Annotated in this window: 54 protein-coding genes, 1 pseudogene, 1 riboswitch and 2 other annotated features; of the genes and pseudogenes, 8 read left to right on the top strand and 47 right to left on the bottom strand. The window is 45.8% G+C overall.

Annotation, left to right across the window (positions count from 1 at the left end; genetic code table 11):
- Positions 1 to 33 precede the first annotated feature (33 nt).
- The 25 genes and pseudogenes from EXW96_RS22760 to EXW96_RS22870 all read right to left on the bottom strand — a co-directional run bounded on the left by EXW96_RS22760 (position 34) and on the right by EXW96_RS22870 (position 20,911).
- Positions 34 to 534: an NAD-dependent epimerase/dehydratase family protein gene (locus tag EXW96_RS22760; protein WP_309225214.1), complete on the bottom strand. Its 501-nt coding sequence runs from the start codon at positions 532 to 534 to the stop codon at positions 34 to 36.
- A 79-nt stretch (positions 535 to 613) separates the two neighbouring features.
- On the bottom strand, positions 614 to 946 hold the full coding sequence (locus EXW96_RS22765) for an NAD-dependent epimerase/dehydratase family protein (protein WP_174351495.1): 333 nt from the start codon (positions 944 to 946) through the stop codon (positions 614 to 616).
- Positions 947 to 957: 11 nt separating this feature from the next.
- Positions 958 to 1,992, bottom strand: a complete 1,035-nt coding sequence (locus EXW96_RS22770) for a glycosyltransferase family 2 protein (RefSeq protein ID WP_174351496.1) — start codon at positions 1,990 to 1,992, stop codon at positions 958 to 960.
- A gap of 11 nt (positions 1,993 to 2,003) precedes the next feature.
- Positions 2,004 to 3,104, bottom strand: a complete 1,101-nt coding sequence (locus tag EXW96_RS22775) for a glycosyltransferase (protein ID WP_174351497.1) — start codon at positions 3,102 to 3,104, stop codon at positions 2,004 to 2,006.
- Between the two features lie 16 nt (positions 3,105 to 3,120).
- Positions 3,121 to 3,792, bottom strand: a complete 672-nt coding sequence (locus tag EXW96_RS22780; RefSeq protein ID WP_217437480.1) for a hypothetical protein — start codon at positions 3,790 to 3,792, stop codon at positions 3,121 to 3,123.
- A 690-nt stretch (positions 3,793 to 4,482) separates the two neighbouring features.
- Positions 4,483 to 5,592 (bottom strand): N-acetyl sugar amidotransferase, encoded by a 1,110-nt coding sequence (locus EXW96_RS22785; protein ID WP_217437481.1) that lies wholly within the window; start codon positions 5,590 to 5,592, stop codon positions 4,483 to 4,485.
- 11 nt (positions 5,593 to 5,603) lie between these two features.
- Positions 5,604 to 6,370 (bottom strand): annotated as a pseudogene (locus EXW96_RS22790) (AglZ/HisF2 family acetamidino modification protein).
- A gap of 1 nt (position 6,371) precedes the next feature.
- Positions 6,372 to 6,641, bottom strand: a complete 270-nt coding sequence (gene hisH, locus EXW96_RS28680) for an imidazole glycerol phosphate synthase subunit HisH (RefSeq protein ID WP_217437484.1) — start codon at positions 6,639 to 6,641, stop codon at positions 6,372 to 6,374.
- Complete coding sequence (hisH, locus tag EXW96_RS27015) at positions 6,638 to 6,982, bottom strand: imidazole glycerol phosphate synthase subunit HisH (protein ID WP_217437485.1); 345 nt, start codon at positions 6,980 to 6,982, stop codon at positions 6,638 to 6,640. Before hisH (EXW96_RS27015) ends, hisH (EXW96_RS28680) begins: the two co-directional genes overlap by 4 nt.
- Positions 6,966 to 7,400: a hypothetical protein gene (locus EXW96_RS22800; RefSeq protein WP_174351499.1), complete on the bottom strand. Its 435-nt coding sequence runs from the start codon at positions 7,398 to 7,400 to the stop codon at positions 6,966 to 6,968. The genes hisH (EXW96_RS27015) and EXW96_RS22800 overlap by 17 nt, the downstream gene beginning before the upstream one ends.
- A 65-nt stretch (positions 7,401 to 7,465) precedes the next feature.
- Positions 7,466 to 8,323, bottom strand: a complete 858-nt coding sequence (locus tag EXW96_RS22805; protein WP_174351500.1) for a hypothetical protein — start codon at positions 8,321 to 8,323, stop codon at positions 7,466 to 7,468.
- 62 nt (positions 8,324 to 8,385) lie between these two features.
- The gene (locus EXW96_RS22810; RefSeq protein WP_309225199.1) at positions 8,386 to 9,036 is read right to left on the bottom strand and encodes a lipopolysaccharide biosynthesis protein; all 651 of its coding nucleotides are present in this window, start codon (positions 9,034 to 9,036) and stop codon (positions 8,386 to 8,388) included.
- Positions 9,030 to 9,668, bottom strand: a complete 639-nt coding sequence (locus EXW96_RS22815) for a lipopolysaccharide biosynthesis protein (protein ID WP_174351502.1) — start codon at positions 9,666 to 9,668, stop codon at positions 9,030 to 9,032. Before EXW96_RS22815 ends, EXW96_RS22810 begins: the two co-directional genes overlap by 7 nt.
- Before the next feature lie 100 nt (positions 9,669 to 9,768).
- On the bottom strand, positions 9,769 to 10,938 hold the full coding sequence (locus tag EXW96_RS22820; protein ID WP_174351503.1) for a LegC family aminotransferase: 1,170 nt from the start codon (positions 10,936 to 10,938) through the stop codon (positions 9,769 to 9,771).
- On the bottom strand, positions 10,935 to 11,945 hold the full coding sequence (locus tag EXW96_RS22825) for an NAD-dependent 4,6-dehydratase LegB (RefSeq protein ID WP_174351504.1): 1,011 nt from the start codon (positions 11,943 to 11,945) through the stop codon (positions 10,935 to 10,937). Before EXW96_RS22825 ends, EXW96_RS22820 begins: the two co-directional genes overlap by 4 nt.
- A gap of 15 nt (positions 11,946 to 11,960) precedes the next feature.
- Positions 11,961 to 13,274, bottom strand: coding sequence for a nucleotide sugar dehydrogenase (locus EXW96_RS22830; protein WP_174351642.1), 1,314 nt, complete (start codon positions 13,272 to 13,274; stop codon positions 11,961 to 11,963).
- Positions 13,275 to 13,309: 35 nt separating this feature from the next.
- Positions 13,310 to 14,431: a DegT/DnrJ/EryC1/StrS family aminotransferase gene (locus EXW96_RS22835; protein WP_174351505.1), complete on the bottom strand. Its 1,122-nt coding sequence runs from the start codon at positions 14,429 to 14,431 to the stop codon at positions 13,310 to 13,312.
- Between the two features lie 14 nt (positions 14,432 to 14,445).
- Positions 14,446 to 15,459, bottom strand: coding sequence for a Gfo/Idh/MocA family protein (locus tag EXW96_RS22840; protein ID WP_174351506.1), 1,014 nt, complete (start codon positions 15,457 to 15,459; stop codon positions 14,446 to 14,448).
- Positions 15,460 to 15,551: 92 nt separating this feature from the next.
- The gene (locus EXW96_RS22845) at positions 15,552 to 15,800 is read right to left on the bottom strand and encodes a hypothetical protein (protein ID WP_174351507.1); all 249 of its coding nucleotides are present in this window, start codon (positions 15,798 to 15,800) and stop codon (positions 15,552 to 15,554) included.
- On the bottom strand, positions 15,791 to 16,462 hold the full coding sequence (locus EXW96_RS22850; protein ID WP_174351508.1) for a hypothetical protein: 672 nt from the start codon (positions 16,460 to 16,462) through the stop codon (positions 15,791 to 15,793). Before EXW96_RS22850 ends, EXW96_RS22845 begins: the two co-directional genes overlap by 10 nt.
- Positions 16,463 to 16,966: 504 nt before the next feature.
- Positions 16,967 to 17,761 (bottom strand): hypothetical protein, encoded by a 795-nt coding sequence (locus tag EXW96_RS22860; RefSeq protein WP_174351509.1) that lies wholly within the window; start codon positions 17,759 to 17,761, stop codon positions 16,967 to 16,969.
- Between the two features lie 146 nt (positions 17,762 to 17,907).
- Complete coding sequence (locus EXW96_RS27855) at positions 17,908 to 18,159, bottom strand: hypothetical protein (RefSeq protein ID WP_254611523.1); 252 nt, start codon at positions 18,157 to 18,159, stop codon at positions 17,908 to 17,910.
- Entirely contained in the window at positions 18,128 to 19,105 is a 978-nt protein-coding gene (locus tag EXW96_RS27860; protein ID WP_254611524.1) for a UDP-N-acetylglucosamine 4,6-dehydratase family protein, read from the bottom strand. The genes EXW96_RS27855 and EXW96_RS27860 overlap by 32 nt, the downstream gene beginning before the upstream one ends.
- A gap of 17 nt (positions 19,106 to 19,122) precedes the next feature.
- Positions 19,123 to 19,602 (bottom strand): nucleoside-diphosphate sugar epimerase/dehydratase, encoded by a 480-nt coding sequence (locus EXW96_RS27865; RefSeq protein WP_254611525.1) that lies wholly within the window; start codon positions 19,600 to 19,602, stop codon positions 19,123 to 19,125.
- 295 nt (positions 19,603 to 19,897) lie between these two features.
- Positions 19,898 to 20,911: a Wzz/FepE/Etk N-terminal domain-containing protein gene (locus tag EXW96_RS22870; RefSeq protein WP_174351510.1), complete on the bottom strand. Its 1,014-nt coding sequence runs from the start codon at positions 20,909 to 20,911 to the stop codon at positions 19,898 to 19,900.
- 264 nt (positions 20,912 to 21,175) lie between these two features.
- On the opposite strand from EXW96_RS22870, the gene EXW96_RS22875 reads away from it, so the two are divergent.
- The 5 genes from EXW96_RS22875 (at position 21,176) to EXW96_RS27870 (ending at position 25,083) form a co-directional block, all read left to right on the top strand.
- Positions 21,176 to 21,457, top strand: coding sequence for a transposase (locus tag EXW96_RS22875; RefSeq protein WP_174351511.1), 282 nt, complete (start codon positions 21,176 to 21,178; stop codon positions 21,455 to 21,457).
- 107 nt (positions 21,458 to 21,564) lie between these two features.
- The gene (locus EXW96_RS28685; protein WP_375256473.1) at positions 21,565 to 21,906 is read left to right on the top strand and encodes a transposase; all 342 of its coding nucleotides are present in this window, start codon (positions 21,565 to 21,567) and stop codon (positions 21,904 to 21,906) included.
- Positions 21,907 to 21,961: 55 nt separating this feature from the next.
- The gene (locus EXW96_RS22880; protein ID WP_375256477.1) at positions 21,962 to 22,744 is read left to right on the top strand and encodes a transposase; all 783 of its coding nucleotides are present in this window, start codon (positions 21,962 to 21,964) and stop codon (positions 22,742 to 22,744) included.
- Positions 22,745 to 24,442: 1,698 nt separating this feature from the next.
- Positions 24,443 to 24,973, top strand: a complete 531-nt coding sequence (locus EXW96_RS22885; RefSeq protein ID WP_254611526.1) for an S-layer homology domain-containing protein — start codon at positions 24,443 to 24,445, stop codon at positions 24,971 to 24,973.
- A complete protein-coding gene (locus EXW96_RS27870) occupies positions 24,970 to 25,083 on the top strand; it encodes an S-layer homology domain-containing protein (RefSeq protein WP_254611551.1) in 114 nt (37 codons plus the stop codon). The genes EXW96_RS22885 and EXW96_RS27870 overlap by 4 nt, the downstream gene beginning before the upstream one ends.
- A gap of 445 nt (positions 25,084 to 25,528) precedes the next feature.
- Here the strand turns inward: EXW96_RS27870 and EXW96_RS28690 are convergent, their stop codons facing one another.
- The 10 genes from EXW96_RS28690 to EXW96_RS22935 form a co-directional block, all read right to left on the bottom strand.
- Positions 25,529 to 26,077 (bottom strand): transposase, encoded by a 549-nt coding sequence (locus EXW96_RS28690; RefSeq protein WP_174351512.1) that lies wholly within the window; start codon positions 26,075 to 26,077, stop codon positions 25,529 to 25,531.
- Positions 25,971 to 26,315, bottom strand: coding sequence for a hypothetical protein (locus tag EXW96_RS22895; protein ID WP_174351513.1), 345 nt, complete (start codon positions 26,313 to 26,315; stop codon positions 25,971 to 25,973). Before EXW96_RS22895 ends, EXW96_RS28690 begins: the two co-directional genes overlap by 107 nt.
- Before the next feature lie 509 nt (positions 26,316 to 26,824).
- Positions 26,825 to 28,459: a chaperonin GroEL gene (groL, locus tag EXW96_RS22900; protein WP_174351514.1), complete on the bottom strand. Its 1,635-nt coding sequence runs from the start codon at positions 28,457 to 28,459 to the stop codon at positions 26,825 to 26,827.
- 117 nt (positions 28,460 to 28,576) lie between these two features.
- A complete protein-coding gene (gene groES / locus EXW96_RS22905; RefSeq protein ID WP_054820237.1) occupies positions 28,577 to 28,858 on the bottom strand; it encodes a co-chaperone GroES in 282 nt (93 codons plus the stop codon).
- Positions 28,859 to 29,221: 363 nt separating this feature from the next.
- Positions 29,222 to 29,998, bottom strand: a complete 777-nt coding sequence (gene tatC, locus EXW96_RS22910; protein WP_062409910.1) for a twin-arginine translocase subunit TatC — start codon at positions 29,996 to 29,998, stop codon at positions 29,222 to 29,224.
- Between the two features lie 14 nt (positions 29,999 to 30,012).
- Positions 30,013 to 30,285, bottom strand: a complete 273-nt coding sequence (locus EXW96_RS22915) for a twin-arginine translocase TatA/TatE family subunit (RefSeq protein WP_054820236.1) — start codon at positions 30,283 to 30,285, stop codon at positions 30,013 to 30,015.
- A 41-nt stretch (positions 30,286 to 30,326) separates the two neighbouring features.
- Positions 30,327 to 31,325 (bottom strand): molybdopterin-binding protein, encoded by a 999-nt coding sequence (locus tag EXW96_RS22920; protein WP_082661024.1) that lies wholly within the window; start codon positions 31,323 to 31,325, stop codon positions 30,327 to 30,329.
- Positions 31,315 to 31,815 carry a MogA/MoaB family molybdenum cofactor biosynthesis protein gene (locus tag EXW96_RS22925; protein WP_062409912.1) on the bottom strand — a complete coding sequence of 167 codons (501 nt, stop codon included), beginning with the start codon at positions 31,813 to 31,815 and terminating at the stop codon, positions 31,315 to 31,317. Before EXW96_RS22925 ends, EXW96_RS22920 begins: the two co-directional genes overlap by 11 nt.
- 50 nt (positions 31,816 to 31,865) lie before the next feature.
- On the bottom strand, positions 31,866 to 32,381 hold the full coding sequence (gene moaC / locus EXW96_RS22930) for a cyclic pyranopterin monophosphate synthase MoaC (RefSeq protein ID WP_137670438.1): 516 nt from the start codon (positions 32,379 to 32,381) through the stop codon (positions 31,866 to 31,868).
- Positions 32,374 to 33,009, bottom strand: a complete 636-nt coding sequence (locus tag EXW96_RS22935) for a 5-formyltetrahydrofolate cyclo-ligase (RefSeq protein WP_137670439.1) — start codon at positions 33,007 to 33,009, stop codon at positions 32,374 to 32,376. The genes moaC and EXW96_RS22935 overlap by 8 nt, the downstream gene beginning before the upstream one ends.
- Before the next feature lie 564 nt (positions 33,010 to 33,573).
- Here EXW96_RS22935 and EXW96_RS22940 point away from each other — a divergent pair.
- Complete coding sequence (locus EXW96_RS22940) at positions 33,574 to 35,541, top strand: ABC transporter ATP-binding protein (RefSeq protein ID WP_074730103.1); 1,968 nt, start codon at positions 33,574 to 33,576, stop codon at positions 35,539 to 35,541.
- Between the two features lie 226 nt (positions 35,542 to 35,767).
- Here EXW96_RS22940 and EXW96_RS22945 read toward each other — a convergent pair whose 3' ends face one another.
- The 12 genes from EXW96_RS22945 to EXW96_RS23000 form a co-directional block, all read right to left on the bottom strand.
- Positions 35,768 to 38,221 (bottom strand): alkaline phosphatase family protein, encoded by a 2,454-nt coding sequence (locus EXW96_RS22945; protein ID WP_174351515.1) that lies wholly within the window; start codon positions 38,219 to 38,221, stop codon positions 35,768 to 35,770.
- A 545-nt stretch (positions 38,222 to 38,766) separates the two neighbouring features.
- Positions 38,767 to 40,335, bottom strand: coding sequence for a 2-isopropylmalate synthase (locus tag EXW96_RS22950; protein WP_174351645.1), 1,569 nt, complete (start codon positions 40,333 to 40,335; stop codon positions 38,767 to 38,769).
- Positions 40,336 to 40,419: 84 nt separating this feature from the next.
- Positions 40,420 to 40,684, bottom strand: a binding site (T-box leader).
- Positions 40,685 to 40,718: 34 nt separating this feature from the next.
- Positions 40,719 to 40,977 (bottom strand) — a binding site (T-box leader).
- 164 nt (positions 40,978 to 41,141) lie between these two features.
- Entirely contained in the window at positions 41,142 to 42,554 is a 1,413-nt protein-coding gene (locus tag EXW96_RS22955) for an NCS2 family permease (RefSeq protein WP_062411059.1), read from the bottom strand.
- A gap of 101 nt (positions 42,555 to 42,655) precedes the next feature.
- Positions 42,656 to 42,756: riboswitch (purine riboswitch) on the bottom strand.
- 244 nt (positions 42,757 to 43,000) lie between these two features.
- Positions 43,001 to 44,539, bottom strand: a complete 1,539-nt coding sequence (guaA, locus tag EXW96_RS22960) for a glutamine-hydrolyzing GMP synthase (RefSeq protein ID WP_062409916.1) — start codon at positions 44,537 to 44,539, stop codon at positions 43,001 to 43,003.
- A gap of 197 nt (positions 44,540 to 44,736) precedes the next feature.
- The gene (locus EXW96_RS22965) at positions 44,737 to 47,130 is read right to left on the bottom strand and encodes a transglutaminase-like domain-containing protein (protein WP_174351516.1); all 2,394 of its coding nucleotides are present in this window, start codon (positions 47,128 to 47,130) and stop codon (positions 44,737 to 44,739) included.
- Positions 47,111 to 48,127, bottom strand: coding sequence for a DUF58 domain-containing protein (locus EXW96_RS27875; protein ID WP_309225202.1), 1,017 nt, complete (start codon positions 48,125 to 48,127; stop codon positions 47,111 to 47,113). Before EXW96_RS27875 ends, EXW96_RS22965 begins: the two co-directional genes overlap by 20 nt.
- 287 nt (positions 48,128 to 48,414) lie before the next feature.
- A complete protein-coding gene (locus tag EXW96_RS22975) occupies positions 48,415 to 49,389 on the bottom strand; it encodes an AAA family ATPase (protein WP_174351518.1) in 975 nt (324 codons plus the stop codon).
- Positions 49,390 to 49,498: 109 nt separating this feature from the next.
- Positions 49,499 to 50,917, bottom strand: a complete 1,419-nt coding sequence (locus EXW96_RS22980) for a polysaccharide deacetylase family protein (RefSeq protein ID WP_174351519.1) — start codon at positions 50,915 to 50,917, stop codon at positions 49,499 to 49,501.
- Positions 50,918 to 51,406: 489 nt separating this feature from the next.
- On the bottom strand, positions 51,407 to 51,874 hold the full coding sequence (gene bcp / locus EXW96_RS22985) for a thioredoxin-dependent thiol peroxidase (protein WP_137670446.1): 468 nt from the start codon (positions 51,872 to 51,874) through the stop codon (positions 51,407 to 51,409).
- A gap of 134 nt (positions 51,875 to 52,008) precedes the next feature.
- Positions 52,009 to 52,794 carry an ABC transporter permease gene (locus tag EXW96_RS22990; protein ID WP_174351520.1) on the bottom strand — a complete coding sequence of 262 codons (786 nt, stop codon included), beginning with the start codon at positions 52,792 to 52,794 and terminating at the stop codon, positions 52,009 to 52,011.
- A 7-nt stretch (positions 52,795 to 52,801) separates the two neighbouring features.
- Positions 52,802 to 53,596 (bottom strand): ABC transporter permease, encoded by a 795-nt coding sequence (locus EXW96_RS22995; RefSeq protein ID WP_062409921.1) that lies wholly within the window; start codon positions 53,594 to 53,596, stop codon positions 52,802 to 52,804.
- Positions 53,589 to 54,650, bottom strand: a complete 1,062-nt coding sequence (locus tag EXW96_RS23000) for an ABC transporter ATP-binding protein (RefSeq protein WP_174351521.1) — start codon at positions 54,648 to 54,650, stop codon at positions 53,589 to 53,591. Before EXW96_RS23000 ends, EXW96_RS22995 begins: the two co-directional genes overlap by 8 nt.
- 192 nt (positions 54,651 to 54,842) lie before the next feature.
- On the opposite strand from EXW96_RS23000, the gene EXW96_RS23005 reads away from it, so the two are divergent.
- On the top strand, positions 54,843 to 55,880 hold the full coding sequence (locus EXW96_RS23005) for an LCP family protein (RefSeq protein WP_062409923.1): 1,038 nt from the start codon (positions 54,843 to 54,845) through the stop codon (positions 55,878 to 55,880).
- A 95-nt stretch (positions 55,881 to 55,975) separates the two neighbouring features.
- Complete coding sequence (locus EXW96_RS23010) at positions 55,976 to 57,316, top strand: glutamate-1-semialdehyde 2,1-aminomutase (RefSeq protein WP_062409924.1); 1,341 nt, start codon at positions 55,976 to 55,978, stop codon at positions 57,314 to 57,316.
- The last annotated feature ends 355 nt before the right edge of the window (positions 57,317 to 57,671 follow it).

Below are 57,671 nucleotides of genomic sequence, written 5' to 3' on the forward strand. Positions count from 1 at the left end.
AAAAGAATTTTTTATACCAATTTACAGTTCTAGCTAGACCTTGTTCCGTGGTGAAGGGAACATTTTAATTAACTCATCACTATGCTCATCAATCTCATAAACAGTATCAATGACCAATTTTTCTAAACTTCCACTATTCATACCCTTAACCAAACCCAATTGTTGTAGTAACCCTATCATAAAAACTAAAATATGGACAGTAAATTTCGGTAAATAAACAAAAAAACATTTTGTGTTTAAATGTTCTCTAATAAAAAAGCAAATATTTTTCATAGTCAATACATCACTGTCAGCAGCAATAATAAACTTACCATTATACTTTTCAGACTGACATACTTCTATAATAATAGAAGTTAAGTTTTTTACATAGATAGTACTTTTTCTTGTTTTCCCTTTATTTAGTAATGGAAAAAAACCTTTATGAATTTGCTTAATTAATTTATACATATTTCCTTTAATATCATTTTCTCCATAAACCATAACCGGTCTAATTACTATAAAATTAATACTATTCTTACTGCAAAACTCCAAAATAAGCTCTTCCGCATTTTTTTTGAATTACCGTAATAATCCTGTGGATCTAAATTTAATGCTGCAACAGAACTAATAAATACTATTTTTTTACATTCTTAATCTTGGAAATCGCTAATACATTTTCCGTTACCTTAATATTATTATCTATAAATAACTTTTGATTTGATGTACTATTTGAAATATGAGCTTGGCCCGCGGAATGTATAATGATATCTACTTCTATTCCTTCTAAAGCTGTTTCTAGTTGTACGGAATCTAATAAATCAACTGAAACATACATGACATTTGGGGGATTATTATTATGCTTAAAGTCTCTTCCTAAAGCGACAATTTTGGTATCTTTATAATTAGAGTAGTCCTTCACCAAGTGGCCTCCAATAAAACCACTGGCTCCGGTAATTAATATATTCATATAATTCATCCTTAATTTCGATAATCGAGGAATTTAAAACTCGTTGTAATTTTTACACTCTTAATTAGACCTATTAGATTTCCAATTCCATATGAAAAATGTAGGATCGGAAAAATCGGGAAAAGAAGCAACGATAATTTCAGACTTTTTCTTTTAATCAATCCCAAGTGTAAAGATATCGCGGCAATAACAAACAAATAGAAGGATAAAATCGCAGTACATACAGTAAAATTTACAAAGCAAAATAACGATAATAAAAATAAAAATGATATTGGAGCCAGCTTTCTCACAGTTGGAAAAACTTTATGTTTTATAAGAAATTTAGATACCCAGTATCCGTATCTATAATATTGTTTCAATAAAGTTCCATAAGACGGACGGGACAAGTACTCTAAAACTATTGATGGGTTAAGTACAATTTTATATCCCATTTTTTTAGCACGAAAGTTGAAATCATAATCTTCATTAGCCAGTAAAAATTCATCGTAACCATTTAAAGCTTTCCATGTTTGCTTTGTAAACGCTCCGAAGGGAACCGTATCCACTTCCAATAGTTCATTATTAACTTCTCTATAAGTTCGATATAATGCATTGCCTACACCAGCAGGATGACTAACCGCTATGGAAATAGCTTTAGCAATATCACTTTCATTATTTGGCTTTATATTCCAAACGCCGCCCACTATTCCATTAAAATCAATTCTCTCCAAAGACTTAATAGCTTCACTAACATAATTTGAAGGTGCGTACGTATGACCGTCTAACCTGACTATAGTATCAAAAGATGCATTAAGACAAGCAATATTTAATGATATGGGAATATATCTTTTAGGGTTACTATATATTTTAATAATTCTATTTTGTTTAAGCTTTTTGCTCATTTCATTAACTATTTCAAGTGTTTTATCGGATGAATTACCATCCACGATAACTATTTCAATGAATCCTTCAAAATCTTGGTTATTAAGAGACTCTAAAACGCCACTTATATGCTTTTCTTCGTTGAAAACCGGTAGTATTACAGAAACTTCCCTGATAAAATCCATTATTTATGCCCTCATATTATAAATTTTTGATAATAATCTATTAGAGAAAGTTTTGTTTTTTCCCATGTATAAATTTGTTTCAGTTTGTCTACTGCTTCAATTTTTGTTTCAAACTTATTTCTATCTTGAATCTCTTTAAGAACATTAATAAGCTCCGTATGACTATTGCAGTTGATTGAATACCCGATGTTATAGTCTTCAACAAATTTCCCTATTAAAGTATCTTTGCTGACAATAACAGGTGTCCCAGAAACTATCGCCTCGTATACTTTTACAGGGAAAGCATTACGAACATTCTCTTGAGTAACATCATAAACCGCATAAATTACATCAGTATTTTTGTATAAATCCGGAATTTGGTCGTAACTGAATCTGCCGGTCACAATCGTATTACTATAACTATCTTTTATTTGCATAATTTGATCAAGTGCAGTACCTGCTCCGTGAATCATGATAATAATATTTTCAAATTTTTCTCCAACATCCATAAGCAATTTAAGCCTTTCAAAATCCCTCACTGCACCTATGAAAGCAATTCTGGTTTTTTGTGACTGCGTTTTTTCAATATTTCCAAGCAATTGAAATTCAGCTGTGTTCGGTATGGTTATTACTGGTTTATGTTTGATAAATTTAGCATACTTTTCATTCTGTTCATCCACAACAAAAAGAAAACCATCTGCTTTTTTAAAACAATAGCTCGCTGCTATTTGATTCATCATCTTTCTAATAAGCGAATAATTGAAGCCATTATAAAACTCATGCATATCCCAAATTAATTTCATTGAATTTCGTTTCAAAATAGCTCCCACTATTGCACCATCAAGATCATGAGCATGTATAATGTCTATTTTTTTTTCATTTAAATAAGCCTGCACCTGCTTAATGAAAGATATATAGCTTTTTAATTGCTTCAACCCTCCACCATATCTGCTATACGAATGAAATCTTTTTACTTTTATTCCGCTTACTTCAATTTCAGATTCAAGGTATTTACTCTCGCGATCCCAGCATAATATTTCAACGTCATGCCCTTCATCAACAAGAACCTTGGCTTCTTTATACACTCGAGGGTCTGGATCGAATCCATTTGTTAGTATCATTTTTATATACATAAACATCCCCTCTTAACTACCGTTTTATATATATCTTTATTTTAGTCACGTTTATTAAATAAATATAAAGCATACAAATAAAAAATAATGAAGGATTTAATATCGTCGGAAAAGTAAAGAAAGTAAAGACAGAACCAACTAAAGCTAGTGAATAAAAAGAACTAACTGCTATATAAAATGCCGTATTAATTAACTTAGCCTTGCCGGTATTAAATTTAATTGTATTAAGCATTACTGAATCCACTAAGCCATACATCATAACAAAACCTATAAACAGAGGCACACCAAACCACGAGAAAGCAAAATATAATTCCGTTAAAGACATACCTCCAGAAGTACCAACAGCACCTAAATCTGCATACCCTGCATAAATAATCTTATATGCCCATTGACTTATATCAAAATACTGAATACCTAACAAACTGCTTATTAAAGGCATGTATATTCCGTTGATGGATAAAAAACCTTCCTGTCGCACATAATTAATTTGAACATAAGTAGCAGAAGACTGATTGAATATTCTTATAAAGGGCAATTTGATTAATTCTATAATGCTTCCTGTATTTACACCCATGAATAAAATGTACATAGAAAATAACGCTATCATTGCTGCCAGTATACTAAATATAATTTTTTTAATAGTTAGCTTTGCATCAAAAGAAAACACTAAAAATGTTGCTATAAGCACGAAAATAAACGGTGCTTTTTCCAATGTAAAAGTAAAGCAATATGTTGTTAACAAAAAAGTAATAACACTAGAAAATAATGCCCTATTCTTTTCTGGGGAATCTCTTTAACTTTTAAGACTGTGTAAACAAAAATGATTAGCGTGAAACTTTGTATAAAGTTTCGCCAGTATCTGAAGAAAAAGGGCAAGTTTTCAATTTCTCCAAGCTGGTGAGTAATACTTATTCTCAATACTTGAAGTTCTGCAAAATCTATAGCACCCTGCAACACTTTATTTAAGGGAATATCGGGTAACCACATAAAATATAATATTGCATAGACTGAAACAAATGCTATTAGAATATAAAACCTTAGATCGATATTTCGATTCTCAACTGTATAAACATATACCCTTCGTCCTAATAAATTTCCTATTAGTAGACCAAAAGGGAGAAAAATAGTATAACATAGGTACAGTAAATAAATATCACTGTCGAATCCTCTCTTAAGATCCAACGGAATAGTATCGAAATTTCCCATTGATATTTCATACCCAGGAAGTATAACGAAAATAAAAGAAAAAGCATACAATAAATTACTATAACTAATAATCTTTAATTTGAAAAAATATACAAAAATAAGTATAAAATCAATGTAATAACCACAAAAAAATAATAACTAAATTCATACAAAGTTATCCACACCTAATTAATTATTTACGAATAATCTCATATAGCTTTTTCCCAATTTTATAAGTAAGTGTAGTTGTCATGTTAGGATAATCCATATAATATTTCTTAGGCGAATTTAATATTTGATCAAATTCAGATTCACTTAATCCAAATTTTTTCAAAACGTATTGTTTATCTTCGTTTACTTTTTCTAATGGATAACTATCATGTTCTAATTCTTTTAGAGCTTCTTCTCTCGTCATTTGTCCAGAGCAAATTAAAGTTGAAAGATGAGCTTTTCTTTTGTCGATTCCAAACTTGACAGGTAAAACGTATGATTGAATAAATCTAGTATATATTGACTCAAAATGTTTTCCACCATAATTTTTCCAATCTAATTTTTCCTCAATAATTTCCATTGCTTCTGCTTTATTATAATTAATATAATTTAATAAGCTAATCTCCTTTTGTTTATATACTAATTTATATTTAGCATAATCTAACATGCTATAATGAGGAAAGTCCTTCAATTTACTTTTTCCAAATTGATTATGAATACTCTTGATATACATCCAATCCGTATGCCCTGCCGCCCATTTACTAGGCATAATTGCTTCAGTGGCAATATTTGTTCCCATAATAATATACCGAGTTTTTTCTTTTGCGGCCATTTTATAAAGTAATGAAACTATAGCATGATCCGTTGGAATCTCCATATCAGGAACAGAAGCTTTAAGAAAACTAAGTTGCAAATCTTTAAATTCCTCCCAATCAAGAACATGTGTATATAAATCAATATTTAATTTTTTTAAAGTTTTTTCTATATTACTTACAGCTAATTCCGAATTCCAACTATTATCCAAATGTACAGCAAGAGGTCTTAATCCATACTCCTTTACTTTATATGCAACGTAAGTACTATCAACGCCCCCACTTACACCAATAATACAATCATACTGTTTATTTTTTCCATCCTTTTTTATTTTTTCTATAATTTGCTCCAATTTACTTTCGCTATAAATATTTTTATCATCCAACAAAATTTTCAGTCTATCATATTTTATACAGTGATTGCAAACTCCCATATTATTAAATGTAATATCAGGATCGCTAGTATCCATAATACATCTAGAACATCTCACATAATTCATATCTTTCCCCCCTACAACTTCGCATTATTAATCAAGTTGATCTCATCGTTTGACAAGAAGTTAATTAATACGGCTCGATGCTTACCTTGGAATACAAAATAACTACCTGCCGAAACAGCAGATGCTCCTCCATCTTTTATCGCTTCTGAAAAATGGTTTAAATTCCCTGCACCGCCACATGCGATAACAGGTATAGTAACGGCTGATGTGATTTTTTGAATTAACTTAATATCATATCCTTTCATTGTTCCATCTTTATCAATTGAGTTTAGAAAAATCTCACCCGCGCCTAAACTTTCCATTTGAACAGCATATTGCACAGGATCAAGCTTGGTATTTTTTTTGCCGTTATGAGTATAAACTTCATATTTACCCCAAAAATTCTTTTTAACATCAATAGAAACAACTATACTTTGATTACCAAAAACTTTGGCGGTTTCTTCAATCAGTTTTGGATTTTCAGCCGCGCTAGTGTTAATCGCTACTTTTTCAACCCCAAGATTAAAAAGTTTTTTGACATCTTCTAGTTTTTTATACCCCCACCATAACACAATGGCATAAAACATTCACTAGCTACCTCAGATATCATCTTGAAGTTCGGTTCCGCATTATGAAAACCATTAATGTCTAGAAGAATTAGTTCATCTACTTCCTTTTCATTGAAAATTTTTACCGTATTTATTGGATCTCCTAGATATTTAGGATTGCTAAAATTAATAGTTTTTACAAGTCCGTTATTTTTCATCAATAAACATGGAATTACACGAGTTCGTAGCATTTTACACCAACTTCAAAAAATTTTCGAATATTTTCATTCCAAATTTGTGGCTTTTTTCCGGATGAAATTGAGTGCCATATATATTTTCATGCTGAAAGGATGAAGTAAAGTCATGTCCATATTTTGTTGTAGTTACAACATCATTGGGTGAGTGGCAAACAACATAATATGAATGTACAAAATAAAACCGACTTTCATTTGTATTATCATTAAATAATTCATTATTTCGAACTATGTTAACATAATTCCATCCCATATGCGGGACTTTCATTTTGAATCTTCAAATTTAAACCTTATTGTACTTGCATTAATCCATCCTAAACCCTTGCAATTTCCTTCTTCACTACTATTTGTCAGCAACTGCATACCAAGACAAATCCCTAAAATAGGAACTTTCTTTTCAATTACTTGCTTTTCTAAAACTGGCACAATACCATACTTATTCAGATTGTTAATTCCATTGTCAAATGCTCCAACACCTGGTAACACTAACTTTGTAGCTTGTTGTATAAGTTCAATATCAGAGGAAATCACAGAATTGTAACCCAATTTCTTAATCATATTATAAATTGATCCCAGATTACCCATACCATAATCAATTATGACTATCATTTGATTTCTCCTTTAAAACATTTTCAAGAAATTTTCGGATATTATCTTTATAATTTAACTTAACAATTGTTTCATTTAATATCATGTTTTCTTCTTTTGAAATTAAGTTATTATTAGAATTAACTAAATCAACAAACTCTTCAGGTGTATTAACGTATTCAGTTGTTAAAGAGTTCGTTAGAATTTCACCAAACCAATATTTTGCAAGACCATCTATATTGATCATAATATTTTTAATTCCTAAAGAGGGTGCTTCTATAGCACAAGTAGAATATACTGTTGCATGAAAGTCGGCATATAATATCATTTCATAAAAATTTTCACAAGGATTAATGATAACGTTTCTAGGCAGCGCAATATTTTCATAACTATTTTCTTTATTTCTTGGAATTAATACATAACAAATCTCTTCATTCATAATTGCTGCTTTTTTAATAAAATCTATTAACTGATTTTCGACAGTCCATTGTAATGTTACACCTATTACTTTTTATAATTGTTAAATAGAGATTTTATTTCGGTTTTCGGTTTATAATATTCTCTCATGTACTCTAAATATAAACTGCCTACTGGTACAATTTGAGTTACATCTAATATCCTGGAATCTTTTAATGTATTTACAATATAATCACCAAAGGATAACAAAAAATCAGGCAAGTAGCTAGAATTAATATTAATATCAAAATTATAAGCCGGATGCTCTCTTGATATAAGTCCGTGTTGACATTCAATGACCTTGATCTTCAAATCCTTAGCCGCTTTGATTAAAGGATAATTAGAATAATGATCGGTGACAAAAATAGCCTTAGGTTTATAAAGGATAAAAAGCAACTTCATGCAAAGATAATATGTTAACTGATGTCTGGAGAGGGAAATATAATCTATATCTAAGTTATTATCGTTCTTAATTTTATCAAGTACTTCAGTTCCATCGATTTTTATTTTAATCTTGAAAGTTTTAATCAACATTTTAAGAGCATATATCAATACCTTAATACCAGAAAAGGAAACTATTCTCTTTGTATATACTTCATGAAGTTTCAAATGATATGGATTCGCATCTTCTACCAAAAGAACTTTGTCGTTTCCAACTTCGTCTATGATAAAATCAAGTAGCTTGTTTTGATACTTATTATTCATCCTCTTTCTTTCTGAAGTATCTGAGAATGCCATATAATCATATTTTTTAAACCAATTTCTATATCCATAAAATATGGATTTAATTAAAGCAAGTTTGTTTTTTTGATATGGTGCATCACCTTTAGACAGCGCATCTTTTTTAGTATTGATATATAAAATTCCATTCGCAACAATGGCCAAAATGGAGTTTTTTTTAAACATACATCGTTAACGTTGTTACTGTTTTCAATTCTCTTGAGATAGTTCATTTGATTCACTTCTCCTTAAACTCCATGGCATTTATAGATTTTTGAAGAAACAAACCAAGTTATAATAAAACTCACAAAAAATGAAATTGCCGTTGCTTGAGCGGCACCGACTGCACCATTTATTTTAATGAGGAAATAATTTAATATAATATTCAAGGCAGCTGTTACAAAAGTTAGCCAGGCTAAGATATGATTTTTTCTAACGAAAAAAATATAATTTGTAACCATCTTATACATTCCATCAAATGCATACCCTAAGGAAATCCAAAATACATATTTACTTGCATTAATGTAACTTTCACCTACAATTATATTTAGGATCTTAGGGACTAAAAGGGAAAAAATTATCGAAAATAAAAGTATTCCAATGAAGTATATATATGTTATTTTAATTATTTTCAAATTCATTAATATATTATTCTGCTTTAATTTTTCAAAGAAATATGGAACCCATGCTTTATTAAAGGAATCTTGTATAATCCCTATAATCATTCCTATTTGATAACCCACCATATATAGACCAGCTTCATTGAGGCTAACCATTTTGGCAATAAACAGCCTATCGATCATGGAAATAACAATGGCCCCAATGGAATGGGGAATTAAAGGTATTCCAAAATTCAATGCGCTTTTAATATAAAACCAATTAAAATTCAATACTAACAATTTTTTTTATATAATACAATTACAGAAATAACCGCACAAACTAAAAACGCATAAGTTTGTCCGAGTATTCTACCTTCCCAGCCAACTTCAATACCAATAACCAAAAATACGGACAAAGTAAAATTCAATAAAGTTAATGATATTTGATAAATTCCATATAAAACAGCTTTGTGTTCTAATTGCCAAACAACAAGAAGGATTTGAACAAAAAATTGAGATATACAACTTATTATTATAGCCCAAAACCAATTAACAGGAAATTGAATAAAACTGCTTATCTGATTGGAGAATAAAAAAATCAAGATAGAAAATAATACGGCACTACCAAATAATAGTATTATGCAATTGGATATATATTTAGCAAATACGTGTTGTTCACAATCATAGTATTGCCTACTAATAGCTCCTAGTAAATTCAACCCTATTATCGGAAAAGAAAATGCCAATAATAAACTAAATATTGCCACTAAACCATATTCTTCTGGACTTAAATACCTTGTTAAAATCGGAAGCATCAAAAAAGGAATAGCTGCATTGGTTAAATTACTTAAAGTATACACCGAAGACAATTTTAAAAAGTTTGATTTTTTTAATTTAACCGCTAATATTTTCAATTTCTGTATACTGTTCATTTAACTACTCCCAATAAAACACTTTCGCACTTATCGATGTCTTTATTAAACCAAAAATTTTGAAGAGGGTGTATTCACCCCCTTCAAATTGATTCTTTTGTCAATCCCCCAAAAAAGAACTGCTTGGAATATTTATCAATCTACTTTCTAAACTTTCGGCTGTAGACAGATCCATCCGAGGGCAATTTTGAAACATAGGTAATTTATGCATTGTAGTCCATGCGGGTCTTGTCATAATTCCAAGATTATTCGTCTTTTCAAGCAGTTCATCTCTATATATTGCATTCTCACTATCCAACACTAAAGCATTCAGCCAGTAATTACTACGAGCAAATTCCGGTTCCGTAAAAAAGGATATCCCATCCATACCCGAAAATTCGGCACGGTACATTAAAGCTAATTTTCTTTTTTTCTCAATAAACGACGGGAGCTGTTCTAATTGGGCACAACCAAGAGCAGCATTGATATTCGGAAGACGATAATTATATCCGATCTGGTCATGGAAAAATTCCCATTTGTGAGCAACTTTAGCTGTAGTCGTTAGATGCTTTGCCATCTTGCCCAAGTTAATATCATTCGTTAGTATAGCTCCGCCACCACCCGTTGTAATAACTTTATTACCATTGAAACTTATTGTAGCGATTTTCCCGAAAGTACCCGTATGTCTTTTTTTGTAAAAAGAACCGAGCGATTCTGCAGCATCCTCTATAAGTTCTAGCTTATAACGTTGACAAACATCAATAAGAGGGTCAAGATCTACGGGATGACCGAATGTATGCATTGCTATTACCGCTTTGATTCTATTTCCGGTGATTTTATTTATACAAACACCATCTTTTATCAAACTTACTTCATTTAGATAATCAGATAATTTTCGAGGATCTATTCCCAAAGTTTTTTCTTCAGAATCTATAAAATGAGGAATAGCATTACAATATTGAACTGCGTTTGCAGTAGCTATAAAAGTTAACGCGGGCAATAGTACTTCATCGTTTTGTTCAACACCAAGCAGTTTTAATGCAATGTGAAGCGCGGCTGTCCCGTTTACAACAGCAACAACCTTCTGAGCCCCTGTAAACTCCGCTAATTTAAATTCGAATTCATCAACATATTTCCCTACAGATGATACCCATCCGGTATCTAAACATTCTTTTACATACGTCCATTCATTACCATTAAAATGCGGCTCATGCAATGATATTTTACGTTCCGTGGGCAACACTTTACGAAGGGCATCTATTACATTGTCAGTATTAAAAAGTGGGCTCATATATTATACACATCTGCTTTATAAGCTTTTAAATTTTCTTCTCTTGTGAACCAATCGATCGTTTCCTTCAATCCATTTGTTAACCCTTCAAGACCGGAATATTTTGGAGTCCAAGAAACAATGTTCTTTGCCTTGGTATTATCAGCCCACAATCGTTCAACTTCACTCTTTTCTGGACGTAGCCGTTCTGCATCACTTATAATTTCTACATCAGTTCCCATTAACTTTGCTATTAATTGTACAGTATCATGAATTGATATTTCATAGTTACTTCCAATGTTAATCACTTCTCCTATTGCTTGATTTGACTCTGCAACAGAAATAAACCCACTAACCGTATCTTTAATATAATTAAAATCCCTTGTAGGATGTGTAGCTCCAAGCTTAAGTTTTCTAGAACCATTAGCAATTTGAGTTATAATTGTTGGGATAACGGCTCGCGCAGACTGTCTCGGTCCATAAGTATTAAATGGGCGAATGATTGCAACAGGTGTATTAAATGAAGAAAAAAAGGACATGGCTATTTGATCCGCGCCAATTTTCGAAGCTGAGTAAGGTGACTGTCCATTAAGTGGATGGTCTTCTGTAATAGGTACTATTTTTGCTGTACCATAAACTTCACTTGTAGATGTATGAACTACTTTCTCGATCCCTAATTCTTTTGCAGCCTGTACCACATTTAAAGTACCCTTAATATTAGTATCTACATAAGTTTCAGGTGAATGATATGAATAAGGAATAGCAATTAATGCTGCTAAATGGAGAACGACATCGCAACCTTTCATGGCTTCTCGAACTCCGTATGGATCTCTAATATCACCAGCAAATACTTCTATTTGATTTTTAATATCCGCTGGTGAATGGTCGAGCCATCCCCAAGAATTAAAAGAGTTATAGTATACAAACGCTCTAACGCTACAACCTTGTCTTACCAATTCTTCTGTTAGATGGGATCCTATAAAACCATCGGCACCAGTCACTAAAATCTTTTTATTCGCTAATTTCACACTTATTTCCCCTAACTACAGTCTATAATACTTTCTAGCGTCGTTTTTCTTATCTTTTAATGCATTCCTTGTGTCGAATATAATATTAGACTCTCGGGCAATCATGGGATAATCAAAATTCGAATGATCTGTTGCAATAAGTACCAGATCGGCATGATTAAGCCGCTCTCTAGTTAGTTCTACAGTTTCAATTACATCTTTTTTCAACTTAAACTTTCGTATGTGGGGATCAACCACTTCGAATTTGCCGCCTGCTTCACGAATCTGTTCTAATATAGGGAGTACAGGTGACTCTCTATAATCATCAATATCTTTTTTATAGGAAACTCCTAATACAAGAATTTTCGAACCATGAAGTGGTTTTTTCTCTTCATTTAGAATATGCATTATACGAGTAACAACAAAATCAGGCATGCTATTGTTGATTTCACCTGCAAGTTCAATTAACCTCGTATGGTAATTATACTCTCTAGCTTTCCAAGTTAAATAAAAAGGATCAATTGGAATACAATGACCCCCTAACCCTGGTCCTGGATAGAATGCCATAAATCCGTATGGTTTAGTTTTTGCTGCATCAATAACTTCCCATATGTCGATACCCATTTTGTTACACAGAATAGCCATTTCATTTGCAAGAGCTATATTTATATTCCTGAACGTATTTTCATATATCTTTTCCATCTCTGCTACAGCTGGATTAGATACTATATGAACTTCTCCATCTAAAACGGATCTATACATAGCCGCTGCAACCAAACTACATTCCTTAGTAACCCCTCCTACTACTTTAGGGGTATTCTTCGTATTATAATTTTTATTACCAGGATCAACTCGTTCAGGAGAGTAGGCTAGAAAGAAATCTAAACCACATTTTAGTCCAGAAAGCTCCAATATAGGTTTTACTAATTCCTCCGTAGTACCCGGATAAGTGGTACTCTCCAATACAACTAACATGCCCGGCTTAAGGTATTTCGCGATTTCTTTAGCTGAAGATTCAACGTATTGTGTATCTGGTTGCTGATATATATCAAGTGGAGTAGGTACACATATCGCTACAGCATCTACATCATTAATAAATGAATAATCCGATGTTGCTCTTAAATTCTTTCTTTCTTTAACCAGGATTTTTAGATCTTCATCTATAACATCGCCAATATAGTTTATCCCTTCATTAACCATATCCACTTTAGCTGATTGAACATCGAATCCAATGACTTCATATCCTGCCTTAGCTTTTTCAACGGCCAAAGGCAGTCCAACATATCCTAGTCCTACTACTCCTACAGTAGCTTTTCTTGATTCAAATTTTCGAATAAGTGTAACTGCCATTGGCGAAAGCTCAATTTCATTCTTGTTGATCACAGTTACATCACCTTTTCATAAAAAAAATTGGTTACAGTATTAATTACATAATCCTGATCTTCTATGCTTAATTCAGGATATAAAGGTAAAGCTAAGGTGCCATTAGACGCCTTTTCTGAGTACGGCAAGCTTCCGACATCATAATTTAAATCAAAATACACAGTCTGACGATGCAAGGGAACGGGATAGTATATCCCTGAAGAAACGCCATTTTTTTGAAGATATTCCAAAAGCTCATCTCTATAATCCGTTTCAATGATATACAAATGATATACAGCCTTGCGGTCCGGTTTCACACATGGTAATTTAATAGGTAACTGTTTCAGCTTTTCGTTATAATACTCCGCTTTTTCTATTCTAGAATTATTCCAACTATCTATATACTTTAACTTAACATTTAACATTGCGGCTTGAAGGGCATCTAATCTGCTATTATAACCAATTAATTTATGGTAATATTTCGGATTGCTTCCGTGTACACGCAATATTCTAAGTTTTTCGGCAAGAACGTCATCATTAGTAACGATCATCCCGCCGTCGCCATATCCACCCAAATTTTTTGTAGGAAAGAATGAAAATGCTCCAGCATGTCCTAAAGAACCTATTTTGAAATTCTTATATTCCGATCCAATGGCTTGACAAGCATCCTCTATAATAAATAAATTGTGTTTCGCAGCTAAGAGCATTAATTCATCCATATCAACCGGTTGTCCAAAGATATGAACAGGAATAATTGCTTTAGTCTTATCTGTAATAGCAGCTTCAACTTTAGAGACATCTATGTTATATGTGTCCGGCTCAATATCTACAAATACCGGGGTTGCTCCAACTTGCGAGATGACTTCGGCCGTTGCAAAAAAGGTAAAAGGAGTAGTAATGATCTCATCACCTTTATTTATACCCAGGGCATCCAGAGTTAATAATAGAGCATCCGTACCATTTGCAACTCCAACTGCATGTTTAACCCCGCAGTACTCTGCGACTGATTTCTCAAACGCTGAAACATAAGGGCCCATAATATAATTGCCGCTTTCCAGTACCTCAGTAACTACTTGAGTAAGTTCATCTTTGATATTTTTAAATTGTGCTTTTAAATCAAGTAATGGAATTACTTTATTAGACATGTCATTCTACTCCTTTAATAAACTAAGGACTTGCTTTCAGCGGCCTTGTAAATATCCTTTACCAATTTCAGAGCATTCCGGCCTTCTTCCCCTGAAACTATTGGAGCCCTATCATTAATTATTGCGTCGATCATATCTTCTATTATTTTTTGATGACCAGATACTCCAAAAGGATCCTCATTTATTTTATTGATTATGGAGTTACTCACTTCAACGCTTTGGTCTTCAAATGTCCAATTCTTGATCCAATTCGCGGTTGGCCCCCCAATGATTACTGTTCCTTTCTCACCAAATACACTTATTGACTCTTCCAGATTTTTAGGATAGATTGTTGTTGCAGTCTCAACGACTCCTATAGCTCCATTGTTAAACTTGATCAAAGCTACAGCCACATCTTCAGATTCAATATTACGGATTTGAGTGGCAGTATATGCTTGAATTTCTGTATAAGGTCCCATCATCCAAAGCATAATATCGAGATTATGAATGGCTTGGTTCATTAATACACCGCCATCCATTTCTTTCGTCCCTCTCCATGCAGCCTGGTCATAATACTCTTGGTTTCTATTCCATCTAACTGTAGCATTAATGTGACTTAATTTACCAAATAAATTATCATCCAGCGCTTTTTTTAACTCAATAAATGCCGGCCTAAAACGATTAGGATGGACAATTGTTAGCTTTACATCATTGCGTTTACAAGCCTCGATAATCGAGTCAGCATCTTCTAACGTTATAGCCATAGGCTTCTCTAATATTACATGTTTTTTCCTGTTAGCAACTTCGGTTGCAATAGAGGCGTGTAAGCCGCTGGGAACACAGATATTAACGACATGAATTTCAGGTTGGTTATCAAGCATTTCATTCACAGAAAGGTAACCATTAACTGAAAAAGTTGTAGTGATTTCTTTAAGCTTTAGAGAATCGTTATCACATACGGCTACTAAATTCGCATTTTCAGTTCTTTGAATCGACTCTATATGTTTTTTGGCTATATGTCCGCATCCAATGATCGCAAAATTTACCACCTTAATTAACAACTCCCTTGATTAAAACTGACTTTTTAATAATGTATCAATTTGCACTTGTTCATTCGGATCTTTTTCCAATAGATCACTCATCAATTTTCATCTTGTTTATTTTGTTTTAATAAGGAAGCCAAATACCATCTAGCCATTATTCGATTAAACTCCACATTAAAATCATTAGATAAAGCCGTATATATAGCTTGAGATGCTTTATCATAATCTCCCTCAATGTAGTAAATCTGTCCGAGTACTAAGGCAATTTTAGGAGTAATCCTAAAGTTTCTACTTTCAAATTTTTGGTAATCAACTAACGTTTCATCAAGATTTTGTTTTACTGCCAATATGTCTTCAAATATTTTTTATTATTTTGCCAAAAAATATTTTCAGATAACTTATCTCGATTTCTAAATTCATTACCTAAATCAAAGTTCAATGCAACGATGTTTTCATACATGCTTATGTCCCATTTAAACTTATGTTGTTCGGATATCAAATATTGAAGAGCCTCGTCTTTCTTATCCATAAGCAAATAATAGTTGAATTTCTGCTCAATCAATTGCTTATTGAACGGTTCTTGATCTATCATAGAGTCAATCAGATTCATTCCAGAGGCATGGAATTTTTCATCTTTTGTTTGAATAAATGCTTCTTTTAATAAATTAATTTTGAGCAAAGCATATTCCGGATGATTTGGGTTTGACTCTATAGCGTTATCTACATATTTTGATATCAAATTAAAGTCCGTTCTTTGTTGATTTATCTCATTTAAAGCTTTTGAAAAATATGTGTTACCATTTAAAGATTTAATACCATAAATAAATGAACTGATAGACACGATCAGTAATAAGCTAGTTGATATATAAAATGGCCATCTAATATCCTTGTTAGTAGTATTTATAGCTTTATTATTATCCCCGCTTCTTGCGCTATAGGCATACATTCCACCGAAACACAAAAATACTACAGCGGCTAAATATAAAAAACTTAAATCAAAATCTAACAAAGCATGTACCAAAATGGAAACAGAAAATAAGAAGAAAACATGAACTGAGCCAACTTCAGTTTTATCCGATTCTTGACCATTAATTTTCAGATTATATTTTTTATATATCTAATAAAGATAAATAAAATAAAGAAAACTATAGCAAGAATACCTAATAAACCTATCTCCGTTAGATATTGCAATAAAAAGTTGTGCGCTTGTCTGCTTGTATAGGGGTAACTTTGGTATTGTTGATATAAACTGGACCATCCCCCTCCGCCAGCACCAATTATGGGATAGTCAAAAATAAATTAATAGAATCTTTATAGTAGGTAGTCCTCGCTAATATACTGTTATCTTGGAGACTAGTGGCCTCAATTCTTTCTCTTATGGATTCAGGCAGAAAACTCACAAGTTTTGAATTACCAAACAACAAATATATGGACATTAAAATAAACAATAAGATCAAACTTGGTATTATATATTTCGAAAATCTCCCACCTAAATTATTAATTTTAGTAATGTTTATTTTTTACCTAATATATTAATACCTATAAATATTAATGAAACCACAATGGAGGTTACTATTAATATTGCCCACCCAGACATGGATAGCTCTACGTTAAATGTTTGATGAAGTTGAGTACCGATGTTCATTAGTTTATTCAAAATCAGCAGTGATGCAATACCTGACAGTATCAAACCTACCAATATTAAAACCTGATTAAACAATGGCATCATTAATAATATGATGATCACCACAAAAGGTAATATCATCAGTGAGCCCCTCGATAATGTCAAAAACAGCGAGGTAAATATTGGAACAAGCATTAAATAGTGAATTACCGCATCATACCATTTTCTCGCATTAACTATTAAAAATAACGAACTTATTAAAGCCCCTATAAGAAAGGCCCCGTAAGAATTAGGATATTGAAAAACACTTGTAAGTCTATTTTGGAAAACTGCATCTTGGTAATGAGCATTACCAAACCAATTCATAAAACCGTAAATCACAACGATATAAGTTGAATATTGCAGAATGTTGGGTAGCAGTAAGTAGCCAATTTTATTAATCGTAATTTTTGCCGATACTAAGAAAAACATAGCAAAGGTGATGTGAATGAATAGTACATTTACAGCTGAGAAATGTGATGCAGCTTGAATCAGTGAAATCATATAACATAAAGGAATTATCCAAACTAAATTAGCTTTCATGTCGAAGCTGTTTTTTTTCCAATCACTAATATTACTTAGAAAAAGAAGGAATAGTGCTAAAGAACTCCAAATTACAGTAGTGTAAATTGGCCGCTCAAACACATGCTGTCCCCCGTTGAATAATCCTTTATGAAAAGGTGCTATGATCAGAAACAAAGTAACAAACAATAGAAGGAGCCAAAACACTATAGATTTTTTTCGTCATTCACTCTGGTCTTCTCTTTTTTATACATACAAAACTCCTTATTCTAGGCCTTTTTGTCTAATGAAGCGACCATTTCTAATGATGCACGTAATGCTTCTGATACAATAATATTCTTATCCTGAGTTTCAGTATTAAAGCAATAAGTCGGTACTAATTCCTTAAGAACTATTTTTACTTCTAATGAACTAATGGCTCTGGCGTTACAAATAGCTTCTAACTTTTCCAAGCCCTTTACTAACATATCTTGCGATACATCTAACGGTTTACCTATATATTCTATCATGTTTAGTTGCAATAGCGCCTTCCTCATTTGATAATATTTCCTCAAAAAGTTTTTCCCCCGGTCTAATTCCTGTATAAACAATATTTATATCTTTACCCGGTTCAAGACCTGATAACCTAATTAAATCGGAAGCTAAGTCAGCAATTTTCACAGGCCTTCCCATATCTAGAATAAATATTTCTCCTCCGTTAGCTAATGAACCTGTCTGAATTACCAATTGGACAGCTTCTGGGATAGTCATAAAATACCTAATCATATCTGGATGAGTTATGGTAACGTCTCTACCCTCTTCAATCTGCTTTTTGAAAATTGGTATTACGCTTCCTCTGCTCCCAAGTACATTTCCAAATCTTACAGCAGCAAACTGAGTCTTACTTTGTTTATCTAGAGCCTGAATTATCATTTCGGCAATCCGCTTAGTAGCTCCCATGACATTTGTTGGATTTACCGCTTTATCAGTAGATATCATAACAAATCGCGAAACACCAAACTCATCGGAAGCATCAGCTACATTTTTTGTTCCAAAAACATTATTTTTAATTGCTTCAATAGGGTTTCTCTCCATTAAAGGAACGTGTTTATGAGCGGCCGCATGAAAAACAACTTGTGGACGAAACTCTTCAAAAACTTGGCGTATCCTGTCACGGTCTTGGATATCAGCAATTATTGCATATATTTCAATAGAAGCGTAATCTTTTTTTAGTTCTAATTCTATTTCATATATACTATTTTCGCCATGTCCAAGAAGAAGCAATGATTTTGGTTTATAATAAGCTATTTGTCGGCAAAGCTCTGATCCAATCGAACCACCCGCTCCTGTAACCATTACAACTTTATCCGCTAGATATCCAGCGATCTCTTCCAAATTCATTTTAACAGGTTCTCTACCTAATAAATCCTCGACACTTACATTTCTAATTGTATTTATTGAGACCTTACCGTTTATTACATCATTCATTCTGGGAATAATTTTAATTACACATCCTGTTTTTTACATATACCTATGATTTCATTAGTTTCAATACGTGAGGCTGATGGCATCGCTAATATGATTATATCGATTGAATACCGCTCTACTACTAATGGAATATCATGGCGTGTCCCAACAACGGGTCTCCCACATATTTCCAAATGATTTTTGTTAGGGTCATCATCTATAAATGCAACGGGGAAATATTCCGACGAGGATCCCATGAGTTCCTTAACTACCATTGTCCCAGTATTTCCAGCCCCTACTATTAAAACTTTTTTATGATAAGGTTGTATTTTATTTAGATTATCCCTGGCTATCCTCCATAGAAGTCTAGAACCGCCAACACCTAATATAATAATCATTCCTGCAATAATATAAATGGTTCTTGGTACAACAAGTGTCGGAAAATAGTAATACACCAATAAATGATGAACTGTAAAGAATATTACCGAGGACATAAAAACGGCTTTAACAATAGACAAAAATTGCCGACACTAGCATACTGCCATATTTGTCTATATATTTTAAAATAAAAGAAGGAACAAATCGTAAAGATTACTTCAATAGCAATCGGATAATAAATTGTATCCAAAAACTGATCTTTTATCACAAAATCAAATCTTAGTAAATAAGCCAGATATACAGATGCAATAATTATTATGACATCCAGCGCCACTTTGGTTATCATTCTCTGATTTTTACTCACACAAAATCCTCCTATAATATTACAAAAAGACTCATTACTTATAGATTATCTATAATGAGTCTTTCTTAATATTAATTTCCCAAAATAGTTTCTGTTTTTTTCCAATAAAACCTAACAAAAACTATTAGAATGCCTATTAAACTAGCTGCTGCAGCTGTTAATGCCATATTTAAAACTTTTCTGGGCGAGACCGGATAAAGAGAATCTAATGCAGGTGTAATAAATACAGCTGACATACCACTTAGTACTTGTATACTCTTATCAACCTTACTATTTCCGTTTTCGATATTTTGTATTTCCTCGATAATTTTTTCATTATCTGTTTTTTTCTTTAACATTACATTTTTTTCTTCTTTTAATTTTGCAAGATTCACTGATTCCTCAGTTAGTTTGTTTAATAAATTAGTGTATACAGGATTAATGTCCTCATTTATCAATTCAATAGACCCTATTTGTTTATTTTGTAAGTTAGAGTTTTCTGAAATAACCGATTGTAAATAAGGATCTTCAGCTAATGATTTTTTTGTTACAATTTTTTCTGGTGTAGTTTCGAGATTTTTGCGAGCTTCTGTAATAACACTCTCAGAAACAGAAATTAAATCATTTAATTCTAATATACGGTTCTGAGATTCTACAATTACTTCTGAGCGGTCAGAAACTTCAATTCTTGCAGCAATTTTGAAAGCAATTGTATTTGCTAGTTGTGTAATAACATTTGTATCGGTTCCTCTAACCGTTATCTTAATAAGATCCGCATCTTTAATAGCTTCTGCATTTATACTAGAAGATACATCACGAATAGAATATTTACTTTCATCCAGATTCAAATTTTTTATTATTCCGCTAACGAAAGCGTCCGTTTTTATATCTTCAATAAAGGATTTAAGATTAATATTAACCTTCTTTTCATTAGGAACCAATGGTTTGTTGATCCTAACTAATGAAGTTGCCTCGTAAGTAGGTTCAATAATTGCGTAATTATATATTGCTGAAATCAACATTGAAGCTCCTACCAATAGGATTAATAGTTTTTTCCCAGACCACAAGATTTCAATTAAATCACGAAGCTTTAAGTCTTCTTGCATTATTAATATCCTCTCCTAAAGGTAATCAACATTGATAATATAGTAGTTTTTTCTACAATTTACCGTAAATAAGTATACCTATATTCGACTTTAATTGCAACGAAACAGTAAACGAGTTAGTGTAAAATCTCTTAATATTATATTTTTCACTCTAACTAACACCATACTTATATAGTTTTCATTAAATGCATGTAGACTAGAAAGTGGACACACCGTAGTAAGCGTTCTGTTACAATAAAACTAATAAAGAGGACGAGGTGTGTCATGGGAGATATTCGTCAGCATTTTGATGAGGAGTTTAAACGTCAAACCGTAAAGCACATGCAAGAAAACAGCAAAACACCGTCTGAAGTATCCAGGGAACTAGACATCCCAGTCAGCACTATTCGGGCTTGGAGAAAGCAGTTTGCGAAAACCGGTGAGAAATCCAAACTGTTTGTGGACTACGAAAGACTGAAGAAGCTAGAACAACAGAATCGTGATCTACAAGAGGAGATCGAGATCTTAAATGAGCCTTTTGCAGTAATTTGGGGCCTTGAACCGTAAGGATTTTCAGACATAAAAAAGGGACTTCACCCCAACTTGGAGAAGTTTTCAAGTGACCAAACCCGAAAACAACCAAGGGAGGAAGTCACTTTGTATATTCTCCAAGTATGTCTGTTTTCCTTCGAAGAACTATTAAAAATACACAACCCAAGGAGCGATTGCCCATCTTATTCAGCTCTCTCGATCTGAGGCCGTATGCCAAGGAATTGAGGAGCCGTTCACCCCGAGGCGCTGACGGATACTGCAGACAAGGTATTCTACGAGCACTCTTGGCTGCGCCACTTGAAGGAATCGATACCTTTACGGGATTGCATCATCGTTTGGATACGGATCTCCGGTTTCGTTATCAGTGTGGTCTTCCGCTGGATCGGGAAGCTCCCTCCCATATCCACATTAAGCCGAGTTTTCGCGGAACTGACGAAAAAGGGCTTGGCAAAACAGCTTTTTGAGGATTTGGTCACACGCTGTCAACAGGAAGGCATCCTGGATGGCAGTAACGTCGCCATTGACAGCGCCGCTCTCCGTGCTTACGAGAAAAAGCAACCCAAACGCAAAAGCGCGCGAACGGGCAATGCAAACTGGGGCGCAAAATTTGATTCCTTCGGTAATAAAATCACATGGTTTGGTTACAAAATTCATCTGGCGGTCGATACGAAAAGTGAATTGCCGATCGCCTTGGAAGTAACGCCGGCGCACGTCAATGATGGAGAAATGGCGCCGAGCCCAATCGAGAAAGCAGCGTCCAGGACGAGCACGCGCTTTTTCGTACTCGATGCGGGCTACGACCAAATGAAAGTTTATGAGGCCGCCCGCAACGTCAATGCACAAGCCATCATTCCCCTTAATCTTAGGGGGGAGAAGGAACCGCCTGCTGACATGACCTCGAACGGAACACCGTGCTGTTCCATGGGCTATGCGATGACATACTGGGGAACTGACGGCGATATGCTTAAATTTCGCTGCCCGCATGCCACGGGTAAAGTCGACTGTCCGCTTGGCATGGCTGCCTGCTCGTCATCAAATTATGGAATGGTCGTCAAAGTCAATGCCAAGGATGATCTCCGGCGATACAGCGTTCCTCATCGGGATACAAAGCGTTGGAAGGAACTTTACAACGAACGCACCAGCGTAGAACGCTGCAACTCCCGATTGAAAACCTATTTGACGGCAGACGCAGCACACGTCCGGAGCATTCAGAAATTCACAACTCATCAGTATTTGAATGCTATTGTTCTGCTTGCATCTGCGTTCGCCGTTGCTCATCATTCGGAACGGGCTGCCGCTTAAAAAAACAAGCTGTTCTAAAATTCTGCAAGTCTGTCCATTTCTTTATCCGTAAAATACCATTGGCAGTAAAAATGGTCACGAAAAACCGTGGCTGATCTATTCGTTTTTTCATAAACACCGCTTCCAGTTTCGTGTTGAGAAGATGTGCAGCAAAAATATATAAACTCCTATATAACAAGACGTTGATAATGAAAGTATTGTTGCAGATAAGGGTAATTTTTACAAATTTAATCAATGGCTCTTGAGGATTGATAACTATACAGCCCCCTAATTTCTTTGGACACTCTCTTCGTTCAAAGTAAACTAAGGAAGTGAAACGTCGCTTTCATTGTACTTAAGAATAACAAGCAGAACAATTGGTAAAAAAGCCCCTAGACTTGCAGAAACATTTTTTAGCAAGTCTTTGAGGAGAGCGATCCCACAAATCCTTCTTTACGATCTGCGAAGTCCCTCGATCCACCGCGCGAACTGGCCAATAACCATCTTGTGAAGCGAAAACCGGTCACATAAACGTACTTGATGTTCATCTGTCACAGTTGATTCGGACCCCATTTGAATAATAGCTTTGGTTCCATAAAGCACTTTTAAAACGCCATGTATTTGCCGGCGAACAGCGTCCGATTATTCGAACGGACAACGGCCCGTAATTTAGTAGCAACGCCTTTCATGTTTTCTCAAAATGAATTACGTTGGTAAGATTCGCGTTCCAGCACGCTGTCCCCAGCTGAATACCTGTAGAAGTGACTAGGTGATGAACTACGGTTTCAAAAAATTGCGTTTTGATGAGATATAACCCGATCGAGATTGTCCAAAGTTAAAGGGTTGAACCGATAAAGGGGCTTTTTGTTTTCTGTTAGGCATTTATAGACTCTTCCATTATCATGCTTAAAAGTGATATAGTAAAATTTATGGAAATCATAGAAACTATAGAGCCATTCCAATAATGAAGAAAGTGAGGTTTGAATAAAAAGCACCTTCTGTATACTTGGTCCCGACCAAAGAAAAACTCATCACAGAAGGCACAGTATTCGCATTCGAAAAAGCAGAATCAATGAATTCAACAAATTACCGAATATCTCCTTAATGCAGAAATTGCGATAATTCATGTCGCTCGAGCCATTGATTACCAAGGAATCTAGCTCGGTAAGATTGTGATTATCATGGCTAACGCAGCTTGTAATGAAAGAGCTTGAGCGGCAACTTCACATGCCGGTAATCATCTTGGGGATCGAACCCATCAGACACTACTGATTTCCACTGGCCGAATTTTTCTGTAACAAATTGGCGTTAAAGTCGTTATTGTCAATCTGCATCACACAAAAATTGAAAACAATTCGCCAAGGAAGAATGAAACCAAATATCCGATTTGATGAGCGATGGGAAGTACTGAGATCCTAAACTGCCAATGAGCGTCTACGCGGATCATCGGATCTTGACGAATCTTCGGAAGAAGGTTACGGTGAACTTGGAGTTCACCGCGGTATACAAAACTGGTTTGACCGCTTCTTTGTTGAAAGACCGGGAGGGCAAGGCTTCGTTGTTTACGTTGAGCGAATTCCCGACCCCAACGAGATGTGGTGCTAGATCAGCGCGATTTGGTAGTAACCCATTGAAAAGAAGCAATCCATTTAGAAGCACTGGTTGAAAATCTAAAAACGAGTAAGAAAACATAATTATAATAGGAGGATTACTACAATAATGAAAACCGTTGTTATGAAAAAAGTCGCTCAAGCTCTTGCGGCGCTGATGATCGTATCCATGTTATCTCCGGTTTTGGCTTTCGCCGCTTTCGACGATTTGTCATCGCATTGGGCCAAGAAGGATATCGAAGCTTTAGTTGAACAAAAGATTGTAGATGGAGTTACGCCTACGCAATTCGAACCGGAGCGCAGCATTACGCGTGCCGAATTTGCCGCACTGGTGGTTCGTTCGTTGGGTCTGACCTCGGTTACTTCCAGTACGTACTTTAACGATGTGGATGCATCGGACTGGTATGCGGATACGGTTTCAACCGCAACCTATGCGGGTTTGATCAATGGCTATGAGGATAACAGCTTCCGTCCCGCAGCTCCGGTGACTCGTGAAGAGATGGCTGCCATCGTCATTCGTGCACTTACATATGCCGATGTGGCTACCATTGTACCAGCGGACACACAAAAGAACTCCTCGCCCAGTTTAAAGATTCCGATCAAATCGTATGGGCCCACAAGGAAATTGCAGCGGCGCTGAATGCCAAAATTATAAATGGCATGACTGCCGACACCTTCAACCCTGCAGGCACAGCTACACGCGCTCAAGCGGCAGCCGTGGTCAATCGCTATTTGCCTTATACAAAGTAATATAGCCATTGATTTTAAAAAGACTCGAATTCCGGTTCGGGTCTTTTTTTATAACCCCTAAAGCAACTACTGAGCAATACATTTAAAGTCTGCCCTTACCTCAAATCGAGTGGAGAGGGCGGCTAACCCCCGTCCTCTCACCTATGAAAACATGCAAGTCCCTTGTTCAAAAAATATGTATTGCTTGATTTGGATCAAAAAATGGCAATAACAAACTGGACCGGGCCATTTTCGTTTTTTGACCCAGCCTGCATTTTCCCTGGCTTGCTTAATAACCAATCATAACCTAAGGTCGGTTTTGTCAAGGCGCTCTCCCTTGACGGAACCGACCTTAGGTTATACGCTTTTAAGCTGCATGCCAGGTGCACTTTATCCTGTCCCCTCTAACCATATGAGGGAATGCTCATCTGAAAATTCCTCTAAATTTTCAATCATGCTGAATAGCTCATCCATGGAAGCATCGTACTCCGGCTTGCTTTTGCATCTTCTTAAGCTTTCTCTCCAGCAAGTCCTTCCGCAGATCCCTATATTCCTCTTGCCTAACCAACACAGCCCATATGATGTGCAGTAACTTGCGAGCCGTTGCTACAATCGCAATCTTATACCCTTTCTTCTCCTTCAACCCTAAGTAAAAAGCACGTAATTTCCCCTTGCTCTGAATGGCTCGCTGCGCGCATTGCACCAGAATCCATCGCAGTGTTGCTCGTCCCTCTTTCGTTATGTTCCCCGTATAACGCGTTTTTCCGGATTGATGAACGGATGGCACAAGTCCGGCATAGCATGCTAGCTTCTTTGGAGAAAGAAATCTTGTCACATCCCCAATTTCTGCAAGGATGGTTAAAGCACTCAACACCGATATGCCCGGTATACCCATAAGTAAGGGTACATTAGGGTTTTTCTTGGCCCTTGCAAACCAATCTGCTTCTAATGCGTTCATTTCTTGTTGGACAAAATCCAATAACTTCAGTGATGAACATAAAACGATTTGTTCCATTGCCGGCAGCGTAACCTTCTCTAAATACTTCCGTCAGGTATTCTTCTTTATTAGGCACCCAACTCTCTGGAATAAAGTCAGCCGCGAGCAACTGAGCTAGAATTTGAGCTTCAAGGGCATCTGTCTTTACACGCGCTTCCGCAATGGCGTGGGTTTTCAGAGGATTAGCAACAACAACTTGTCCGGGATAGTCGGATAAGATAGCATGAATCCAGAAGGCGTTGCTGGTGGCTTCCATGACGACTCGAGTTTCGGGATCTAGGGTTTTGGCGAACTCCTCCCAAGACTCTCACGTGTTGGCTATCCGAAAACGTCTTTTTTGTTTGTTTGGGCCGATCTCACATCCTTCCGTATATTTTTGATGCACATCCAGGCCAATAAAGCGCATTTCCATCCCCTCGTTAAGAATAAAATGCAGGCACAGTTGCTTTTACATTCACCTATACGTGGGCTTGGCCACAACCGGGTGAGGCGAGGAGGCGATTAAACACACCAACGGGATTATTTCATCCCAGTGAGAGGGCAATCGCCCCGACTACAGCTTTCTCCGAGACCCTACTCTGATTGTAGCCTCCGGCTTCCTTCAGATTCCGCCTCGCGGCGACACCCTTGCCCTTGGCTAACGGTAGGCGCTCGCCAGCCCGTTCGGGACTTTCACCCTAGAGATGACGCCCATGCTGGGCGTACACTAAAAAAGCAGCATCCCCCAAGAAAGGGATGCCGCTTTTCCATACGGGACAGGCCGGATTAGAATCCGCCCATGCCACCCATACCGCCCATGCCGCCCATGTCAGGCACAGCAGGCTTTTCTTTTTCCGGTTTGTCAGCGATAACCGCTTCGGTTGTCAGGAACATAGCCGCTACGGATGCTGCGTTTAGAAGCGCGGAACGCGTTACTTTTGCAGGGTCAACGATACCGGATTCGATCATGTTAACCCATTCGCCGGTAGCGGCGTTGTAGCCGATGCCAACGGATTCTTTTTTCAGGCGCTCAACGATAACGGAGCCTTCTTGACCAGCGTTTGCTGCGATCGTACGAACCGGCTCTTCCAGAGCGCGCAGAACGATGTTTACGCCTGTTTTCTCGTCGCCTTCAGCTTGTACAGCCGCTACAGCTGCATATACGTTCACAAGGGCTGTACCGCCGCCTGCTACGATACCTTCTTCTACAGCCGCACGGGTAGCGTTCAGAGCATCTTCGATGCGAAGCTTGCGCTCTTTCAGCTCTGTTTCAGTTGCAGCGCCGACTTTCACGACAGCTACGCCGCCGGACAGCTTAGCGAGACGCTCTTGCAATTTTTCTTTATCGAAATCGGAAGTGGTTTCTTCCAATTGAGCACGAATTTGCGAGATACGAGTGCCGATGTCTTTTTTGTCGCCAGCGCCGTCTACGATGATCGTGTTTTCTTTCGTTACGCGAACTTGGCGAGCAGAACCGAGTTGTTCCAGCGTAGTGGATTTCAGATCCAGACCGAGTTCTTCCGTAATCACTTGGCCGCCGGTCAGAGCAGCGATATCGCCCAGCATTGCTTTGCGGCGGTCGCCGAAGCCAGGAGCTTTAACAGCTACACAAGTAAACGTTCCGCGCAGTCTGTTCACTACAAGAGTAGCCAGCGCTTCGCCTTCTACGTCTTCTGCGATGATCAAGAGCTGCTTACCGGATTGAACAACTTTCTCAAGAACAGGAAGGATTTCTTGAATGTTAGTGATTTTCTTGTCCGTGATCAGGATATGCGGGTTCTCCAGAACAGCTTCCATTTTGTCTGTGTCCGTAATCATGTACGGGGAAATGTAGCCGCGGTCAAATTGCATACCTTCAACCACTTCAAGCTCGGTAGCAAAGCCTTTGGACTCTTCAACGGTGATAACGCCGTCTTTGCCCACTTTTTCCATAGCTTCAGCGATCAATTCGCCTACTTCGTCGTCAGCAGCGGAGATCGCAGCAACTTGAGCGATGGATTGCTTGCCTTCGATCGGCTTGGAGATTTTGGCCAGCTCTTGAACGGCAGCTTTAACCGCTTTGTCGATACCTTTGCGGACAATCATAGGGTTCGCGCCGGCAGTCACGTTCTTCAGACCTTCGCGAATCATCGCTTGAGCCAAAACGGTAGCCGTCGTCGTACCGTCGCCAGCGATATCGTTGGTTTTGGTTGCTACTTCTTTTACAAGTTGAGCGCCCATATTCTCGAATGCGTCTTCGAGTTCGATTTCTTTAGCGATGGTTACACCGTCATTGGTGATGAGCGGGCTTCCGAATTTTTTCTCCAGAACCACGTTGCGGCCTTTTGGACCCAAGGTAACTTTTACTGCGTTAGCCAAAGCGTCAACCCCGCGAAGCATCGAGCGGCGAGCGTCTTCACTGAACTTGATTTCTTTTGCCATGAGTAAACCCTCCTAAATCGATTTTGATGAATCATTTATTTTACCATTCGGATATTTTCATAAGTAAAAATACAATACTTAAGTATAAAGCGCGAAGATATCCAGTACCAATCCTTATTAAGCCAAGATAGCAAGGATATCGCTCTCACGCATGATGAGCAGCTCGCGGCCGTCGTATTTCACTTCAGTGCCAGCATATTTGGAGAAAATGACGCGGTCGCCTTCTTTAACTTCAAGCGGCACGCGTTCGCCGTCTTTGAGTGTACCGCTGCCTACTGCTACGACTTTACCTTCTTGCGGCTTTTCTTTCGCCGTGTCAGGCAGTACGATTCCGCTTGCGGTCGTTTCCTCCTTAGCGATGGCTTCAATGACTACGCGATCACCCAACGGTTTGATCATGAGAAAATAGCCTCCTTTAAATTTTGGTTGGTTTTATTAGCACTCGTATGTGTTTAGTGCTAACAACAATTCTTATAATACTCACTTCGCATGAATTTTGCAAGTGGTTTTACAACAATTTTACACCCCTCTCATTGTAACCACGGGAGAACAAAATATACGGAAGAACAGTACAATGATTTCAAGTGAGTATATATATCACAGCTAAAATAATTAACAGCACAGTACCAGCAGAAACTCGGAAACGTCTACAGCAATGCGAACGAAAATCAGGACATCGTCTGATTCGCAGCCTGAAACGAAACGGCCTTGTTCCGACAAGAATTCTTCTTCTGATTCTCCGAAACAAAACAAAAAAGCCTGTCAATCGACAGACTTTACAGCCGTTTCGGCTCCCTCATATTCCCAGGCTTGATCCTGAAGCAGCTGCTTCCGGTACATCCTCCCCGAAAGAAAGACGCTAAACTCGTACAACCCGATCATCGGCACCGATACAATGATAGCGGAGGCTGCATCGGGCGGTGTGATCAAGGTGGATATGACAACCAGCAGCAAGTATGCATAGCGGCGGAACTTCCGGAGCAGCATCGGATTAAGCAAACGTATTTTCGTGAGGAACAATACGACGATCGGAAGCTCAAATACAAGCGCCAGCGGAATAAGGATATTGAACATAAAAGAGAAATATTGAGTCACGCCGTACGTTTCGCTAAGCTGCAGGTTCTCGGTAATCGTAGTGGTAAATATAAAAGCCATCTGAAACACAACGAAATAACCGAACGCGAGGCCCAGCAGAAACATCAGAAAAGCAAACGGCACATAGATCAGCGAGGCCTTCCGTTCGATCGGCTTAAGGCCAGGCTTCAAAAAAGCCCAAACCTGGTACAGGGTAAAGGGCAAGGTGATCAGCAGCCCCATGACCAGTGCAAAATTCATATACAATTTAATCGCATCCCACGGCGAAAACACGTTCCAGCTGATTTTGCTCGCCGGCGGGACGGACTTCAAATACGTGATCAGCGGCTGGGCGGCAATCAGTCCGGCCACCATACCGAGCACAAGCACAATAATGACCCAGATGATGCGTTTACGCAGCTCGGTCAAGTGCTCGACAAGTGTCATGCCGTCATCTTGTTCCATGTCGTTTCACCTCATTAATCCGGAAGTCTGCGGGGATCCTGGCGGTGATCCGTAGGAATGGCCTGGGGCTGTTCAGATTCCTTTACACTGGAATTGGCAGGGGTGACGTCTTTACGTCCCGGAGGCACGGGTTCTTCATCAGACAGCAATTCGCGCGTTCCCTGTTTGAATTCACGAAGTGTTCTGCCAAGGGAACGCCCCAATTCCGGTAGTTTGTTCGGCCCGAACAGCAGCAGCGCTATGACGGCGATCAGCAATATTTCTGAGAAGCCTAAATTTCCAAACACAGCAATCGTCCTTTCCAGCTAATTAGCTCGTTGCCAAAAACTCAGCAATTGTACAAGCCGCCGTATCCCATCTCGGTAATATCGTCCCGGGTGATCATTTCTCCTGCGCAAATACGCGGTAAAAGAACATCAAACGAGGTGTAAGGATCATGCATGACGCAGCCGGGCAGCCCCATGATCGGGATCTCATCGAGATATCCGATCAGCAGCATCGAACCCGGCAGCATCGGCGTCCCGTAGCTGACGATGCGCGCACCGGCCTGCTTTATGGAGCCCGGGGTGCGATCGTCAGGGTCAACGGACATGCCTCCCGTGACAAAAATCGCGTCTGCTCCCTCTTCCTTGAACCTGCGTATTTCCCTGACAATGATCTCGCTATCGTCCGGAGCAAAGCGCTGCTCTATGACTTCCGACCCTAAGGCAGCCAGCTTTTCCCGTACCACAGGTCCGAATTTGTCCTGGATCCGGCCTTTAAACACCTCGCTGCCCGTCGTGATTAACCCGACGCGCAGCTTCTTAAACGGCTTAACCTCCACAAGCGGTCCGTCCGCTGCCGCAATCCGTTCCACCTCCGCAATCCGCGCTTCTTCAATAATCAGCGGGATCACACGCGTACCCATCAATCCCTGCCCCGGGTGGACGACCGAATTGGTCCGGATGGTGGACATGATGATTTGGTCGAGGGAGTTTACCTCGTCGATGCGTGCTTTATCGATTTTGGCGAGGCCGTGAATGGTTGATTTCAGCGTAATTTTTCCTTCATGGGGCTCGGTCAGCTGAACATTTGCGCCTAGCGCGGCCTTGGCCATGCGCAGAGCCGCCTCGTCCTCGTGCAGGATGCCCTTCTCCAACCGGATCGTATAGATATGCTCCTTACCGATGCTTAGCAGCGCGGGGATGTCCTCTTCGCGGATCACGTGACCTTTTTTGAACAAACGCCCCTTGAATTGACCCGGGATGATCTGCGTCAGGTCGTGCGCAAGCACCATCCCGACTGCCTTCTCAACAGCAACCTCTTCAAGCATAGATTCAAGCTTCACGGCCATGATCCCCTTCACGTCCGGTCAGAATCGCCAGCGCATGAGGCAGCTGATCCATAATGGCGGACAAGTTCTCCGACACGCCCTTCGGGCTGCCGGGCAAGTTAATGATCAGCGTTTTTCCGCGAATCCCGGAAACGGCCCTGGACAGCATAGCGCGACGCGTTTTCTGCAAAGAGGACATGCGCATCGCCTCGGCGAATCCCGGAGCCTCACGGTCGATAACGCTTAAAGTCGCTTCAGGAGTAACATCGCGAACGGCCAGCCCCGTACCGCCCGTCGTGAGGATCAGATCAGCTTTGAAATAGTCGGTCATCTCAATCAGCCCCGCCATAATTTCGTCTTTTTCGTCCGGTACGATGCGGTACTCGATAATTTCTCCGTTCATTTCCTCTTCGATCAGCTCACGGATCACCTGTGCACTAGTATCTTCCCGCTCCCCACGGGAACCCGCGTCGCTTGCAGTCAAGATAGCCACTTTCCAGCGCATAAACCTGCTCCTCCCCTGAAATCGTTAGTATCTGTATTGCATACGCAAAATCAATCCGTACCTGCGGCCTGCCGGGGATAATAATAATCGCCGCTCTTGCCGCCGGTTTTGCTCAGCAGGTAAGTCGGTCCGATTTGCATCGACTTTTCCGCCGCCTTGCACATGTCATATACGGTTAGCGCTGCAGCCGATACGGCCGTGAGAGCTTCCATTTCCACCCCGGTTTGCCCTTTGGTGCGGACCGTCGCTTCAATATAAAGCTCGCTTTCCCCATTATCCGTAAATCGGACCTCCACGCCGGTTAATGCAAGCGGATGGCACATAGGAATCCAATCGGACGTTTTCTTCGCAGCCATAACGGCCGCGACTTGCGCTACACCCAGCACATCTCCTTTGCCGATTTTCCCTTGACGAATCAGCTCAAGCGTGGATGCCTGCATTTTGACCATGGTTCGGGCTGTAGCCGTACGAACGGTTTCTTGCTTGGCGGAAACGTCCACCATACGCGCACGTCCCTGTGCGTCAAAATGAGTCAGCGGGCTTTGCTTAGGTTCTTGTTCAGACATCGGCTTCCGAACTCCTCTCCATGATGTTCCGGGATTCAGTAATTAGCTCATTGATCCGGAAATCAAAGAGCCCCATCGGCACCTCCGGAACCAGCTGATCCTCAAAGGCCGCCGCAATAATGTAAGGTTTGGGAAGGCCCGTCCGAACGTATTGCTGCATGAAGCGGTCATAAAAACCGCCTCCGTACCCCAGCCTGCCCATATTCATATCAAAAGCAAGTCCAGGCACTAATGCGACATTAATCTGCCTGATGTCGAACAACTGCTTCGCTCTTGGCACCGGTTCCCGGATGCCCCAAGTCCCTTGCTGAAGATCCGCGTAGGAGCGTACTTCATAGAGCTTGAGCTGCTTATAAGCGGGCACTACCTTCGGAACGACGACACGCCATTGGCGCTTCCAGCAGGCTTCAAGCACGGGCGTGACATCAACCTCGGTTTTGATGGGCATATAGGTAAACAGCGTCGGCCGCCATCTTACCGGCTCGCCCGGTTCAAGCAGCTGCTCCAGCCGTTCAATCACTTTATCGCAGATGATCCGGGATTTGCGCTGGCGTTCTTCCTCGGCCATGGCGGCACGAACCGCCTCCGCTTGGTGGCGAAGCTCTATTTTTCTTTCTTTTATGTTCATGAAACCGCCTCACTTTTGGCGTTCAAATCTGGTTTAGCTTTCATTTTATCATATCGTGAAAATAAATACAGCCTTTCATGGAAGCGAAGGCCGGCAGGAATTTCGAGCGGCAGGACGGCGATGACCGGCATAGGATCAGACGCCCGACTTTTCCTTATCATAGCAGGCTCAGAGTCAGACGGCATCGTAAAAATACGGCCGATCTCCCAGCCGCGGGCAGCGGTTGGCCAGACACGGCGGGCACCGGTTTGCGAAAGACCAAGCGCCAGCGCGGACTCGTAAGAGAACGGTTGAATCTCCCGGGCGGAAACAATCCGGTCATGGGGGGGCCGAGGTAAAGCGGGATCTGCGTATAGCGTGCTGCCGCCGCATATAGACGGCGGGCACGAAAACCGCCTCCTTCGGAAGAGGCTGCATTCGTTTTTGAGCATACGGCGGAGCGTTTGATTTGGTAGACATGTCATCGGCTGGAAATCGAAATCGGCACGTGAATATGCTACACTACATGATATAGAAAAAACCTTTTAAACTTGAGGAACTAGGATTCAGGAGGAATACCATATCATGCTGCTGCAAGTTTCGGGAATTACCAAAAGCTACGGGGCCAGTACCGTACTTTCCAATATATCGCTTCAAATCGAAGCCCGCGAGCGGATCGGGCTGGTGGGCGTGAACGGAGCAGGCAAATCGACGCTGCTTCAGATCATTGCAGGCGAGCTTTCTTATGATTCGGGCCAAATTTTTAAAGCGAAGGAAACAAAAATCGGGTATTTAAAACAAAACAGCGGACTTGTCTCCGACCGTTCGATATGGAACGAGCTGCTGAACGTTTTTGCCGGTCTGCTTGAAATGGAAACCGAGCTGCGGCGGCTGGAGGAACGGATGGCCGACCCGGACGTCATTGCCGACGAGAAAAAAATGGAAGAAACGATGCGCCGCTACGCCGAGCTTTCCGACGCATTCCGCGAGCGGGGCGGCTATGAGATCGAGGCCAAAATCCGGGGCATTTTAAACGGGATGGGCTTCGGCGGGATGGATCCTTCCACCCCGGTACAGGCGCTGAGCGGCGGTCAGAAAACCAGGCTGGCATTGGCCAAAATGCTTCTTGAAGCTCCCGACCTGCTGCTGCTCGACGAGCCGACCAACCATTTGGACATTCAGACGCTCACTTGGCTGGAGCAGTATTTGCGCTCGTATTCGGGGGCCATTCTGGTGGTGTCCCATGACCGGTATTTTCTCGATTCGCTGGTGGACGCCATCTATGAAATCGAACGGACGACCTCCCGCAGATACACCGGCAACTATACCCGGTACATCGAGTTGAAGGAAGCAGAATACCAGAACCAGCTAAAGCAGTTCGAAAAGCAGCAGGACGAGATTGCCAAAATGGAGGAGTTCATCCAGCGCAACATCGTTCGCGCTTCAACGACCAAGCGGGCGCAGAGCCGCCGCAAAGCACTGGAAAAAATGGAGCGCCTCGACAAGCCTCTCGGAGATTTGAAACGGGCGAGCTTTTCCTTTGAGGTGGAGACTCCTTCCGGTCGCGAGGTTCTGGACGTCCGGGGAATTGCCGTTTCATATGACGGGCAAAATCCGCTGATCCGCAATGTATCATTCCAGCTGCGCCGCGGCGATACGGCCGCTTTGATCGGTCCCAACGGCATCGGCAAATCGACGCTGCTCAAGACGCTGATCGGACAGCATACGCCGGACCGCGGCACTTACGATTGGGGAACGAATGTGAAAATCGGATACTATGATCAGGAGCAAACAGGACTGAATCCGAATCAGACCGTGCTGGAGGAAGTATGGAATGCTTATCCTCATTTGGAAGAAGTGCGCATCCGTACGGTGCTGGGCAATTTCCTGTTCAGCGGCGAGGATGTGTTCAAGAAGATCGGATCACTTAGCGGCGGAGAGAAGGCACGGGTCGCTTTGGCCAAGCTGATGCTGCAAAAAGCCAACGTCCTGATCCTCGACGAGCCTACCAACCATCTGGACCTCTACAGTAAAGAGGTATTGGAATCGGCGCTGATCGATTACGAAGGTACCCTGCTGTTCATTTCCCATGACCGTTATTTCCTGAACAAAATGGCGGAGAACATACTGGAGCTGACCCCGGATGGCGTCACCAGCTACCTTGGCAATTATGATGACTATGTGGAAAAGAAGCTGGAGCTGGCCGAGATCGAGCAGCAGCGCAGAGAGGCCGAGGAAGCCAAGGGCAAGGCCGCGAAGACCGGCGGCTCCACCGCGGCCCCTTCCGACGCTGCCGTGTCGGAGGCCAAGGGCAGCGGCTATGAGGCCGGAAAGCAGGCCAAACGGGAGGAACGCAGCCGTCTGCGCAAACTGGAGCAGTTGGAAGAGCTCATCGCCCGGCTAGAAGGCGAACTCGGCGAACTGGAGTCGGAGCTCGCCCTGCCCGAGGTATACAACAACTACGTGCTGGTGCAGGAAAAGAATGCTCTTATCGAAGAAAAGCGCGCTCAGCTCTCCGACGCTTACGAGCAGTGGGAAGAGCTGGCGGAGTAGACGGTCGCTGCGATAATCAGCGCCTGTGATGTGGATGCCTCAGGTCAAGGTACGAGCACAAGCATTCGCCAACCGAGAGAAATAAGGCATACTTGTAAAATAGCGGATCGACGCGGACTTTAGGTTGTATTTCCCGGCAAAGCCGTAGAAACGTCAACCTGAGTACGGTTGTCACCCGCTATTTTTCATATGGAGACCCCAATCTATAGAGCGGCACCGGCCCCCGTCAGGCGTCTTCCAGTCTCAGCAGCAGCAGCGGCACACTGCTGTACACAATCATGGTGCCGGCGGCGACAATACCCGAATCGTTCAGGACCAATGCTGCGGCGGCACCGATGACATTGGCATAACACCCGTGTATCAGGTACGGGTATCTCTCCTCCCATCGGCGCAGTCGGCCTTGGGGCCGGAACACCAGTACGGCCATGACCGCCAGGGCCGTAAGCAGCACCTTGCTCCAGGCGGAGACACGAATGAGGTGCCAGTTCATCGCCAGCTTGCGCGCGATCATGGCACCGATAACGTCGTAGCGGCCCTGGAGCAAGTCGCCGAAGGCGCGGCCGATGTGGCTGCTGTGCCCGGCCCCGGCGGCGGAAGCGGCGGCCGGGGCACTGGCGGCTGCACTTGGTCCCACGGCATGGCCGGGGGACCAAGCGGCGTTCAGCAGCCAGAGGCCCGCCAGCGCGGCGCCCAGCGGCAGCGCCAGCCCGAGCGCCAGGCGGCGCCAGCGCAGCGCGCCGCCAGCGCCGAGGCGGGCAGCCAGCGCGCCGAAGCCGGCCGCTGCGGCGAGCGCCCCGCCGGCGTTGGCGCCGAGCGCGGGCGAGGCCAGGCTGCCCGTGAGCGCGCAGCCGGCCGCCGCCGCCCAGGCGCGCCCGCGCGGCGTCCGCGGCCGCCGCGCCTGCAGCCACGCGCTGAGGCCGAGCAGCGAGGCCCCCAGCAGCACACCCATAAGCTCGTTGCCGATGCCGTAGTAGCGGGCGCCGATCATCGCATCATAGCCGAGCACCGACCGCTTCATCGCTTCCGCTCCTGTGTATAAGTCCAGCAGGATCAGCCCGCTGATCCCTAAGCCGCTCAAGCACAGCAGCCGGATCAACTGCGGTACTCCGCGGAAGCCTGATGCCGCACCGCCTAACACCGCTCCGGACAAGCCGAGCAGCAGCAGGGTAACCCAGATCCATGTGTCCAATTGTATCAACCAGCCTAAAGCCAGCAGGATGCCGGGCGTCAGCAGCACGCTAAACAGCAGTCCGCGCAGCAGTCTGCGCCACCACCTTCTGCCCGCCGCTCCGAACCAAACCGCAGCGAGCCCTGCCAGCATGACCACCACCTCAAACCCGGCAACCCCGTACAAGATAGGCGAACGCAGCGCATATACGCTGCTCATCCTCTCCACTTCCCGCAGCAGCCAGCTTAATGCGCCGCCTTGAGAAAGATCCGTTCCGCCGATCGGTTCTGCATGCCGGACGGCAAGCCCGGTCATTTCCTCCGGACGCGTCACCCCGAACTCCGCAAGCATCGAAGGGGCGATATCGACAGCCGATACAATGCCCGGGCGTCGTGTCGTTTCCGAGGTCAGCAGCCCGGAACCGGCCGTGTGCCCCGGAGACCAGCGCAGCAGCGGCGTCAGCTGCAGCTTTTCTTTTAACGCCTCTGCATGAGGCTGAGGGCTTACCAGCCAGAGCACATGGCGTTTACCGGACGCCGCCATTTCGGCGGCCAACCGTCCGATAAACCGGTCCAGCTGCTCCAGCACCGCCTGTTTGCGCAGCACAAACAGCTCCGACGCATACATGTCTTTTTCCGCATACAGACGGTGCAAATCGCCCAGCTCAATCAATGCCAGCGTTCCGGAAGGAGCGCTCTCCTCAGCCGAAGCCTTTTTCCATACTTCAAATACCCGTTCGAAGCGGGTGAGAACACCGTACGGCATCGCTTCATTCATTCCCAGCAGGGACCTTCCTGCATCGCCTGTTTCTATACGCCCCCATTCGTCCATCACCATTAATGGCGCGGGACGCCGGTACATTTCGGTTTCGCTCCCCGGTTTATCGACATTCCCCCATACCGCCAAACGGATCCCGTGCCGCTTTAACGTTTCTCCAAGCAAGCCGGGGCGAGCCCCATAGGTTCCGCGAGCATTGCCTCGCCGCACCGCTTCGATCGACGGAATGACCACAGCAGCATCTTGGTCCTTTGCCGCGGATATCGAGAACCGTTCCAGCAGCTCGTCCGCCCGCTGCCCCTCACGCCGTTCCGTCCGGTTCCACCCTTCAGCTCCCCGTCCGTCCGCCGGCGCTCCGGCGCCCCATGTTGCATAGACCGATTCCAGCCCCCGAAAAGGCAATCTTACATTCATCGCCCCCCAGTCCCCTTCTTCCGACAAATGCCGAAGCGCGGGCATGCTGTGCAGCCACTCCGGACGAAGCTCCATAAAGGACAATCCCGGCACCGATACAACGGTAACCAATGGAGCATGGTTTTCCACAGTGGGGATAACCGGAGCGGCGGCCGGAGAGCTGTGGACGACATCGGCGGTCAGACCGGGACTTATCCCCGACGCAGAAGCAGCCGGCGCAGCATAACATCCAACCATCCACATAAACAACCCGGCGGCTGCATAGCTTATCCGTTTCGACGTCTTGAAGCAGAATGTTTTGCCAAGCCATTCCCAGCGCATCGAGCCAAGCCCCTTCCTTTCCCATGGATCCGCAAAGCTTCCTTCTTCCAATTCACACCCGGAGCACAACAAGAGCATACCCAGCGCACGTCAAGAACATGCCAAGAACATGCTCTCTCCCGCCATCGGCCATCCGATAAATCCATCTGTCTGCGGCCTCAACCGGCATTACTCGTTAACCCGCCTATATTCGCTGCTGCATGCATTCCACTATCCCGTTCTTCCGCGCATCTTTCACTTTTGAGACTCTTTTGGTACTTTGCCCAAAAACAACCTTTTTATCCAGTGTGCATATAACCAAGGAATCACATAGCAATATCCACAAGATTATCCCCAGAATATCATGTCGCTTCTTCTAGAATAATCAGCCTTTTTCGTCTAATCCACAAAGTTATGCACATTATCCACAGATCTGTTGTGAAAAACTTATCCACCCTCCTGCGGGAAAACCTTTCTTACAGGTACGAGTATCGGCGCGGCTTTTGTGAATTATTCACAATATGCACAAGGGCTGTGGATAACTATTATCCACAGCCCTTTCGACATTACGGTATTGTAATTTCCACTTCCAAGGGTTCGACCGAACCGCCTTTCGATGCCTTCACCCACTCGCGAGCCGCCTGGTTGCACGCTGCCATGTATGCATGAGCCGCCGCCATCAAAATATCGCGGTTCTCCGCTATGCCGCGGTAGGTTTTCCCGTACGCCCGTATGGTTACAATCGCCTCGCCGCTTGCTTCTTCCCCTGCAGACAGCGAATACAGCTCCAAATCGGCGAACTCCGCTTCAAACGGCAGGCCCTGCTTGATCCCGGCTACAACAGCTTCCACCGGGCCGTTACCTGTTCCCACATAAACCGCCTCTTCTCCCGTTGCCTCATTGCGGATCGTACAAGACGCCACCCGATGTCCTGCATTGCCTGTGATCAGCTGCACGGATACAAGCGTATACGGCTCCAGCACCTGATTCACCGTGTGACCTACCAATTCAAGCAGTTGATGGTCATGTACGACCTTCTGGCGGTCCGCCAGCGACTTGAAGGCAGCATAGAAGCTTTCCATCTGCTCCTCGTTCAGCTCTACCCCGAACTGGCTTACCCGATGCTTGATCGCATGGCGGCCGGAGTGCTTGCCGAGAATGATCATGCTGCGCGGGATGCCCAGCCGCTCGGGATCCATAATTTCATAGGTGCTGCGGTTTTTGAGCAGTCCGTCCTGATGAATGCCCGCCTCATGCTGGAACGCATTGCGTCCTACAATCGGCTTATTGAACGCGATCGGAAAGCTCATCGCGCGGCTGACCAATTGGGAGGTGTCAAAAATATGCTCCGGCCGAATCGATGTCTCCGCTCCAATCGCCGCCTTCCGGGTTTCGAGCGCCATCACCAGCTCCTCCATCGAGCAGTTGCCGGCGCGTTCCCCTACGCCGTTCACGGTCACCTCCACCTGGCTGACTCCCGCCTGAATGGCGGCCAGGCTGTTCGCAACCGCCAGGCCAAGATCGTTATGGCAGTGTGCGCTGTACTGAACCTGCTGCCCGCCCCGGACATTCTTCATCACTCGGGTAAACATCGCCCCATATTCCTCCGGCAGCGCATAGCCGACCGTATCGGGGATGTTAATGATCGTGGCCCCTTCTTCAATCACGGCTTCGATCATTTCGAACAGGAATTCGTCCCCTGTCCGCGTGGCATCCATCGGAGAGAACTCGATCCGGTCTACAAACTGCTTGGCGTAAGCCACCATTTGACGGGCTATGCCGATCACCTGCTCCCGGGATTTGCGCAGCTGAAAGTCCAGATGAATGCTGGACGAAGAGATGAACAGATGCAGCCGCTTGCGTTCGGCATCTCGGATTGCACGGACGGCCGCATCGATGTCTTCCTTCATAGCCCGGGCAAAGCCGCATATTTCAACGCCGGCGACTTCCCTCGCAATTTGCTGCACCGCTGCGAAATCCCCCGGACTTGAAATCGGAAATCCCGGCTCGATCACATCCACCCCAAGCTTCGCGAGCTGTTTGGCAATCACGATTTTTTGCTCCGGCGTCAGCGTCGCTCCCGGCGCCTGCTCTCCATCTCTCAATGTCGTATCGAAAATGTGTATTTTTCTCATCGTTCCCGTTTGGTCCTGGTTCATCATCACCATCATCCTCCTCAGATTTTTTCCTGCAAAAAAAAGCCTGCCATCTCTTGAAAACCAAGAGACGACAGGCTGTAACCTTGCCGCGGTACCACTCTTTTTGAACTCCAAGCACCAACGCACGTTAGAATTCCACCTCGAACCCCTTGTCACGGAGGGCTAATCCGTCGCAGCCTACTCGACCTTCACGAGAGATTTCCCGCAAGTTCTTTGGGCTTTGCCGCTGCCGGGCGAGTTTCAAGCTTCCGCCGACTGCGTCGCACCACCCCGCAGCTCTCTGTACAATCGGATTGACTTTACTGATCCCGTTCTTCGCGTTTCAACATATTCAATTAAAAAAGCCCGCCGCCTCTAACCAAAGAGACGACAGGCTGTTCCTATCGCGGTACCACTCTTGTTGACCCCGGCTTTGCCTAGAAAGCCGTTGCCCGCTCGATGCCTGATCACGGAGGCGACCCGTCAAAGCTTACTGCCTGCAGAAGTGCAGCGCTACACTCCGGCCGTTCAGCTTTGCCGCTCCCGGGCGAGATTCGCCGATGCTCCCGACTGCGTTGCACCACCCCGCAGCTCTCTGGACAGGACATGAAGGCTACTGCTCCCGTTCGTTGCGTTTTTGATTTGATTGCTATTATAGTATGCACGTTGCTTAAAATCAATGCCTATTTTCAGAAAACTTTCGCAATTCCGCTTGTGGCTTCCCATCGAATAGAAAAGCTCCGGCGCCCGAATTCAGCGGACACCGGAGCTGGTAAACGACTTTGAATACACCGTACAAGCGATTAATGGCCCCCGAGGAAAATATACCTGGCAATAATGAGAATGGCCAAAATCCACATCAGCCAATGCACTTTATATTTTCCTTGGCCGCTCAATCTGGCGACCGTTGCGAGAAGCACGTAAGCCACGATACCGAAGGAAATCCCGTTGGCAATGTTATACGTGAACGGCATCATCGTAACGGTCAAAAAGGCCGGAATGCCGTAAACCAGATCCTGGAATTCAATTTCACGAACGGACTGCATCATCAGTACGCCGACAACGATCAGTGCAGCCGCCGTGGCGGAGCCCGGAATGAGCGCTGCGATTGGCGCGAGGAACAGCGCCAGCAGGAAGCAAACACCCGTCGTGACAGCCGTCAGACCCGTACGTCCGCCTTCGGCAACGCCGGCTGCGCTTTCGACATACGCCGTTACCGTACTCGTACCCACCAACGCGCCGCCGCTGACGCCGATGGCATCCACCATCATCGCTTTGCCGACCTTTTTGTTGCCTTCTTCTTTATTTTTCATAAAACCGGCGCGGTTGGCCGTTCCGACCAGCGTTCCGAACGTATCAAACAATTCCACGAACGTAAATGTCAATATGACGGAAATGATCCCGGCATTCATGACACCGGCAAAATCAAAATGCGCAAACGCCAGCTTGCTCATGTCCGGCACCCAGGTCGTTTCGCCGCTTGTCAGAGTAGCCAGGCTCACCACCGGAGAGCCGTCCGGATTGCTCATGAACAGGCCTGCCACCGTTGTCAGCAAAATCCCGAACAAAATCGCGCCGCGTACCTTCAACACCATCAGAATGGAAATCAGAGCAATTCCGATAATGCAAAGCAAAACGTTCGCATTATGCACATCGCCCAGGTGAAACACCGTTTCGAAGGACAACAGCTCCGTATATTTGCCCTTCGGAATATCGTTTGCGGCTTCGACGGCAACCGCCAGCAGACCGCTGTTTTTGAGCCCGATAATCGTGATGAACAGGCCGATACCGACCGTAATCGCATGCTTCAGACTGTCCGGAACGGCGACAAGCAGCATCTGACGAACCTTGGTCACGGTCAAAATAATAAAAATAATCCCTGAGATAAAAACGGCTGCCAAAGCCATCTGATACGTAAACTGCCCTTGCGAAGCGAGAATCACCGTAGCAAAGTAAGCATTAAGACCCATCCCCGGCGCCAACGCCACCGGAAAGTTAACGAACAAGCCCATGGCGATGGTCATCACGCCTGCGGCAATCGCCGTAGCGAGGAAAACCGCAGTCCAATCCATCCCGGTCGCTCCCGAGCCGAATGCGCTCAGTATGTTCGGATTAACGGCCAAAATATACGCCATCGTCATGAACGTCGTCAGACCGGCCATGATTTCCGTGCGAACCGTGGTGCCGTTCTCCTTCAGCTTAAAAAAACGATCCATTCCTGAAATCCCTCCAAAATGGTTTTTCGGAACAACGACAAAAAGCCCGGCTACCTGATATTTCCGGGCTTCAAGAAAAAGAACGCTCCACGGACGAATGCCGTGAACCGCTTTTTTTTCGTAGCCAGATCATTTACGGTGACCTCGTAGAGACTTCCGGGCCGATTCCCGGAATTATACGAAAACGGTTATTCCCTTTTATGAATCTAACCCTTATTCTAAAATCGCCGTCGAAGCTTGTCAATGATTTTTCCGAACATTTTTCAGCTTATCCGTAAATTCGTTCGGCAAAAAGGAAAATAACTCCTTGGGATCCAATCGGTGACCCCCTCTAAGATTTTCCTATTGGCGGATGTTTTATGCTTTTTCTATTTAGCGGTCTTGATCATGCTGCAGCGCAAAAAAGCCCGTTCCCTCTATGCAAAGAGAGAACGGGTCCATTTGATTTATTCCCACTCGATCGTCGCCGGCGGTTTGGAAGTAATATCGTACACCACGCGGTTGACGTTATTGACTTCGTTCACGATGCGGGTCGAGATTTTCTCAAGCACATCCCACGGAATGCGCGCCCAGTCCGCCGTCATGCCGTCGATCGACGTGACGGCCCGGATGCCTACCGTGTAGGAATACGTGCGCGCGTCGCCCATGACACCGACGCTCTTCATGTTAGGCAGTGCGGTAAAGTACTGCCAAATTTCACGGTCAAGCCCGGCTTTGGCGATTTCATCGCGGAGAATCGCATCGGATTCACGCACAATCTCCAGCTTCTCTTCCGTCACCTCGCCAAGCACGCGAATCGCAAGTCCCGGACCCGGGAATGGCTGGCGCCATACGATCTCCGCCGGCAGGCCGCACTCTTCGCCGACCTTGCGCACCTCGTCCTTGAACAGCGCCTTTAACGGCTCCACCAGCTTGAACTTCATATCTTCCGGCAGGCCGCCTACGTTATGGTGCGACTTGATCGTTTGCGCCGTAGCCGTACCGCTTTCCACGATATCCGTGTACAGCGTGCCCTGCGCGAGAAAAGCGAAATCGTCGAACCGCGCCGATTCTTCTTCAAATACGCGGATAAACTCATTGCCGATGATTTTCCGTTTTTGCTCCGGATCGTCCACACCGCTCAATTTTTTGAGGAACCGCTCGCGGGCGTCGATTTTGACGACTTTCATATCAAATTTGCCGACGAACGTATCCATAACGCTCTCCGCTTCCCCTTTGCGAAGCAGGCCGTGATCGATAAACATACAGGTCAGCTGATCTCCGACCGCTTTATGGATCAGCATCGCTACGACGGAAGAATCCACGCCGCCGCTCAGCGCGCAAAGCACCTTCTGGTCGCCCACCTGCTCGCGGATATCGCGCACCGCATCTTCAATGAAGGTTTCCATGCTCCAGGTTCCTTCACAGCCGCAGATATGGAACAGGAAATTGCGAATCATTTCATTGCCGTAGACCGAGTGCCGCACTTCCGGGTGGAATTGGACGGCGAACATTTTTTTGTCCGGATGGCTCATTGCCGCGATCGGCGCATGCTCGGTGCTCGCATCCACCACGAACCCTTCCGGCGGCTGCACAACAAGATCGCTGTGGCTCATCCAAACCGTCTGTTTCTTGTCAAGACCGTGCACAAGACCGCAAGAGTCCGCAAAATCAACCTCCGCCTTGCCGTATTCCCGTTTCGAAGCCGGCTCCACCTTTCCCTGCAGCTGATGAGCCATCATCTGCATGCCGTAGCAAATGCCCAAGATCGGCACGCCAAGCCCGTAAACGGCAGGATCCACCAGCGGGGACTCCTCCCCGTACACGCTGGCGGGACCGCCCGAGAAGACGATGCCTTTGGGCTGCAGCTCGCGGATTTTGTCAACCGGGGTATTGTAAGGCAGCAGCTCGCTGTACACGCCCAAGTCGCGGATCCGGCGCGCGATCAGCTGGTTGTACTGTCCTCCGAAGTCGAGCACCACAATAATTTCATTAGGTTTTTCCATGATAAATAGGTTCCTCCTGCTTGTATCGTTCCTTTTTCAATGAACCTAATTATAAGCTTACGCCGGTTAAAGGGCAATGCCTGTCCTCCAAAAGTCGTGTCAAAACGTGGACAAACATGTCTCTGCCTTACCTCAAGCTTTCAAAAGCAGGGAAAAAAAGCCTGCGTCCATTCCGCTCCGGAACCGGAGCTTCTTGGTTACAGGCTTTGCTTCAGGCGACGCCAGGCTTCTGCAAGCGTGTGGCGCGTCACGACCGTGTCCCGATGGTCCGGATCGGCGTAATGCAGCGTCTCCAGCTGCTCAGTCAGCCGGAGCAAGGCGATGCGCTGCGTTTCGGTGCGGCAGCGGCGGGAACTCGCGTACTCACGGAGGGTCATCGACGGCAGCGCACGCCCGTACGAGCGCTGCAGACGACGCCACATCCGCTCGCCCAAGCGCAGCAGAGCCGCGCGGCGCCAGCTGTGAACGGCGATAGAGATTGAGTCCGAAGATGAGGTGGGCGTGCCGGCTTTTTTTGTCCACATGTGGATAAGCAGCATAAGAGCAGCTATTCCCGCAGCAGCGATCCCCAGGGATAACTTCCCCCATAAGCTTATCCCCGGTGTGGACAGCAGCATGCGGATGGATGCCCAAAGCGCGTTGAAAGCTGTGGACAAGCCGCCATAAACCGCGCGTGCCGCGGACAGCAGGGAGTCAACTCCGTGAAGCGTCCGCTCCCAGACCCCGCCGCCGCTTTCCGGAGGCGCTGCCGCCGCGGGGGATGCGGCCGTTCCCTCACTGCCGGCTCCGCCGGATGCGGGAGTCGGCTCGAAAGGAACCCACCCGACAGAAGGAAAATATACTTCCGCCCAGGAATGCGCATGGTTTTGCCGCACCTGTACGGTATACCGCTCGCTGCCGGCCTCCCCGTCGACCGCCAAAACCTCGCCGGGCGTAAACCCCTTGACCCACCGGGCAGGTACGCCGACGGAGCGGAGAAGCACCACCATGGCGGTGGAAAAGTGGTCGCAGTAGCCGGTTTTTTGCTCGAACAAGAACCGGTCCGCCGCATCTTCCTTTTCCTGCACCGCTCTAGTCTCATGAAGACTGTAAGTGTAATGTTCACGAAGGTAGCGCTCAATAGCCTCCGCTTTGGCGTAAGGAGAGGACTCCCCGCCCGCGATGCCCGCAGCCAGCTGCTTCACCCGCTCCGGAAGCGAATCAGGCAGCTGCAGAAACCGCTCTTCGATCTCGGGAGGATAGGAAGGATCCACTTCGTTTAACAAAGCTTGAAGAGCCGTTCGGTCCGCAGGGACCAGCGACTCGATCTCATACTCGGCTAAAGGATCCGTCATAACCGGAATCATGATCCGCTCCGACCACAACTGTCTCCAGACCAAATTCACGGGAATCGGCTGTCCTCCGGCCGATTGCAGAAATTGCACCCGGATGAGCTCGCCTCCGGCAAACAGTTGGTGGTTCAGCCCTTCATCCTGGATCCGGATCGTTTGCCTAACGGGCACATAGTACGCATTCTCCGCGGGAGCATCCGGATCCCATCCCGGGGGATCGGCCAAGTACTGCACCATCAGGCTATCCGGCTGGGTCCAACCCTGCCCGGTATAATAACTCTTGGCTTCTCCCCGCCAATAGGTAAGCCTTGGGGTCACGGCGATAAAGGCAGGGCTTTGGTCAGGCTGCAGCGGCTGTCCGAGCCGGGTATCGTCCGAGCCGTAGCCCGTGCGTCCGGTGTTCGCCATGACCGCGGCATGCCTTTGGTTCCAGGCCTCGCTGTGGAACCGCTCTTCGAATTCCCGGATGTACCGGGACCAGTCAAGCTCGCGCATCTCTTGCGGATGCAGCAGCGTGCCAAGCCAGCCCACAGCCATGCAGGCTGCGGTCAGAAGCAGACCGGCCAGCGGTGCGGCGGAGCTCTTCAGCGCAGCATCCCGCGCCTCAGGCACCCGGGCTTTAGAGGAACCATCGGCGGCCGCCTCCAAACGCCAATCATACCATCTTCCCTGCTGAAGCAGCCCTTGAAGCAGCAGGCTGACTCCCGTGCAGCGCAAAACGGCCGGGAACATGTCGATGGTGAAAAACAATTGAACGAAAGCCAAAAAGAGGATCGTCATCCCCCAAAACCACAGGATCTGCCGCCGCTCCAGTACAAACGTTTGAAGTACGGAGATGAAAAAAGCCCATCCCGTCATAAACAACAGGGTCCGCGTAGCCGGTTCCCATGCCGCCAGATTGCCTTCCAGGCCCTCCGCCGCATCCATCCACAGCTCGCGGCCGAAATCCGCCCACCACTCCAGGGAAGGAACCGCTTGCCCATTGTGCAACCAAGCCGTTATCCCGAGGATCCACAGTGTCTTGAACAGCCATAGGACCCAGCCGGGCAAACGAAGGGTATCTACGGCTGCCAGGAACACAAAGGTGACCGCAAAAGGAGCGATGGAGGTCACCTCGGTGATATCCGCGAGCCGGCGCAGCGGATAGAGCCATTCCAGCAGCAGCAGGAGCATCAGCCCGCTGAGCGCCGCATCGGCCGCCCACGACGCGGGGGCGGAGGCTTGCCGGGCCGCGGCTGGATCAGGTGCCGGATAAGGCATGGCCGGCACCTCCCTTCGGCGGCGCGGCCGGACCATTCGCCGGCGCCAGCGTCACGCGGCAGCCGAGCGACTCGAGCTGCCGCTTCCACGCGTGCACGGGCCCGGGAAGCGCTCCCGGCCCGTGCACGAAGACAACGCGCGCGGCGCCCCGCGGCAGCAGGCGCAAGGCCGCAGCCAGCTGCGCGTCGGCGCGGGCCGTGACGAGCGTGACCGCTCCGACGCCGGCCTGCCGGGATTCGCGCAGCGCGAGCGCGGCGAAGGCTTCGGGGCGGGCGCCGCCCCGCGGCACCGCAGCCAGCAGCTGCAGCAGCTCGCCGAAGCGCTCCCGTCCCTGCGCTTCGGCTACACTCCCTTGCCCGTCGCTGACGGCAAGGCGCACGCGCCCGCCCAGCTCGAGCCCTCGCCGGGCAATACCCGCCGCGGCCTCCACCGCCGCCGCCAGCGCAGGATCCGCCCACAGGGCGGCTCCCGTGCTCTCCCCGGCTCCGGCCGCGTCCAACACCACGAGCTGCCGCACGGCGGCGGGCAGCTCCGTCTCCTTCGCGCGCAGCTCGCCCGTGCGCGCGGTGCTGCGCCAGTGGATCCGCCTCAGCGGATCCCCCGGCGCATAAGGCCGAGTGCCGCTCACCTGCGCCGCGGCCGTCCAAGCCTGCGGCTGCCGTACCGGCGGACGCGTCCCATCCGGGCCCGCGCCCGGCTCCGCAGCCACAGCCCCCATCCGGGGCAGCACCCACAGCTGCCCCCCGCCGCCGCTCCTGCGCTCTACACGCAGGAGACCGAAGGCGTCGCTGGCGCGAACGATCAGCGCCTCGCGCACATACACCCCGCGACCGGGGGCCTGGAGGCCGCAGCGCACCACCGTGGTGCGGCCGAATCCCGCTGCGCTCGCACCGCGCAGCGTCATGCGCTCGCCCGTACCCTCATGGACCCAGCGCTCCTCCAGCATCAGCCAGACCCCGGGCAGGACCCCCGAAGCCGTCAACCGGTAAGAAAGCACCGGAGACTCTCCCGCAAGGATACGGAGCCGTTCCCTGAGCTCTTCTCCTCCAGGGCGCTCCAAGCCCCATCCTGCTCCCGGACCGCGGCCCTCCCGCTCCACCCGGATGCCCCGCCTTAACGACGCATACACAAGCACAGCGTACATGAGCAAAGATATCGAAACATAAACCAGAAACCATGCCGTTCTGCCGCCCCAGGACATCGCCCACCACCCTGAAGCCCCCAGAAGGCCGATCATACCCAACAGAACGATTGCGCCGCGCATCACTGCATCCGCCGCCCTTCTCAACCAGCCGCATGCCTGCGGACCGGCACCGGCGCTGCGGAGACCACCGCATCAATAACCGCTTCCGCGGTCAGTCCCCCAAACAGGGCGGATGACGACAGCATCAACCGGTGCGCAAGGACAGGCACGCTCAGCTCCTTGACATCGTCCGGAATGACATACCTTCTGCCCTGCAGGAAAGCCTGGGCCTGAGAGGCCCGCATCAGCGCAATCGATGCCCGCGGACTGGCTCCGAGCGTTACGTCCGGATGTTGTCTCGTAGCTGTCGTCAGCCCCACAATATATTGCTTGATCGTCTCGTCGACATGGACCGTACGAACTTCTTTTTGCAGTGCCGTAAACTCCTCCTGAAGAATAACGGTACGGATGCGCGACAGCGGAAACGCATCTTCCATCCGGTTGAGCATCTCTACCTCATCCCGAGCGTCAGGATAACCGAGATGAAGCTTTAATAAAAAGCGGTCCAACTGCGCCTCCGGCAGCGGGAACGTCCCTTCGAAATCGACGGGATTTTGCGTCGCCAGAATAAAAAACGGCTCCGGCAGCGGATATGTCGTCCCGTCGACCGTCACTCGCTTCTCCTCCATGGCCTCCAGCATAGCCGCCTGGGTCCGGGGCGAAGTCCGGTTGAGCTCGTCGGCCAGAATGATATTGGCCAGCAGCGGTCCGGGACGAAATTCAAACTCGGCGGTCCTTTGGTTATAGACCGAGACTCCCGTCAAATCGGACGGCAGCAAATCCGGTGTGCATTGAATACGCTTGAACCGGCTGTCTATCGTTCTGGCGAGTGCGCGCACGAGCATCGTTTTGCCGACGCCGGGCACGTCCTCCAGCAGGACATGTCCGCCGCAGAGCAGCGCCACAAGCAGCTTCTCGATCACGTTCCGTTTGCCTACGATGACCTTTTCGACTTGATACACAATGCGTTCCAATACCGTATCCGGCGAATCCGGTTGAACTGAGGGCGTCGTCATCTCTCAAAACCTCCCGAAAGTTTCGGCAAGCCGGAAACGCTCCAGAAGCGGTTACAGCCCTATCCTTTCTGCTGTCAACGCCGGACTCCCCGTCTTGCACTCTATGTTTCTAGTATGTCCGGGTTTCAGAGTGTTTAGACAATCCAGCCGTCTCTTTCAGCTGTTGATAGATTCCCCACCAGCTTCCGTATGGTCCCGAGAGAGAGATTCGCACTTCCGTCGTTCCCGGCTCAGCCTCGGCAAGGTAAGCCGTCACCCGGCCGCCGAACAGCTCCAGCGTCTTGCGCAGTGGAACGTACAGCACGCCATCCCGCACTTCCATTTCGGGCAGTGAAATCGTCTGCAGCGCTCCAGCCGGATTTATCACGCGGAGCTCCCTTTGCGCAAAATCGTACTCCGCCTGATAAAGCCCCCTGGTCACGGCAGCGGTCCTGTCCTGTTCTTTCCACTCCACCGTACCGCCCATCAAGGAGGACAGCTGCCGAATCGGAACCAGATAATACCCGTCCCGATAAATCATTTCCGACTTTGCCAGACTGACAGCGGTCCCTCCTGTCTGCAGCCGAAGCCGCTCCGGCCCCGGTACGGCCCCCTCAGCGGCAATCATCGTTTGCGGAGCCTGACGAATATTCGGGAGATCAGACCACAATTTCCCATGCTCCCTTGCGGCCGCAACCATTTGTTCATACTTCTCCCTGCTTACGGTACGCGGCCATTTCTGCTTGCCAAGGGAGAACTGGACCGGCTTCACGCTGGAAGAAAGCGTAGCAAACGCATAGCCTTTTTCTTTAAACAGCCGAATGATCCGCGGCAGCGCTTTTACGCTCTCCTCATGGCCCGGGCCATCGTGCATCAGAACGATCAATTCATGACGGAAGGGACCCTTCTCCACCGTACGATAGATGCTCTCCGCCGTCATGCCGGGCCGACGCGCATCCTCACTGTCGATGTTCCAGTCATACACCTCGTACCCCGCCAGACTCAAATAATGATAGTAGAACGCGTCAAAATGGCCGAACGTCCCGCCGGGCGCACGCAATAAACGTGTTCGCTCCCCCGTTTGGTCCGCCAGCACCTTCTCCGTCTTTTGCACCTGATCCCAAAATACACTGAAATCGGAGTAAAGCTCCTTATATTTATGATTATAAGTATGATTGCCCAGGACATGTCCTTCCTTCACGATCCGGCGCGCCAATTCAGGTCTCTGTTCCGCCTGTTCCCCCAGCACAAAGAAGGTCGCCTGAACCCCCTCGGCCTGCAAAATATCCAGTACCTTGGGCGTCAGCTGGCTTGGTCCGTCATCAAAGGTCAAGTATACCGTCGGGTCCGCCGGCACGGAATACGTTTTTTCGGCTTCCATCCGTTTCCCTGCTTGCAGCTGCGCAAATACAGCCTCTTCTTCCCCCATACTGCAGGGCACAGCCCATGCCGTATTCGGAAAGACCGCAAACAACAGCATCAAACAAAGCATTCGTAAAATAACAGGTACAAGTCTGCTGCAGCCAAAAGCACATATTCCGCGCATCATGAGCAATCCCTCCGTACAATCTATTAAAAGTGGCGTTAATAGACTATATGGGAGAAGCGCCCGAATTATGTATATTTATCCTTACTAATTACTATATATAATCAAACTTACCAAACCTTCCACGTTTATATTCTATTCCAGATTTATCCTTGTCGATACACATTTTTATTGAACAAACCGGGCCGTCCCGCATAACGGGAATCGATTTTTCGCCATATACCAGAACACCGCAAAACCTGATTCATGGGCTTTGCGGTGTTTTGTGTAAAAATGATATATATGTAAATTTACATGTCACAAAAGCATAAAGTAGAGAAAACATACGCGGTTGACCGTTATATAGGAAAGATTGGGGTGAAAAACGTAAGCAGGGAGAACATGGAGTTGAGAAATCTGCCCTATGAAGGTTCTCCCCATACTCCAGGGACAATAGCCGAGCCGTAAGAGATTCAATTTCAATAAGGTCTGTTCGCTTTACGGAACAATGGCTTATAACGCCTTCACAGCCTCCAGCACCTGCTCCACATGACCTTTCACTTTGACCTTGCGCCATTCTTTTACCAGCCTGCCTTCTTCGTCGATCAGGAACGTGGATCGTTCAACCCCCATGTATTCTTTGCCGTACATTTTCTTAAGGGTCCATACCCCGAACTGCTCACATACCGCATGATCCGGATCGGAAAGCAGCAAAAAAGGCAGCTCGTGCTTCGCCGCAAATTTCTCGTGAGATTTCGGATCGTCGGGGCTAATGCCGATCACCTCCACGTTTAACTGCCTGAACTGATCGTTATAATCGCGAAAATGACACGACTCTTCCGTACACGTCGGCGTCATATCTTTGGGGTAAAAGTAAATAACGACCTTGCGGCCGCGGAATTGCTTCAGCGACACCACTTTTCCGCCGCCGGCTTGGAGTGTAAAATCGGGTACGATTTGTCCCACTTCGATAGATGACATGAATGCCTCCTCCTTACAATTTATACAAGCATTATACAGTCTTGGCAGGGCATACTCAACAAACACACCCTCGATCCATTAATTAAGGAAGGCAGGCCGACTGCTTTAGTCCGTTAGCCTGCCCCAACAAAAGCTTATGATCCCGCTCCACGATACCGCTTCACTCCGTAATTCCATACGGTCAGCCCGATGGTCAAGAAGACGGCGCCTACAAGCGGTGTCAGTAAAGCGAACGACCCCCAATTGGCCCGATCCAGGAAATAAGCCGCGGGATAAAAACCTACAAACCCGAACGGCAGCACCCAGGTCAACATGATATTGATCAGCCGGTTGTAAATGGTCACCGGGTATCTGCCGTAGTTTTGCAGATTCCACAGCATCGGCGTGATGCCGGTCGGCGAATCCGAGAAGAACGACAGCGAAGTGAAGAAAATATAGATTCCCCCGTAGATCATGATCGAACCTGCAACCAACAGGATAAATACGAACGGATCATACCACATCAGTCCAAGATCGAGCCGGCTCCAGGAGTAGCCCATGATGATCAACCCGACAAATGCGTTGAACAAAGACGACGGATCCATATTTTCCAGCATCAGCTGCACCAGATTGTGTGCCGGCCGCGTCAAAATCCGGTCCATTTCCCCTTTGACAATATACCGTTCGCTGAAGCCCCATAGGTTGAAAAAGGTAATAAACAGGCCATAGGGCACCATAAAATAACCGTAGATAAATAAAATTTGCTGCTGGTTCCATTCGCCGATCGCAGCCGTATGCTGAAACACGACCAAAATGAAGAAGAGATTCAATCCGTTAAACAACAGATCGGATACGACCTCCATCCAGAAATCGGAACGGTAGGTCAGCCGGGTTTTCATGTAGTTTTTAAAATAATTGATCAGCAGTCCTGCATAGAACATATGGCACTCATCCCCCCTGCACGAACAGGCGCGACCGCGCGCTGCGCCAGAGTATTAGCAGCGGAAGGATGAGCAGCAGGAACCACAGGATCTGTGTGGCGAACACGCCGTATACCGCACTGCCGGTCACCTTTCCTGTAAAGACGGAACCGGGCAAATAAGTGATGGCCGGGAACGGAAGCAGCTTCATCACTCCTTCCGCCCACCCGGGGAAGAACGAGATCGGCACCACCAGGCCGGAGAACAAGTCGACGGCCACCCGTTTCATGCGCATCAGGCCTTCATTATTTTCAAGAAAAAACGCGCACAAGCCGGTAATGATATTGATTTGGGAATTGATCAAAAAGCTGAAAAACAGCATGATCAAAAAAACAAGCCAAACCTGCGGGTCGGTCGGCAGGCTGACGGGAAACAGCAAGGAAACGAGCACCATGCCCGGAACAGAAAACAGCAGCAGGCGAAACAAGCCTTCACCGAGACCCTGCATCATTTTGACAATAATATAATTGTAAGGACGGATAAACTGAATGGCTACGCTGCCGTCTTTGATTTCATTGGCGATTTCCCGATCCAGGTTATTAAAATAAAACGCCCGCGCCATCCAGGAAACGGCCACATAAGTGGTCATCTGGGTGACGGTCATCCCGCCCAGCAGCTCCTTCGATCCGTAAATCGCCTTCCATAAAAAGTAGTAGGCGCCAATATTAATGGCATAAATAATAATTCCGCTGTAATAATTGACCCGGTAGGCAAGCATCATAAGAAAACGGATGCGGATGATATCCAAATAAGCGCTATACATGAAGGGTCACTTCCCGTTCATCCGGCTCGTCCTGAGCCTGCCGTTTGACGTCGCTTGAACCCGTTTTGTAAATTTCACGCACGATGTCGTCGGTGTTCGTTTCGACAATCTTGATATCTTCGATATTCATAGCACCGACGACGCGGGCCAATACGTCCGAGACGCCGGTCAGCTGCTGCGGGATCCATACTCTGGCCGTCAGCTCGTTATCCAGCGACCAATTCACTTCCAGGCCGCGGGTCAATGCCTTCAAGCGCTCCAGCGCCACCGGCTCGGCGAACCGCAGGATGACTTCCTTGCCTTTGCCCCAGCGCTCCTTCAGCTCTTCCAGGCCGCCGTCATAGATAATCCTCCCGTCATCCAGCATAATGACCCTTGAGCAAAGCGCTTCAATATCCTGAAGATCATGGGTGGTCAGCAGAATCGTCGTGCCGTACCGCTTGTTCAGCGACTTCAAAAATTCGCGAATTTCGGTTTTCACCACAATATCCAGTCCAATGGTCGGCTCGTCCAGAAACAGGATTTGCGGATTATGAATCAACGACGCCGCCAGCTCGCAGCGCATCCGCTGCCCGAGGCTTAGCTTGCGTACCGGCCGGTTCAGCAGTTCACCGAGCTTCAGCCGGTCTACCAGTTCATCCAGCCTGGCCCGGTAGTCGCTGTCTGAGACACGATACACCTTCTTAAGCAGCTCGAACGACTCAATCACGCCGATGTCCCACCAAAGCTGGCTGCGTTGGCCGAACACGACTCCGATACCGCGAACAAACTTTTCTCGTTCCTTATAAGGAATGTAGCCGTTCACCCGAATGTCGCCCGAGGTCGGAACAAGAATACCGGTAAGCATCTTGATCGTGGTCGATTTACCAGCCCCGTTCTCCCCGATATAGCCGCAAATTTCCCCTTGGGGGATTTGAAAGCTGATATCCTTGACAGCCCTGACCTGATGGTATTCCCTGTTAAATAAATCGCGAATCGCTCCTTTTAAGCCTTCGCGGTTCTTTTGCACCTTAAACTCCTTGCGGAGCTCATGAACATCGATGGCCCAACGCATGGCACATCATTCCTCCTGTCAAAAAATGCCGAAGCTTGCAGGGATGGCTCGAAACCTTTTATAATGAATTGTAATAGTTTCCTGCCCTAATTGCGCATGATTCAGCTGTATTGTCTAATCCTATACACGATATGATACACGAACGGTCCGGTTTGGAAAAGCGACGAACCCACAGGAAAGGATTTGATTTCCATGGCACGTGCGGTCAAAAGAATATTCATTATCGCTTTGCTTCTTCTGCTCGCAGGCATTGGCTATTATACATATGCCTTTTTAAATTTCGCGAACAATATTCAAAAATCGGATTCGACAAAATTTGGAGGGCTTTTGCCTAAACAAGTCGGATTGACCGACAATAACGCTCCTCCCAAATGGGAGGGCAAAGAACGGGTCAATATCCTTATTCTCGGAGGGGATTCCCGCGGCGGCAACAACGGGGTGGGGCGTTCCGATTCCATCATGATCGCTTCTATCGACCCTATGACGAAAAAAATGCATTTATTCTCTATTTTGCGTGATACTTATGTGAAGATTCCGGGAGTAGGAAACGACCGTATTAACGCGGCGTATGCGATCGGTGGACCGAATTTGTCCATGAAAACAGCCAGCGACCTGCTCGGGATTCCGATTCAGTATTACGTCATGACCGATTTCGAAGGTTTTATCGCGCTTGTGGACGCCATCGGCGGCATTGAGATCGACGTGGAAAAAGACATGCGTTACAGGGATTCCGCGGACAATCACCAGTATGATATCAACCTGAAAAAAGGATTTCAGCATCTTAACGGAGAACAAGCTCTGCAGTACGTGCGATTCCGCCACGACGCGTTGAGCGATTACGCCCGCACAGAACGGCAGCGCAAATTTCTTAAAGCGGTAGCGGAGAAGATGCAGACGACCGGCTCCCTGATCCGGCTGCCCAAAATCTTAAACAGCATTGACCCGTACATTGAAACCAACCTGACTACTACCGATATGCTGAAGCTGGGAGCTCTGGCTTATGAAGCCAAGGCGGAGGGAATGGTCACCAAGCAGATTCCCCCTGCAGAGCTGCTGGTGGAGAGGCGGGTTGGCGGAGCGGCCGTGCTGAGTGTAGACCGGAACAAGCTGCATTCTTATATGAAGTCACTGTTCGAAGGCCGCGATCCATACGCTCCTGAAGAAAAGCCTGTGACCCAGACCCATGAAGCCCTTGGCAGGGACAAAGGCAGCATGACCAAAAAAGAATAGCGCGTTTCGATCAACGGGAAGCTGCGGCTTCCTCTTTTTTTGTAAGCATTGCTGCATTTAAATATGAACACCGATAATAGAGAGGAATGACCAAGATGACTCATCCATCTGGCTTAAGCAAATCAAGATCGCGCTCCGAGAGCTTATATAAGGAAGCGCTGGAGCATATTGTGGGCGGGGTGAACAGCCCTTCGCGTTCTTTTAAAGCGGTCGGCGGCGGGGCGCCTGTCTTTATGAAACGCGGCAAGGGAGCATACTTTTGGGACGAGGACGGCAACCGGTACATTGATTATCTGGCTGCATACGGCCCGATTATCCTTGGCCACGCTCACCCTCTGGTTACCGAGGCCATCTGCCGTGCGGCAGAGAACGGAACACTCTATGGTACGCCTACGGAGCTCGAAATCGAGTTCGCCCGCATGCTCAAGGCGGCCATACCGTCGATGGACAAGGTGCGCTTTGTCAATTCGGGCACAGAGGCCGTCATGACAACGATTCGTGTGGCCCGCGCTTATACAGGCCGCAACAAGATCATCAAATTCGCCGGATGCTATCACGGCCACTCGGATTTGGTGCTTGTTGCTGCGGGCTCCGGTCCCTCCACGCTCGGGATTCCGGACAGCGCCGGCATCCCGGTCAGCATCGCGCACGAAGTGATTACCGTGCCATACAATAATCTTGCGGCGCTTGACGAAGCACTTGCCCGCTGGGGCGAGGACGTAGCCGCGGTCATGGTCGAGCCCATCGTCGGCAACTTCGGCATGGTCATGCCCAAGCCCGGCTTCCTGGAGGGGCTGTGCGCCGCCGCACGCCGCAACGGCTCCCTCGTCATCTATGACGAGGTGATTACGGCGTTCCGGTTCCATTACGGATCGGCGCAAACCTTTGACGGCCTGCCTGCGGGAACGGATTTCGCGGCCATCGAACCCGACCTGACGGCTCTGGGCAAAATCATCGGCGGCGGTCTGCCGATCGGAGCCTACGGAGGCCGTCAAGAGATCATGTCGCAGGTGGCTCCCTTGGGACCGGCTTACCAAGCCGGCACCATGGCGGGTAACCCTGCGTCGATCTCCGCAGGCATCGCATGCCTGCAGGCGCTGCAGGAGCCGGGCGTCTATGCCCGGCTGGACAAGCTCGGCGCTGAGCTTGAGGCCGGCCTGACGGCCGCCGCCGGCAAGCACGGCATCGCGCTGACCGTCAATCGCATTTGCGGCGCTTTATCGACGCACTTCTGCAGCCACCCTGTAACGGATTACGAGCAGGCGCAGGATACGGACAGCGAGAGATTCGCCCAGTTTTTCCGATACATGCTGGAAGAAGGCATCTGCCTGGCCCCATCCAAATTTGAAGCATGGTTCTTGACGACCGCACATACCCAAGCCGATATTGCATATACTGTCGAGGCGGCAGAACGCGCTTTTGCGCGAATGGATTAAACGATGGACATATGACAATAAATTCCCTTTATCACCCGAATCACGAACTATTATCGGAATCCGGTAATAGTTCGTTCGTTTTTTATTATTCCCGTAACCACGCCTTAAAACTTCCTTTATTCACCAGTTATGCAAAATAGATAGCGCTTACAATTGGTTAACAGCCTGAATGTTCTATTGTCTCAAAAACAATTTCATGTTATTCTATAAATACTTTTGAAATCAAATACTATCGGCTAAATGTAAGGTTTTAGTCATGATAGCTATGAAGATATGCGCTCATTACATTAACGTGGGCACATTTATTTTTTTATTATTGCCCAGTTATGCATATCTTCAAGAGAAACGAGAACCC

It is taken from the genome of Paenibacillus sp. JMULE4 (assembly GCF_013337105.1).
Classification (GTDB): Bacteria; Bacillota; Bacilli; order Paenibacillales; family NBRC-103111; genus Paenibacillus_G; species Paenibacillus_G naphthalenovorans.

Bases quoted from the DNA above. Each gene is read 5' to 3' on its own strand.
- EXW96_RS28690 (WP_174351512.1), bottom strand. From the start codon at position 26,077: ATGGAACAAATCGTTTTATGTTCATCACTGAAGTTATTGGATTTTGTC.
- EXW96_RS22800 (WP_174351499.1), bottom strand. From the start codon at position 7,400: ATGAATGAAGAGATTTGTTATGTATTAATTCCAAGAAATAAAGAAAAT.
- EXW96_RS22990 (WP_174351520.1), bottom strand. From the start codon at position 52,794: ATGTTCTATGCAGGACTGCTGATCAATTATTTTAAAAACTACATGAAA.
- EXW96_RS22770 (WP_174351496.1), bottom strand. From the start codon at position 1,992: ATGGATTTTATCAGGGAAGTTTCTGTAATACTACCGGTTTTCAACGAA.
- groL (WP_174351514.1), bottom strand. From the start codon at position 28,459: ATGGCAAAAGAAATCAAGTTCAGTGAAGACGCTCGCCGCTCGATGCTT.
- EXW96_RS22925 (WP_062409912.1), bottom strand. From the start codon at position 31,815: ATGCGCTGGAAAGTGGCTATCTTGACTGCAAGCGACGCGGGTTCCCGT.
- EXW96_RS22875 (WP_174351511.1), top strand. From the start codon at position 21,176: ATGGGAGATATTCGTCAGCATTTTGATGAGGAGTTTAAACGTCAAACC.
- EXW96_RS22995 (WP_062409921.1), bottom strand. From the start codon at position 53,596: ATGTATAGCGCTTATTTGGATATCATCCGCATCCGTTTTCTTATGATG.
- tatC (WP_062409910.1), bottom strand. From the start codon at position 29,998: ATGGAACAAGATGACGGCATGACACTTGTCGAGCACTTGACCGAGCTG.
- EXW96_RS22815 (WP_174351502.1), bottom strand. From the start codon at position 9,668: ATGAACAGTATACAGAAATTGAAAATATTAGCGGTTAAATTAAAAAAA.
- EXW96_RS23010 (WP_062409924.1), top strand. From the start codon at position 55,976: ATGACTCATCCATCTGGCTTAAGCAAATCAAGATCGCGCTCCGAGAGC.
- EXW96_RS22950 (WP_174351645.1), bottom strand. From the start codon at position 40,335: ATGAGAAAAATACACATTTTCGATACGACATTGAGAGATGGAGAGCAG.
- EXW96_RS22935 (WP_137670439.1), bottom strand. From the start codon at position 33,009: ATGAACATAAAAGAAAGAAAAATAGAGCTTCGCCACCAAGCGGAGGCG.
- groES (WP_054820237.1), bottom strand. From the start codon at position 28,858: ATGATCAAACCGTTGGGTGATCGCGTAGTCATTGAAGCCATCGCTAAG.
- hisH (WP_217437484.1), bottom strand. From the start codon at position 6,641: ATGAAAGTCCCGCATATGGGATGGAATTATGTTAACATAGTTCGAAAT.
- EXW96_RS22940 (WP_074730103.1), top strand. From the start codon at position 33,574: ATGCTGCTGCAAGTTTCGGGAATTACCAAAAGCTACGGGGCCAGTACC.
- EXW96_RS22965 (WP_174351516.1), bottom strand. From the start codon at position 47,130: ATGCCTTATCCGGCACCTGATCCAGCCGCGGCCCGGCAAGCCTCCGCC.
- EXW96_RS22785 (WP_217437481.1), bottom strand. From the start codon at position 5,592: ATGAATTATGTGAGATGTTCTAGATGTATTATGGATACTAGCGATCCT.
- EXW96_RS22830 (WP_174351642.1), bottom strand. From the start codon at position 13,274: ATGGCAGTTACACTTATTCGAAAATTTGAATCAAGAAAAGCTACTGTA.
- EXW96_RS27860 (WP_254611524.1), bottom strand. From the start codon at position 19,105: ATGAATGATGTAATAAACGGTAAGGTCTCAATAAATACAATTAGAAAT.
- EXW96_RS23005 (WP_062409923.1), top strand. From the start codon at position 54,843: ATGGCACGTGCGGTCAAAAGAATATTCATTATCGCTTTGCTTCTTCTG.
- EXW96_RS22835 (WP_174351505.1), bottom strand. From the start codon at position 14,431: ATGTCTAATAAAGTAATTCCATTACTTGATTTAAAAGCACAATTTAAA.
- EXW96_RS22975 (WP_174351518.1), bottom strand. From the start codon at position 49,389: ATGACGACGCCCTCAGTTCAACCGGATTCGCCGGATACGGTATTGGAA.
- EXW96_RS22765 (WP_174351495.1), bottom strand. From the start codon at position 946: ATGAATATATTAATTACCGGAGCCAGTGGTTTTATTGGAGGCCACTTG.
- EXW96_RS22775 (WP_174351497.1), bottom strand. From the start codon at position 3,104: ATGTATATAAAAATGATACTAACAAATGGATTCGATCCAGACCCTCGA.
- EXW96_RS22885 (WP_254611526.1), top strand. From the start codon at position 24,443: ATGAAAACCGTTGTTATGAAAAAAGTCGCTCAAGCTCTTGCGGCGCTG.
- bcp (WP_137670446.1), bottom strand. From the start codon at position 51,874: ATGTCATCTATCGAAGTGGGACAAATCGTACCCGATTTTACACTCCAA.
- EXW96_RS22945 (WP_174351515.1), bottom strand. From the start codon at position 38,221: ATGCGCTGGGAATGGCTTGGCAAAACATTCTGCTTCAAGACGTCGAAA.
- EXW96_RS22895 (WP_174351513.1), bottom strand. From the start codon at position 26,315: ATGGAAGCCACCAGCAACGCCTTCTGGATTCATGCTATCTTATCCGAC.
- EXW96_RS23000 (WP_174351521.1), bottom strand. From the start codon at position 54,650: ATGCGTTGGGCCATCGATGTTCATGAGCTCCGCAAGGAGTTTAAGGTG.
- EXW96_RS22955 (WP_062411059.1), bottom strand. From the start codon at position 42,554: ATGGATCGTTTTTTTAAGCTGAAGGAGAACGGCACCACGGTTCGCACG.
- EXW96_RS22805 (WP_174351500.1), bottom strand. From the start codon at position 8,323: ATGTTTAAAAAAAACTCCATTTTGGCCATTGTTGCGAATGGAATTTTA.
- EXW96_RS28685 (WP_375256473.1), top strand. From the start codon at position 21,565: ATGTCTGTTTTCCTTCGAAGAACTATTAAAAATACACAACCCAAGGAG.
- hisH (WP_217437485.1), bottom strand. From the start codon at position 6,982: ATGATAGTCATAATTGATTATGGTATGGGTAATCTGGGATCAATTTAT.
- EXW96_RS22870 (WP_174351510.1), bottom strand. From the start codon at position 20,911: ATGCAAGAAGACTTAAAGCTTCGTGATTTAATTGAAATCTTGTGGTCT.
- EXW96_RS22980 (WP_174351519.1), bottom strand. From the start codon at position 50,917: ATGATGCGCGGAATATGTGCTTTTGGCTGCAGCAGACTTGTACCTGTT.
- moaC (WP_137670438.1), bottom strand. From the start codon at position 32,381: ATGTCTGAACAAGAACCTAAGCAAAGCCCGCTGACTCATTTTGACGCA.
- guaA (WP_062409916.1), bottom strand. From the start codon at position 44,539: ATGGAAAAACCTAATGAAATTATTGTGGTGCTCGACTTCGGAGGACAG.
- EXW96_RS22820 (WP_174351503.1), bottom strand. From the start codon at position 10,938: ATGAGCCCACTTTTTAATACTGACAATGTAATAGATGCCCTTCGTAAA.